The organism is Enterococcus sp. 4E1_DIV0656 (assembly GCF_002140695.1).
Lineage (GTDB): Bacteria > Bacillota > Bacilli > Lactobacillales > Enterococcaceae > Enterococcus_D > Enterococcus_D entomosocium.
In genome coordinates, this window is sequence record NZ_NGLF01000001.1 from 1,682,126 (window position 1) to 1,739,796 (window position 57,671).

The 57,671-nt window shown below is 44.0% G+C and carries 52 protein-coding genes, 2 tRNA genes and 1 other annotated feature (2 of these 55 running past the window's edge); of the genes, 40 read left to right on the forward strand and 14 right to left on the reverse strand.

The genetic code is table 11. From position 1 onward, the window contains the following. A protein-coding gene (locus tag A5882_RS07960) for an iron-sulfur cluster biosynthesis family protein (RefSeq protein WP_008376995.1) crosses the window boundary here: on the reverse strand, positions 1-42 show its 5' end (the start). It extends 315 nt beyond the left edge of the window; only the first 42 of its 357 coding nucleotides appear in the window; the start codon lies at positions 40-42; its stop codon lies beyond the left edge, outside the window. 391 nt (positions 43-433) lie between these two features. Here A5882_RS07960 and A5882_RS07965 point away from each other — a divergent pair, with 391 nt between their 5' ends. Both A5882_RS07965 and A5882_RS07970 read left to right on the forward strand, forming a co-directional pair. Continuing rightward, the gene (locus A5882_RS07965) at positions 434-868 is read left to right on the forward strand and encodes a universal stress protein (RefSeq protein ID WP_005237544.1); all 435 of its coding nucleotides are present in this window, start codon (positions 434-436) and stop codon (positions 866-868) included. 358 nt (positions 869-1,226) lie between these two features. Then, the gene (locus A5882_RS07970; protein ID WP_034878778.1) at positions 1,227-1,466 is read left to right on the forward strand and encodes a hypothetical protein; all 240 of its coding nucleotides are present in this window, start codon (positions 1,227-1,229) and stop codon (positions 1,464-1,466) included. 95 nt (positions 1,467-1,561) lie between these two features. Here the strand turns inward: A5882_RS07970 and A5882_RS07975 are convergent. Continuing rightward, a tRNA-Thr gene (locus tag A5882_RS07975) sits at positions 1,562-1,634 on the reverse strand. A 194-nt stretch (positions 1,635-1,828) separates the two neighbouring features. On the opposite strand from A5882_RS07975, the gene A5882_RS07980 reads away from it, so the two are divergent. Continuing rightward, a tRNA-Asn gene (locus tag A5882_RS07980) sits at positions 1,829-1,902 on the forward strand. A gap of 115 nt (positions 1,903-2,017) precedes the next feature. Here the strand turns inward: A5882_RS07980 and A5882_RS07985 are convergent. Both A5882_RS07985 and A5882_RS07990 read right to left on the reverse strand, forming a co-directional pair. Next, positions 2,018-3,406 (reverse strand): hypothetical protein, encoded by a 1,389-nt coding sequence (locus tag A5882_RS07985; protein ID WP_176462009.1) that lies wholly within the window; start codon positions 3,404-3,406, stop codon positions 2,018-2,020. Further along, on the reverse strand, positions 3,403-3,792 hold the full coding sequence (locus A5882_RS07990) for a GntR family transcriptional regulator (protein ID WP_086372640.1): 390 nt from the start codon (positions 3,790-3,792) through the stop codon (positions 3,403-3,405). Before A5882_RS07990 ends, A5882_RS07985 begins: the two co-directional genes overlap by 4 nt. A 164-nt stretch (positions 3,793-3,956) precedes the next feature. On the opposite strand from A5882_RS07990, the gene A5882_RS07995 reads away from it, so the two are divergent. The 6 genes from A5882_RS07995 (at position 3,957) to A5882_RS08020 (ending at position 10,714) form a co-directional block, all read left to right on the forward strand. After that, entirely contained in the window at positions 3,957-4,973 is a 1,017-nt protein-coding gene (locus A5882_RS07995; RefSeq protein ID WP_008377006.1) for an acyltransferase family protein, read from the forward strand. Positions 4,974-5,092: 119 nt separating this feature from the next. Beyond that, complete coding sequence (locus tag A5882_RS08000; RefSeq protein ID WP_086372641.1) at positions 5,093-6,421, forward strand: aminopeptidase C; 1,329 nt, start codon at positions 5,093-5,095, stop codon at positions 6,419-6,421. Between the two features lie 345 nt (positions 6,422-6,766). Continuing rightward, positions 6,767-8,155, forward strand: coding sequence for an L-cystine transporter (locus tag A5882_RS08005; RefSeq protein WP_086372642.1), 1,389 nt, complete (start codon positions 6,767-6,769; stop codon positions 8,153-8,155). Between the two features lie 158 nt (positions 8,156-8,313). After that, positions 8,314-9,093, forward strand: coding sequence for a tyrosine-protein phosphatase (locus A5882_RS08010; protein WP_086372643.1), 780 nt, complete (start codon positions 8,314-8,316; stop codon positions 9,091-9,093). Positions 9,094-9,109: 16 nt separating this feature from the next. After that, positions 9,110-9,940: a fructosamine kinase family protein gene (locus A5882_RS08015; protein WP_086372644.1), complete on the forward strand. Its 831-nt coding sequence runs from the start codon at positions 9,110-9,112 to the stop codon at positions 9,938-9,940. 15 nt (positions 9,941-9,955) lie between these two features. Next, positions 9,956-10,714 (forward strand): acyl-ACP thioesterase domain-containing protein, encoded by a 759-nt coding sequence (locus A5882_RS08020; protein WP_086372645.1) that lies wholly within the window; start codon positions 9,956-9,958, stop codon positions 10,712-10,714. Positions 10,715-10,764: 50 nt separating this feature from the next. Here the strand turns inward: A5882_RS08020 and A5882_RS08025 are convergent, their stop codons facing one another. Then, a complete protein-coding gene (locus A5882_RS08025) occupies positions 10,765-11,733 on the reverse strand; it encodes an asparaginase (protein ID WP_005237533.1) in 969 nt (322 codons plus the stop codon). A gap of 88 nt (positions 11,734-11,821) precedes the next feature. Here A5882_RS08025 and A5882_RS08030 point away from each other — a divergent pair, with 88 nt between their 5' ends. From A5882_RS08030 to A5882_RS08040, 3 genes are all read left to right on the forward strand, one after another. Further along, entirely contained in the window at positions 11,822-12,652 is an 831-nt protein-coding gene (locus A5882_RS08030; RefSeq protein WP_008377017.1) for a DUF72 domain-containing protein, read from the forward strand. Positions 12,653-12,660: 8 nt separating this feature from the next. Further along, on the forward strand, positions 12,661-13,521 hold the full coding sequence (locus A5882_RS08035; protein WP_016611697.1) for a Cof-type HAD-IIB family hydrolase: 861 nt from the start codon (positions 12,661-12,663) through the stop codon (positions 13,519-13,521). 103 nt (positions 13,522-13,624) lie between these two features. Further along, positions 13,625-14,155 (forward strand): HAD family hydrolase, encoded by a 531-nt coding sequence (locus A5882_RS08040; RefSeq protein ID WP_086299145.1) that lies wholly within the window; start codon positions 13,625-13,627, stop codon positions 14,153-14,155. 71 nt (positions 14,156-14,226) lie between these two features. On the opposite strand, the gene A5882_RS08045 is transcribed toward A5882_RS08040, so the two are convergent. After that, on the reverse strand, positions 14,227-15,576 hold the full coding sequence (locus A5882_RS08045) for an aspartate kinase (protein WP_086372646.1): 1,350 nt from the start codon (positions 15,574-15,576) through the stop codon (positions 14,227-14,229). A gap of 358 nt (positions 15,577-15,934) precedes the next feature. Here A5882_RS08045 and ezrA point away from each other — a divergent pair, with 358 nt between their 5' ends. The 10 genes from ezrA to A5882_RS08100 all read left to right on the forward strand — a co-directional run bounded on the left by ezrA (position 15,935) and on the right by A5882_RS08100 (position 28,285). Next, positions 15,935-17,656 carry a septation ring formation regulator EzrA gene (gene ezrA / locus A5882_RS08050; RefSeq protein WP_016611694.1) on the forward strand — a complete coding sequence of 574 codons (1,722 nt, stop codon included), beginning with the start codon at positions 15,935-15,937 and terminating at the stop codon, positions 17,654-17,656. 186 nt (positions 17,657-17,842) lie between these two features. After that, positions 17,843-18,985, forward strand: a complete 1,143-nt coding sequence (locus tag A5882_RS08055) for a cysteine desulfurase family protein (RefSeq protein ID WP_034872411.1) — start codon at positions 17,843-17,845, stop codon at positions 18,983-18,985. Between the two features lie 47 nt (positions 18,986-19,032). After that, complete coding sequence (thiI, locus tag A5882_RS08060) at positions 19,033-20,241, forward strand: tRNA uracil 4-sulfurtransferase ThiI (RefSeq protein WP_086316927.1); 1,209 nt, start codon at positions 19,033-19,035, stop codon at positions 20,239-20,241. A gap of 153 nt (positions 20,242-20,394) precedes the next feature. After that, positions 20,395-21,048 (forward strand): redox-sensing transcriptional repressor Rex, encoded by a 654-nt coding sequence (locus tag A5882_RS08065; protein ID WP_005237525.1) that lies wholly within the window; start codon positions 20,395-20,397, stop codon positions 21,046-21,048. Positions 21,049-21,113: 65 nt separating this feature from the next. Beyond that, positions 21,114-21,605 carry a thiol peroxidase gene (tpx, locus tag A5882_RS08070; RefSeq protein ID WP_008377033.1) on the forward strand — a complete coding sequence of 164 codons (492 nt, stop codon included), beginning with the start codon at positions 21,114-21,116 and terminating at the stop codon, positions 21,603-21,605. A gap of 57 nt (positions 21,606-21,662) precedes the next feature. After that, positions 21,663-21,897: a binding site (T-box leader), on the forward strand. A gap of 437 nt (positions 21,898-22,334) precedes the next feature. Next, positions 22,335-24,980, forward strand: a complete 2,646-nt coding sequence (locus tag A5882_RS08080) for a valine--tRNA ligase (protein WP_086372647.1) — start codon at positions 22,335-22,337, stop codon at positions 24,978-24,980. 148 nt (positions 24,981-25,128) lie between these two features. Further along, a complete protein-coding gene (locus tag A5882_RS08085; protein WP_086372648.1) occupies positions 25,129-26,442 on the forward strand; it encodes a folylpolyglutamate synthase/dihydrofolate synthase family protein in 1,314 nt (437 codons plus the stop codon). Further along, complete coding sequence (locus tag A5882_RS08090; protein ID WP_016611929.1) at positions 26,435-27,109, forward strand: HAD family phosphatase; 675 nt, start codon at positions 26,435-26,437, stop codon at positions 27,107-27,109. Before A5882_RS08085 ends, A5882_RS08090 begins: the two co-directional genes overlap by 8 nt. Positions 27,110-27,191: 82 nt before the next feature. Further along, positions 27,192-27,884 carry a DNA repair protein RadC gene (radC, locus tag A5882_RS08095; RefSeq protein ID WP_008377042.1) on the forward strand — a complete coding sequence of 231 codons (693 nt, stop codon included), beginning with the start codon at positions 27,192-27,194 and terminating at the stop codon, positions 27,882-27,884. 200 nt (positions 27,885-28,084) lie between these two features. Further along, positions 28,085-28,285, forward strand: coding sequence for a cold-shock protein (locus A5882_RS08100; protein WP_005225155.1), 201 nt, complete (start codon positions 28,085-28,087; stop codon positions 28,283-28,285). 143 nt (positions 28,286-28,428) lie between these two features. On the opposite strand, the gene A5882_RS08105 is transcribed toward A5882_RS08100, so the two are convergent. After that, on the reverse strand, positions 28,429-30,108 hold the full coding sequence (locus A5882_RS08105; RefSeq protein ID WP_005237517.1) for a ribonuclease J1: 1,680 nt from the start codon (positions 30,106-30,108) through the stop codon (positions 28,429-28,431). Between the two features lies 1 nt (position 30,109). Then, positions 30,110-30,322, reverse strand: coding sequence for a DNA-directed RNA polymerase subunit epsilon (locus A5882_RS08110; RefSeq protein ID WP_005225157.1), 213 nt, complete (start codon positions 30,320-30,322; stop codon positions 30,110-30,112). Positions 30,323-30,724: 402 nt separating this feature from the next. Between A5882_RS08110 and A5882_RS08115 the strand changes: the two genes are divergently transcribed. From A5882_RS08115 to A5882_RS08125, 3 genes are all read left to right on the forward strand, one after another. Next, positions 30,725-32,458: an ABC transporter ATP-binding protein gene (locus A5882_RS08115; RefSeq protein ID WP_086372649.1), complete on the forward strand. Its 1,734-nt coding sequence runs from the start codon at positions 30,725-30,727 to the stop codon at positions 32,456-32,458. Beyond that, complete coding sequence (locus A5882_RS08120; protein WP_005237514.1) at positions 32,455-34,212, forward strand: ABC transporter ATP-binding protein; 1,758 nt, start codon at positions 32,455-32,457, stop codon at positions 34,210-34,212. Before A5882_RS08115 ends, A5882_RS08120 begins: the two co-directional genes overlap by 4 nt. A gap of 62 nt (positions 34,213-34,274) precedes the next feature. Beyond that, positions 34,275-34,868 (forward strand): gamma carbonic anhydrase family protein, encoded by a 594-nt coding sequence (locus A5882_RS08125; RefSeq protein WP_254908469.1) that lies wholly within the window; start codon positions 34,275-34,277, stop codon positions 34,866-34,868. A gap of 60 nt (positions 34,869-34,928) precedes the next feature. Here the strand turns inward: A5882_RS08125 and clpP are convergent, their stop codons facing one another. Beyond that, positions 34,929-35,519 (reverse strand): ATP-dependent Clp endopeptidase proteolytic subunit ClpP, encoded by a 591-nt coding sequence (gene clpP, locus A5882_RS08130; RefSeq protein WP_005225161.1) that lies wholly within the window; start codon positions 35,517-35,519, stop codon positions 34,929-34,931. Positions 35,520-35,695: 176 nt separating this feature from the next. Here clpP and A5882_RS08135 point away from each other — a divergent pair, with 176 nt between their 5' ends. From A5882_RS08135 to glnA, 6 genes are all read left to right on the forward strand, one after another. Continuing rightward, positions 35,696-36,214, forward strand: a complete 519-nt coding sequence (locus A5882_RS08135; protein ID WP_008377057.1) for a hypothetical protein — start codon at positions 35,696-35,698, stop codon at positions 36,212-36,214. Positions 36,215-36,435: 221 nt separating this feature from the next. Next, the gene (locus A5882_RS08145; RefSeq protein ID WP_086299151.1) at positions 36,436-37,185 is read left to right on the forward strand and encodes a glycerophosphodiester phosphodiesterase; all 750 of its coding nucleotides are present in this window, start codon (positions 36,436-36,438) and stop codon (positions 37,183-37,185) included. After that, the gene (miaA, locus tag A5882_RS08150; protein WP_016611941.1) at positions 37,182-38,099 is read left to right on the forward strand and encodes a tRNA (adenosine(37)-N6)-dimethylallyltransferase MiaA; all 918 of its coding nucleotides are present in this window, start codon (positions 37,182-37,184) and stop codon (positions 38,097-38,099) included. Before A5882_RS08145 ends, miaA begins: the two co-directional genes overlap by 4 nt. After that, the gene (hflX, locus tag A5882_RS08155; RefSeq protein WP_005225165.1) at positions 38,096-39,340 is read left to right on the forward strand and encodes a GTPase HflX; all 1,245 of its coding nucleotides are present in this window, start codon (positions 38,096-38,098) and stop codon (positions 39,338-39,340) included. The genes miaA and hflX overlap by 4 nt, the downstream gene beginning before the upstream one ends. Before the next feature lie 288 nt (positions 39,341-39,628). Next, positions 39,629-40,009 (forward strand): MerR family transcriptional regulator, encoded by a 381-nt coding sequence (locus tag A5882_RS08160; RefSeq protein ID WP_005225166.1) that lies wholly within the window; start codon positions 39,629-39,631, stop codon positions 40,007-40,009. Positions 40,010-40,068: 59 nt separating this feature from the next. Further along, a complete protein-coding gene (gene glnA / locus A5882_RS08165) occupies positions 40,069-41,409 on the forward strand; it encodes a type I glutamate--ammonia ligase (RefSeq protein ID WP_005225167.1) in 1,341 nt (446 codons plus the stop codon). A 320-nt stretch (positions 41,410-41,729) separates the two neighbouring features. Here glnA and A5882_RS08170 read toward each other — a convergent pair whose 3' ends face one another. Next, complete coding sequence (locus tag A5882_RS08170; RefSeq protein WP_005237494.1) at positions 41,730-42,119, reverse strand: DUF1093 domain-containing protein; 390 nt, start codon at positions 42,117-42,119, stop codon at positions 41,730-41,732. Between the two features lie 234 nt (positions 42,120-42,353). Here A5882_RS08170 and A5882_RS08180 point away from each other — a divergent pair, with 234 nt between their 5' ends. From A5882_RS08180 to A5882_RS08195, 3 genes are all read left to right on the forward strand, one after another. Next, positions 42,354-42,956: a LysM domain-containing protein gene (locus A5882_RS08180; RefSeq protein WP_016620555.1), complete on the forward strand. Its 603-nt coding sequence runs from the start codon at positions 42,354-42,356 to the stop codon at positions 42,954-42,956. Positions 42,957-43,113: 157 nt separating this feature from the next. Continuing rightward, positions 43,114-43,815, forward strand: a complete 702-nt coding sequence (nagB, locus tag A5882_RS08185; RefSeq protein ID WP_005225171.1) for a glucosamine-6-phosphate deaminase — start codon at positions 43,114-43,116, stop codon at positions 43,813-43,815. Between the two features lie 230 nt (positions 43,816-44,045). After that, positions 44,046-44,756, forward strand: a complete 711-nt coding sequence (locus A5882_RS08195) for an MgtC/SapB family protein (protein ID WP_008377072.1) — start codon at positions 44,046-44,048, stop codon at positions 44,754-44,756. 78 nt (positions 44,757-44,834) lie between these two features. Here the strand turns inward: A5882_RS08195 and A5882_RS08200 are convergent, their stop codons facing one another. The 3 genes from A5882_RS08200 to A5882_RS08210 all read right to left on the reverse strand — a co-directional run bounded on the left by A5882_RS08200 (position 44,835) and on the right by A5882_RS08210 (position 48,368). Further along, on the reverse strand, positions 44,835-45,950 hold the full coding sequence (locus tag A5882_RS08200) for a glycoside hydrolase family 5 protein (protein ID WP_254908470.1): 1,116 nt from the start codon (positions 45,948-45,950) through the stop codon (positions 44,835-44,837). 58 nt (positions 45,951-46,008) lie between these two features. Next, positions 46,009-47,217: an MFS transporter gene (locus A5882_RS08205; protein WP_086299152.1), complete on the reverse strand. Its 1,209-nt coding sequence runs from the start codon at positions 47,215-47,217 to the stop codon at positions 46,009-46,011. 251 nt (positions 47,218-47,468) lie between these two features. Continuing rightward, positions 47,469-48,368: an AraC family transcriptional regulator gene (locus A5882_RS08210; protein WP_016611954.1), complete on the reverse strand. Its 900-nt coding sequence runs from the start codon at positions 48,366-48,368 to the stop codon at positions 47,469-47,471. Between the two features lie 199 nt (positions 48,369-48,567). Between A5882_RS08210 and A5882_RS08215 the strand changes: the two genes are divergently transcribed. Next, the gene (locus A5882_RS08215) at positions 48,568-50,238 is read left to right on the forward strand and encodes a family 43 glycosylhydrolase (RefSeq protein WP_176462010.1); all 1,671 of its coding nucleotides are present in this window, start codon (positions 48,568-48,570) and stop codon (positions 50,236-50,238) included. Between the two features lie 132 nt (positions 50,239-50,370). Here A5882_RS08215 and A5882_RS08220 read toward each other — a convergent pair whose 3' ends face one another. Further along, on the reverse strand, positions 50,371-51,186 hold the full coding sequence (locus A5882_RS08220; RefSeq protein ID WP_034872857.1) for a DUF92 domain-containing protein: 816 nt from the start codon (positions 51,184-51,186) through the stop codon (positions 50,371-50,373). Between the two features lie 136 nt (positions 51,187-51,322). Here A5882_RS08220 and A5882_RS08225 point away from each other — a divergent pair, with 136 nt between their 5' ends. The 5 genes from A5882_RS08225 to A5882_RS08245 form a co-directional block, all read left to right on the forward strand. After that, complete coding sequence (locus tag A5882_RS08225) at positions 51,323-52,630, forward strand: FAD/NAD(P)-binding oxidoreductase (protein ID WP_016611957.1); 1,308 nt, start codon at positions 51,323-51,325, stop codon at positions 52,628-52,630. After that, positions 52,620-54,062, forward strand: coding sequence for a helix-turn-helix domain-containing protein (locus A5882_RS08230; RefSeq protein WP_016611958.1), 1,443 nt, complete (start codon positions 52,620-52,622; stop codon positions 54,060-54,062). Before A5882_RS08225 ends, A5882_RS08230 begins: the two co-directional genes overlap by 11 nt. Positions 54,063-54,193: 131 nt before the next feature. Then, complete coding sequence (glpK, locus tag A5882_RS08235; protein WP_008377082.1) at positions 54,194-55,714, forward strand: glycerol kinase GlpK; 1,521 nt, start codon at positions 54,194-54,196, stop codon at positions 55,712-55,714. A gap of 3 nt (positions 55,715-55,717) precedes the next feature. Then, positions 55,718-57,547 carry a type 1 glycerol-3-phosphate oxidase gene (gene glpO, locus A5882_RS08240; RefSeq protein WP_016611959.1) on the forward strand — a complete coding sequence of 610 codons (1,830 nt, stop codon included), beginning with the start codon at positions 55,718-55,720 and terminating at the stop codon, positions 57,545-57,547. Then, on the forward strand, positions 57,540-57,671 hold the beginning of the coding sequence (locus A5882_RS08245) for an MIP/aquaporin family protein (protein WP_005237471.1). It continues 585 nt past the right edge of the window; only the first 132 of its 717 coding nucleotides appear in the window; it begins with the start codon at positions 57,540-57,542; its stop codon lies beyond the right edge, outside the window. Before glpO ends, A5882_RS08245 begins: the two co-directional genes overlap by 8 nt.

The following is a 57,671-nucleotide window of genomic DNA, read 5'->3' on the forward strand; positions in this document are numbered from 1 at the left end:
TGGAAAGCGAGCAGCGGCATTAGGGGTAATATGTAAGTCCATTTTGCATGATCTCCTTTTTGAAACGAGTGAGCAGCAAGCTGTTCGTTTCGATAATTGTTGATAAACCAAGTGTATCACTCCTCTTAGGGATGTGACAGCAACTTGCTTTTCAACAAACCAAGCTTAAAGTTTTAGCAAGAAAAAGGCGATAATACCGATTATCAGCAAGAAAAGCCCTAAGTACAAGAGCACAGTGACTGCAGCATGGAAAAAAGAGCGCATTTCTTTCACCTCGAATCATTGTTCTTCTTATTTTACTGCATAATTGCGGAACCAAGTAAGGACCTTCACAAATCTTAAAGGAAGTTTTAGGTCTCTTAAGAGTAGACCTCGTCCTTTTTTGTAACGCTTCCATTTTTTGTGGTAAAATAAAGAAAAGGAGGCGATTTGGATGTTACGTAATTCTCAAAATGTACTTGTTGCCTTAGATGGGTCGGATCAGTCAGAAAAAGCGTTCCAAGAAGCACTCGCGATTTGTCGTAGGAACAAAGCCAAATTGTATGTCCTCTCTGTTATCAACAATGCTGAGTTATCCACAAGTGCCTATGCTTTTGCAAAAATTTTTGACCAAGAAAAATTGCGTGTGGAAACGGACATGTTGAAAAAAATCTATGATGCCAATCAGCATGGGGTAGAAGATGTTGAGGTGATCGTTGAAGTCGGTGATCCAAAGCGTTTTATCATTCATGCAGCGACTGAATTGTATCCAATTGATTTGATCGTTATCGGTGCAACTGGCAAAGGTACATTGACTCGAGCTGTCGTGGGCTCAACCACCGATTATGTCGTTAATCATTCGAAATGTACGGTGCTGGTCGTGAAGTAAGAAGTTGAATCAAACGGAAAAAATATGTTATTTTTTAAGTCAGCATAAGGCATATCCTTTCAAAAAAATTCAGTTTAGTTGAAAAACCCGCTCTCTTGGCTTTAGGAGAGCAGGTTTTTTGTTGTAAAAAAGAAGTGCCTAAAATGGAGCTGTGAGTAACGATTGAAAACGTCTTTTCGTCGTTTTATCAAAAAAATATTTATGTAAATTGAACTAGGTTGACCGTTAGAAAAAATAGTTTGTTACACTTTTAATAAGCAAAGGATGTAGGAAAAGTATTGGAGAGAGGGGCTGATAATTTACTGAGTTTCCATGATTCAGCTGGTTGCAAGTGTCTATCATTGGAAAGGAGAATGAAATGAAGCGTGTTGCAGAAAACTATTTGGTTGTTTTTTCGATTCTTTTGCTGAGTATATGGTTAGGCTTGATCCAAGTGAAGGAATATTCGCAAGAAGCAGTCCTGTCGATCATTTACTTTATTAATCTTTATACGCTCTTGTTCAAATTTAAAGATGCAGCGAGAATGGTGAAAGCAGTTGTATCTTTCGTACTATTGGGTTTTACGATCTTATTTCTTTTGTATATCGCAAGTAATTAGAGGCAATACGAATTGTTAACTTTAGAAATTATCGCTATATATTGGGAATGAGATGTACAAAAAAAGACAACGTTCGACAAACGTTGTCCTACCAAAGCCACTTGACGGGCTTGAACCGTCGACCTCATCCTTACCATGGATGCGCTCTACCAACTGAGCTAAAGCGGCGTGTTATTTAACACAAGATATAGAATACCGTAAAGGCGCTACTTTGTCAATGAGATTTTCGGATATTTCTTGAGAAAAACGCTTTGCGGGAAGGGAAGTTTCTAAAAGGGGATTTTCTTGAAAAAAAGGATCAAAAAATTGATTTTTGCTCTTGCTAAATTATCTGACTATTTGGTATAGTACAGATAGATTCTTCCGGCATAGCTCAGTTGGTAGTAGCGCATGACTGTTAATCATGATGTCGTAGGTTCGAGTCCTACTGCCGGAGTATCAAAAACGACCTTCGTTTCGGAAGGTCGTTTTTTTGTTGGAAAGAGTCCGTTCTTTTGTTGGTTGTCGATAGCCTGGGGATAATGGGTTCCCCAGTTTTTTCTCCAGAACACTCACTCCGCTGAGGAAATCTTCTGTAATAGTTCCTCGTATAAATCCGTCGTTTCGGCGGCTTTTTTATTTGTGTAAAAAACAGTTGGGCCATCGTTAGTAGTGACTTTTAAAATGGGCGTCACCTTCGTGTCGACAAACATTCTGGCAGGTTCGCCGGCAACGGTAAACTGACCGATTTGGTAACTGGCGGTTCCTACACCCATGGTACGAACACGAGGAGACGGCAATGTTTCGATCAATTCCACTGTCTCTATATCTGCCAAAGAGACCGTAGTTTTCCCGGTCATTGGTGCATTGAAGGTGACTTCTTGTCCTTGCACTTCACCAGTGATCGCATCAGCAGTAAAATCTAAGCGATACATCGGAATGATGGTCCCGATCATTAACACAAGTAAGAAGACCGCGGTGATGCCTGCGACGATTTGTCCGCTGCGTTTGCCTAAATTGATGCCGATATTCATCCCAACACGGTCAGGAACGAACAGACGCGCATCATTAGGATTGATGTAAAAACCATATCGCCAGTAAGCATCTTCGCCATAATAGCGCGGTTGTGCTGCTGGCTCTAAGAGCTGATCTTGTTTTTTACGCAGATCAAGCAATAAGAAGAAGGTAAAGACGATCAAGAAAACCACCAAAACAACAAAGAGCACTAAGAGGATAGTACTTAATGCTCCGGTAGCGGACATGGACGCCAGCGGGACAGTCAACAAGAGCAGCGTAATGGTGCAAGTCACGGCGATCATTAAGGACCAATAACGCTTTGTTAAATCATTGATGTGTTGATCGATAGTTGAATTGCCGCTGATCCCGCGAACGGGTAAGCGGCTGATGATCACCCAGAGATAGAGGAACAGCGCAAAAATTGCTAAGGAGACACCGCCCATCAAGTATCCTGTAGAAAGATCAGGCAACTGCCATGCTTGGTACAAACTGATCATCAACAAAATCCCCGCAGGAACGAGGCTATACCACGGCAGCATCCGCTTATTTTTGGTTTGAACGAGTTTCGTATCGATCCGAATCGGATCGATGGGTAGTTCCCATCCATTGGTAAGGATCAATTGCCGCATTTTTCCGATGTAATGTACTTGCACCAAGTAAGCTGTCCCCAGCAAAGCGGCCATATAAAGCCAGAACAGGGTAAGGATGATGGAGTCAGATAAATTGAACAAAAAAAGGAGACTTGCTACACTAAATGTACCAACGATTTGTAAGATACGCTTGCGAAATTCTGTGATCAAGCTGTGGACGTTAGGATCATCCAGATGCTCAGGGGCAAGGGTATTTTCGAGTAAAACATTTTTGTGGGGTTTACTGATCAAGCGTAAACCAAATGCGGTCGTCCCACAGAGGACGAGGGCAATAATGAAAAAAAGATAAGTCATTTGCATTCATTCCTTTCAGGAAATTGGTCCAGCAGTTGTTGAACATCCATTAAAAGCGCTTGCTTGCTTTTGCCGTGTAAGAGAGCGGTTGCTAGCTGCAGCTGCAAGTTTTGGCGATACTCCGCTTCTTGTCCAGAAGTAAACGGTGGTGGCGCAGCAACGGCGGTTCCTTTACGGCGATCCGTTACCAACAAGCCTTCTTCTTTGAGGGAATTGTAGGCTTTTGAGATCGTCATGGTATTGATGCCGATCTCTTCGGCTAATTGACGGACGGATGGTAGCAATTCGCCAGCGGCCAAATCGCCTTTTGCGATACCGACAATGATCTGTTCCCGCAACTGCTGGTAGATGGGTTGGTTGCTTTGGGTTTGAATATCAAATATCATCGAAAACAGCTCCTTTGTATTATATATATTAATACAAACTATACAAAATAGCAACTGGTAATCAAATGAACAAGAATCGTTAGAAAAAAGTAAATAGCTTGTTACAGTTCTGTTTCATGGATCAGGTATCCTTTGACAGATACAACTTAGAGGAGGAACTTTTTATGAGCCAATCGCAAAGAACGGCTTACTTTGATAATGCAAAATTTTTACTGATGATCTTGGTCGTCTTCAGTCACTTGCTGCAGCCTTTTATCGGCGATCAGAAGTTTTATCATGACCTATATTATTTTATCTTCACTTTCCACATGCCAGCTTTTGTTTTTCTGGCTGGGTACTTTGCCAAACCGTTGACGAAGGGACACAAGCTTCGTGAGTTGATGAAAAAGTTCTTGCTGCCTTATGTCTTCTTTCAGGTGTTTTACACCGTCTATTACTGGTTGATCGGTCTACGGGAGTCGCTAAAAATCCAACTGTTGAATCCGCAATGGGCACTTTGGTTTTTGCTTAGCATGTTCTTTTGGCAGCTCTCGCTGTTGATCTTTCAAAAAATGTCCAAAAAGCAGGCGATCCTGCTGAGTATTGGCTTGAGCATCTTTGCTGGCTACGTGCCGTTTTTAAATCAAGTGTTGACCTTGCAGCGGACCTTTGTCTTTTTGCCGTTTTTCATTATCGGGTTTTATTTTCCCAAAAATGAGATGCGCTTTTTATTGAAACCAAAGATTCGAACCATCAGTTTGCTTTTCCTACCGATCATCTACACCTTTATCGCGTTTTTTCATGGGATGAACAAGTACATGGTTTTTGGTTCCAAGCCTTATGACGATTACTTGAGCTATCCGTTGTTCGGCGGTCCCTTGCGTGCGGTCTTTTTCGTGATCGGGCTGATGGGGATCATCGGTTTTCTGAGCCTCGTGCCCAGAGAGCACCTATTTTTTACGAAGTGGGGCAAAAACACACTGCTGGTCTATCTTTTACAGGGGATCTTCATCAAGGGCTTGCGGGCATTAGCCATCACCGACTTGAATCTGTCGGTATTAGGCTTTGTGACGTTGGTGTTAGCCAGTGTTTTACTGACGATCTTGCTAGCTAGCCGCCCGATCCGCTTCCTGTATGCACGATTTGAACGAGGACTATCCTTTGTTTTACTTGGCTTTTTGCTTTTGATGCTAACCCTTTAAATCCTTGATACGAGCAACCGCTCTTAGAAAGATGATCCTTTCATTTTTCTAGGAGCGGTTGTTATTTGAGAGGCAGAGGCGTAAAATGGAAGGAACGGAAAGTGAAAGGATGAAGAAATATGTCAGAAATTTCAAAAAAGACCACCGCTGCCTTTGCGCAAGCGTATCAAGACAATAATAAACAAACGGCACTACAACGGAGTGTTGTGAAAAATGGGATCACCGCTTCTGCGGAAAACGTGTCAGCAAAAGTCAACAATGTGCCAGTTTTTTCAGTTGATGTGACAACCGGGAAAGTCTCAAACCAAAAACAATCAGGCCGCTGCTGGATGTTTGCCGCATTGAATACATTCCGTCATAAGATGTTGAATGATTTCAATTTAAAAGAATTTGAATTGTCGCAAAACCATACCTTCTTTTGGGACAAATACGAAAAAGCCAACTATTTCTACGAAAATATTTTAGCAACTGCCAACGAGCCTTTAACAAGTCGCAAAGTTGCTTTCTTATTGCAAACACCACAACAAGATGGTGGGCAATGGGACATGATCGTTTCGATTTTCCAAAAATATGGTGTCGTACCAAAAACGGTCATGCCAGAAAGCAGCAACTCTTCCAATTCTCGTGACCTAAACAATTACTTGAACAAAAAACTGCGTAAAGATGCGGTTGCTTTGCGTCAGCTAGTGGCTGAAGGCAAAACAGCTGAAGACATCCAAACAGCCAAAGAAGCGATGTTGGAAGATATTTATCGTTTCTTAGCGACTTCTTTAGGCACACCGCCAGAAACCTTTGATTTTGAATACCGTGATGAAGACAAAAACTATCACATTGATCGCAACTTAACACCGCAAAGCTTTTATGAAAAATATGTCGGGGTGGACCTTGACGATTATGTCAGCATCATCAACGCACCAACTGCCGATAAACCTTACAATCAATCGTATACCGTAGAAATGCTAGGCAACGTGGTTGGCGGCAAAGAAGTCAAATACTTGAACGTCGATATGCCGACCTTCAAAAAATTAGCGATCGCTCAAATGGAACAAGGGGAGTCCGTGTGGTTCGGTTGTGATGTCGGTCAATCTTCTACCAGAGATACTGGGATCATGGCATTAGATGCCTATGATATCAACGACTTATTTGATATCGACTTTACGATGACCAAAGCAGAACGCTTAGATTTTGGCGAAAGCTTAATGACCCATGCGATGGTCTTGACTGGCGTTGACTTGATCGACGGCGAATCAACCAAATGGAAAGTCGAAAACAGCTGGGGTGAAAAAGTCGGAACGAATGGCTTCTTCGTCATGAGCGATGCATGGATGGATGAATACACCTATCAAATCGTGGTTCGCAAAGAATTCCTGACAGCAGAACAATTGGCTGCCTTTGAAGCAGAACCAACGGTCTTAGCACCTTGGGATCCAATGGGGGCTTTGGCGTAAGTCAGCAATTTCTAATGATTGCCTGAATATTTACTGAAAATTTTCAAAAAGACGAAATAAAAAAATAACGAACCAGTTGCCGCAATCCAACCGTTAGGAAAGCAGAAATCCTAGCAGCATGGGAGTGTGGCAACGGTTCTTTTTTTATTTACTGACAAAAAAGCGGTACCATCCCAGAAAAGTGAGAACTTATTTATTGTAAGATGAAGCAAACTTCTTTAAAATGGAATAGTCACTAATGATGCCACACGTCTCATTAGAGTGAACTGTTGAAGAATGGTCACTGGGAACCTTTACTTCCTCTGACAGACTTTGTCATGTTTATTGAACAAAAGGAGGATTCAAATGACAAATCTGTTAACTATTATTGTTGTTCTACTTTTTGCTGCCCTTATTTATGGGTTCTACTTATTGCAAAAGCGTCACGTGAAGTTTTCAACGCGGGTCTTTGCGGCGTTGTTCGTCGGGATCGTTTTTGGTGGTGTGCTACAGCTGATTTTTGGGACAGGCTCTGACGTTATCACGCAAGCTCTTGACTGGATCACGATGGTCGGTAGCGGCTATGTGGCCCTCTTGCAAATGCTGATCATGCCCTTGATCTTCGTTTCGATCGTTGGTGCTTTCACCAAGATGAAAGAAAGCGAAAAAATCAAGAAGATCAGTTTTACGGTTCTTGCGACTTTGCTAGGGACAACGGCGATCGCTGCCTTGATCGGGATCGTGATGGTCATGGTCTTTGGTCTTGACGGTGCCAGCTTTACCGAAGGAGCAACGGAAACAGCGCGGATCGCAGAATTAGCGGAACGTTCGACACAAGTCCAAGATCTATCGATCCCACAACAAATCGTTTCTTTCATCCCAAGTAATGTCTTCGCCGACTTTGCTGGTACTCGTTCGACAAGTACGATCGGGGTCGTGATTTTCTCAGCCTTTGTTGGGATCGCCTTTCTTGGTGTCAAACGCAAATCACCGAAAGAAGCGGAAACTTTTGCGAATTTGATGGACAGCTTATATAAAATCGTGATGCGTATCGTCACGTTAGTTTTGCGCCTGACACCTTATGGCGTTTTGGCATTGATGACTAATGTATTAGCTTCAAGTGATTTTGAAGCCATCTTGAACTTAGGCAAATTTATCATCGCCTCTTATGCGGCTTTGATTTTGGTCTTACTTGTTCATTCATTATTGCTGATCGCTGTTCGGGTCAATCCAGTAACGTATTTCAAAAAGGCCTTTCCAGTCTTGAGCTTTGCCTTTACTTCTCGTTCAAGTGCGGGTGCCTTGCCATTGAACATCGAAACCCAAACCAAAGCGTTAGGTGTTGATGAAGCCACGGCTAACTTTGCAGGCAGCTTTGGGTTATCGATTGGTCAAAACGGCTGTGCGGGTGTTTATCCAGCGATGTTGGCAACGATCGTTGCTCCAACGGTTGGGATCAATGTCTTTGATTGGCAGTTTATCCTGCTGCTAGTTGCAGTAGTTACGATCAGCTCATTCGGCGTTGCTGGTGTCGGCGGTGGCGCAACCTTTGCTTCATTGATCGTCTTAGGCTCAATGAACTTGCCGATCGCCATCGTAGGCTTAGTTATTTCTGTTGAACCATTGATCGATATGGCACGGACACTCGTTAATGTCAGCGACAGTATGGTTGCGGGAATGGTGACCAGCAGTCGTATCAACGAACTGGATCGTTCGATCTTAGATGATTCTGCCGCCGTGATTGAAGCCGAATAGAAACATTTTGTAACAAGCGAAAGCAAAGAAAGACTGCGTGTGGTCTTTCTTTTTTTTGTCCGTTAAAGCTCAGCTCATAGAAAAATCTAGGTTTCAGTGCCCTTAATAGCGAAGTTTCTGCTATACTTTTAACTAGAACATCGCGGGAGGGATAAGCAATGACACAATTGATTCAACTAGAACGAGCAGCAAACGTCAGAGAACTTGGCGGCTATCAAACGACAAACGGCACGACGATCAAACGAAAAAAATTGATCCGCAGTGCGGCGATCAATGAATTAACTGCTTCAGATCAAGCAGTACTGGCAAACTATGGGGTCAATCAGGTCATTGATTTTCGCTCCATCGCTGAAGCCAATGCACAGCCTGATCGACCGATCGCCACAGCAAAGCAGCTTTTTTTACCTATTTTTAAAGAAGACGAAACGATGGTTTCCTTGTCGCCAGAAAGCTTGAAGCAACGCTTGGAAGATGGGGAAGATGCCGAAGAGCAGATGAAAAAAGTCTACCGTCACTTTGTTGAAAGCGACTATGCTCGCCAACAATATCGGCAGTTCTTTGATCATGTGATCGCCAATGCGGAAGGCGAAGGTGCAACCTTGTTCCACTGTACCGCTGGCAAAGATCGCACAGGCTTTGGCGCCTTTTTATTGCTGCATGTGTTGGCGGTGGCACCAACGACGATCAAAGAAGATTATTTAGCGACCAATCGCTATTTAGCGCCAATGCTAAAAGAAAAATTTGCCCCAATGACCCAGCATTTGCCGCAAGAGCTGTTAACGGCGATCACGGTTTTGATGAGTGCCAAAGAGAGTTTTCTTGATGAAAGCTTGGCTGCGATCGAACAGCACTTCGGTTCGGTTGATCAGTATCTCCTGCAGGGACTAGGGGTGACGAAAGAAGAGCAAGCGTATTTGAATGCCCAACTGACTGAGTAAAGAAAGGGAGATCCGTATGGAGGAAGCATTGTTCGCAGCAATCGGAATGACCGGCTCGCTGACGCCCATCAGTGGTGGGGATGTCAATCAAACGTATCGTTTCACTACAGCAGAAAATCGCTATTTTTTAAAGACCCATCCTCATGTTTCAGCGGTGTTCTTTCAAGCAGAGATCAACGGCTTAGCTGAATTAGCCCCTTTCGTGCGAGTGCCAAAAATCGAACGTCTTGGTCAGACCGAAGAGGGGGCATTTTTATTGATGGAATGGATCGATGGTGGGGAAGGACAGCAGCGACGCTTAGGCCAAAGCTTGGCTCGGCTTCATCAGCAGACGCAGGAGTCTTTTGGGTTTTACGAAGACAATTACATCGGCTTTTTGCCGCAAGTCAATCCGAAAACCACCGATTGGCTTGATTTTTATACAGTCTGCCGTTTGGATGTGCAAGTCGAATTAGCGAAGCTGGGTAATCGCTGGCATGCCAAACGGGAAGCCGCTTATCTGCGTTTGAAAGAATTTTTGCATGAGAATTGGCGTGATCGCAGCGTCACACCTGCTTTATTACACGGTGATTTTTGGCGGGGGAATGTGCTGTTCGATCAGCAAGGAGAACCAGTGTTTCTTGATCCAGCAGTCGCTTATGGGGATCGAGAAATGGATATTGCGATGTCCCAGCTCTTCGGTGGTTTTCGTCAGGAATTTTTGGAAGGCTATCAAGAAGTCTATCCATTAGATGAGGATTGGCAAGAGCGACTGCCAGTGTATCAATTGTATTATTTATTGGTCCATTTGAATCAATTTGGCGAAAGCTATGGACCAAGTGTCGATGAAATATTGAGTCGTTTTTAGGAGGCAATTAGAACTATGGCAGCAAAGTATCAAACCACACATGAAGTGGCGTATTATGAATGTGATGTCAACCAAACGATGACGTTTCCAGCCATGCTAGGCATCGCCATCAAGACATCAGAGGAACAAAGTGCGGCGTTAAACCGCGGACCAGAAGTCATCGCTAGTTATGGCTTGACCTGGATCATCACCAGCTATCACATAACGGTGACTCGTTTGCCGCGCGTAGGGGAGCAGATTCAAGTGGCGACCCAGGCGAGAGAATACAATAAATTTTTCTGCTACCGTTACTTCTGGTTATTGGCAGAAGACGGAACGGAACTGGTCAAAATCGAGGCGGTTTTTGCGTTGATGGATCCGAAGACGCGCAAAGTCAGCAGTGTACCAGATGAGATCGTGGCGCCTTTTGGCAGTGAAAAAATCAAGCGAATCAAACGCTATCCGAAGATCTCCCCTATCACGCAAGGACAATTTTTGCCTTATCGGGTGCGTTTCTACGATATTGATAGCAATCAGCATGTCAACAATGCCATGTATTTCAATTGGCTGATGGACGTCTTAGGCTATGAGTTTTTAACAAAACATGAAGTGACACAAGTGACGATCCGTTTTGATCGGGAAGTGGCTTATGGCCATTTGATCGAAAGCCATTTTCAAATCAATGAGAAGACAGTCGATGAAGCCGGCGAGGCTGTGCCGCTGCAAACGATCCACGAGATCAAGATCGGTGAGGATACTTACTGCGAAGCCATCTTTACTTGGCGAGAAAAATAAAACAACCCTTTTGCCTCCATTAGCGGAATGGCAAAAGGGTTTTTGTTTGGTTAATTCTCCATGAAATCAGGCAGTTCATCCATGGTCAACCCACGGTTTTTCGCTATCAGCAATTTGATGCGGGCTTTTTGGCTATTGATGCTATTGCAGAAAATCACACCAAGAGCTTGCAATTCGATCCCGCCGCCTAAGTAGTCATAGACCGGCTCGGCAACTCCGTTGAAGCAGCGAGAAACTAAGACGACTGGAATGTTTCTAGCGATCAGTTTTTTCAAAGGCTCTATGGTCTGCGGCGGCAGATTGCCAGCGCCTAAAGCTTCGATCACTAGTCCATCGATCAGCGAGTCGGCTAAAGCATCGAACAATTCCCCAGTCATTCCCGCATAGGCTTTGACGATCGGAAACAAACCATCGACACGATCAACATCCAAATGGCGGTTATTTAACAGCTCTTGCATAAACAAGATTCGGTGCTTTGTGACTAAGCCGATCGGACCTAATGTCGGGGTGCGGAACGTCGCAATATTGGTGGTGTGGGTTTTCGTAACATAACGTGCGGAATGGATCTCATCGTTCATGACGACTAAGACACCTTTTCCTATGGCATCGGGGGACTTGGCGACCCGAATCGCACTTTCAAAGTTATAAAGCCCGTCACTGCCGATTTCATTACTTGAGCGCATGGCACCAGTCACCACGATCGGTAACTGACCGCCGATCGTGGTATCTAAAAAGAAGGCCGTTTCTTCCAGCGTATCGGTTCCGTGAGTGATCACGACCCCATCGACACCGCTTAAATGCGCCAGCTGGATACGTTCTTTCAGCTGCAGCATTTCTTTTGGCGTCATATGAGGACTGGGAATATTAAAAATGTCTTCGACGATCAATTCAACATCGTCATCAATGTGGATCGGTGCATCCATCAGCGGATTGCTGACATCGGGGCTGACGCCGCCTGTCAGGGTATCTTCTTTCATGGCGATGGTGCCGCCAGTGTGCAACACGAGAATTCGTTTCATTTTTTCATCACCTGCAATGATTTATTTACTCTTAACTCAAAACTATTGTATACTATTAAAATAAGAAAACAAGGAGCGATGGGAAAAAATGATTCGAATTGGTTGTACCACATTTAGTGAACATGGCAGTCTCGTGCAAAGAAAAAACTCGAAATTATTTGAGTATGCCCGTTATTTTCCGTTAGTTGAGCTGGATACCACCTATCATTTTTTGCCAAAAGAAAAAGACGTGCGCAATTGGTTGACCCAGATTCCCGAAAATTTCCGCTTTGTGTTGAAAGTCCATCAAAGTGTGACCACCCAAGGGGATTTGCCAGATCAGTTGACCATGACCGAAGCGCTGCAGCTTTATAAAGAAGCGATCGCGCCAATGGTAGAAGCGGGCAAACTGTTTTGCCTATTGGCGCAATTTCCCAACAGCTTTAAATGTACGAAAGAAAATGTCGCCTATTTAGATCAAGTGCGAGAATGGTTTGCGGGTTACCCAGTGGCGATTGAGCTGAGAGACAGCAGCTGGTATCAGCCGAAACTGTATCCGGGAATGATCGATTATATGAAGCGAAAACAGTTTTCCTTAGTAGTCGTTGATCAGCCGAAAAAGCTATCGACCACGATTCCCCTTGATCCAACCGTGACCAATCCTGCGTTTGTCCTGTGCCGTTTTCATGGACGCAATGACAGCGGCTGGACAGCGACGGGGCCAGATGCCAAAAATCTGCGGACCTTGTATCGCTATGACCAAGCCGAACTAACGGAGTTAAAACAAGCGATTCAAGCCATCGAAGCCAATGCCAAAGAAGTCGCAGTGGTCTTCAATAATAATGCCGGTCGTGACGCCGCTGACAATGCTCGCGCATTGATCGATGCGCTGCAGATCGATTACGAAGCATTAAATCCTAATCAGTTGAAATTATTTTGAGGAGTCATATGATAAAAGCAATCTTTTTTGATATTGATGGCACACTGATTGCCAGTAACGGCAAGGCGCTTGCCAGTACCCGTGAAGCCATCAAACAAGCCCAAGCCAATGGCGTCCTCTGCGGCATTGCCACCGGACGTGGTCCGGTTGATTTAGAGAAGGTGATCGATTACTTGTCGTTAGACATGTTTATCACCTATAACGGCCAATATGTTTACACGAAGGAAACCTTGATTTATGCCAAACCTTTTCCAAAACAAACGCTGGAAGCGATCGTAGAATACGCCGATGAAAATTATCGTCAAGTCATGTTTGGCGGAGAAACGCAAGTGGCTGGCAGCTTGACGATCCGTTTAAGCCAATCACCCGTCATGCAGCGCTATTTGCGCTATGTACCGAAAAAATTTCCCGTCGGCTTTTTAAAGAAAGTCTTGCAGCGCTTCAGTCCCAATCGCAACGCCAAACGTTATGAATCATTGGACATTTTACGAGAGCCAATCTATCAGTGCATTATGCTGAGCCCTGAATCAGAGCGCGAAAAATTACGCTCCAAGCTGCCGCAATGTGATTTTAAGCGATCCAATGCCTATTCTGTTGATATCGTGCCGAAAAACGGTTCGAAAATCAAAGGGATCAAAGAATTTTTGGCCTATGAAGGGATCGCGATGGAAGAAGCGATGGCCTTTGGGGATCATTTTAATGATGTGGAAATGTTAGAAGGTGTGGGGATCGGGGTTGCGATGGGCAATGCCCAGCCCATCACCAAAGCCAGTGCTGACTTTGTGACGGACACCAACGATCATGACGGCATCAAGAAAGCCTTGATCCATTTTGGGATCATTGCCGAGGATGCCCAAGCAAGGGATTGAATTAAAAAAATAAACAAGGTGTAGCCAATCCATGAAGCAACGTAGGAGACAGCGCAGAACCATGAAACAGAACCATTAGAAAAAGCAGAAAGAAGCGAGAGAAATGAGTCCATTTGAAATGACGGAAGAGTTTCATAAAACCTTTGATCCAACACGACCGCCATATCCACAAGCTTTTTCAGCGGAAAAAGCCCAGTTTCGTGCTGGTTTTAAAATTGAAGAATTAGTTGAGTTCCTTTATGCTGCCAGCAACAATGACGAAGAGACCTTCCAATCAGGCCTGGAGCATTTGCATCAAGCAATTGATCAAGCCCAAGCCAAGCTGGCTGCCAAACAACAGCCTGTCAGTGATTCCCTAGTAGAACAAGTCGATGCGCTCTGTGATCTGCTGTATTTTACCTATGGCTCTTTTTCACTGGTAGGGGTCGATCCAGCGCCGATCCTGGCTATCGTTCATGACGCCAACATGGGGAAACTTTTTCCAGATGGGCAGCCCCATTATGATCCTGAGACCCACAAAGTCATGAAGCCTAACGATTGGGAAGAACGGTTTGCTCCTGAACCGCGAATCAAGGCAGAAATCAAACGCCAATTGGCACAAAAACAAGCGCAAGCCCAAGAATCGTCAGAATAATAAAGAAACGTGCCAGTTGCCCGTTCCGATTGCTTATCAGCAAAAGGAGTGGTGCAACTGGCACGTTTGGTTTAATCAAAGAAAGTGTAGTAAAGGGTTCTGACAGCGGCTTTTTCTTGTTCTTTGTGGATGCCGAACATGATGCTGACCTCAGAGGACCCCTGGTTGATCATCTCTAAGTTGATATTTTTTCGCGCAAGGGCAGCGGTACTGTCGGCAGTGATCCCGACTCTTTGACGCATCCCTTCACCAACGACGACGACCATGGATAGATCGTGGGTCATTCGCAGTTCATCGGGATCGATCTCGTAGGCGATCTTGCGCAGCAGTTCTTCTTCCAATACTGGATTCAACTGGTTGGAGCGCATAATGATCGAGATATCATCGATTCCTGAAGGCATGTGTTCATAATTTAAATCAAATTCTCGGAAAATCTCTAAGACCCGTAACGTGAACCCAACTTCGCGGTTCATCAAGTATTTGCGGATATAGATCATACAAAAGCCTTCGTCACTGGCAACGCCGATCACCGGCTGATCCAAATTGTCTCTTTGGTTGGTGATCAAGGTACCTGGATGACTTGGATTATTGGTGTTTTTGATCACCACGGGAATTTTCGCATGGTATGAAGGCATCAACGCCTCATCGTGCAAAACAGTAAAGCCGGCATAAGACAGCTCCCGCATTTCTCGGTAAGTTACTTCTTTGATGGACTCTGGATGATGAACGTAGCCTGGATGAGCAGAAAAAATCCCATCGACATCGGTAAAGTTTTCGTACAATTCTACTTGCAGACCAGCCGCCACGATGGCACCAGAAATATCTGATCCCCCTCGAGAGAAGGTACAGATTTCGCCGGCTTCTGTGTAACCAAAGAAGCCAGGAATCACTAAGATTTCAGGACTATCGCGCCATTGTGCGATCTTGGCATACGACTTGTTCAAGATACGGGCGTTTTGGGGTTCATCCGTCACTAGCAACCCAAGTTCTTGCGGATTCATGTAGCGAGCAGCTAACCCACGGCTTTGTAAAATCCCAGCGATCAATTTGGCATTGTTGTCTTCGCCGCTTGCCAAGACCGTATCATAAAGATGCGGATTGTCTTGAGTAGGCAGTGTTTGAAAAGCCGCCAATGATTGCCAGATGCGGTCTAAATGGACTTGTTCGATACCAAAGGGGGCGGCGATCGCTGTATAGCGGGCATAGATTTCTTCTATTAAATCAGTGATTTCTTCTTGGGCACACAGACCGGTACAGACTGCTAGTAACAGATCGGTGACTTTCTGATCGTCGCTGGAACGCTTACCAGGCGCTGAAACAACAACAAACCGTCTTTTAGGATCACTTTCAATTATCGCAACAACTTTTTCGACTTGTTCGGCTGAGGCAAGGGAACTGCCTCCGAATTTCGCTACTTTCATTTGACATTACTCCTGTTCAAGCTTTTTACTAGAGTACAGTTTCAATAGGGAGAAATCAAGCGGTTTCTTGAAAAAAATCGGAAAAATCAGAAAAAAAGTCACTTGTTGATGTAAATTTCACGATTTGTTTTCATTATCGATGGAAAAGCCGTGAATGATTTTATTCGATGCGAAAAAAGTCGATCTTTTTTGCCTCAATCTAATGCTTGATTTTTTTCTTTATGCTATAATCTAGCGTAGATGCTTTTTTATAAAGGGACTGTCTGTCCTTTTTATACTCAATGAACTTATCAATCAATCTGCTGATCAGCAGATTTTAGACGAAACATGTATATTTGAAAATTGGAGGAACCACAAAATGGGAACTAATATCATCTTTGGAATTGTCATTGCCATCATCATCATCGCAGCGGTCTTGTATGCAATTGGCTTTTTCATGCGGAAGAAAAACCAAGAAAAGCTAAATGACTTGGAAAAACGCAAAGAAAATCTGTTTGACTTACCGGTGATCGAAGAAGTCGATGAAGTAAAAAGAATGCACTTGGTTGGTCAAAGTCAAAACACCTTCCGTGAGTGGAACCAACAATGGACAGATATCTCCACAAAATCTTTTGCTGAACTTGAGAGTCAAATCTTTGAAGTGGAAGAACTAAACGAACGCATCCGCTTTTTCAAAGCAAAAGGGGCGATCGTTCAAGCGGAAGCGACCATGGATGAGATGGAACGCCAAGTAGAAGAGATTCGCGCCGGCTTGAAAGAATTACGAGAAAGTGAAGAACGAAATTCACTGGAAGTCCAAAAAGCGTTGGACGTTTACGAAGACTTGAAGAAGAAGCTACGGGATCAAGGCGAAGAATTCGGTCCTGCTTACAATGAGCTGCAAAAACAAATCAAAAACATTGAAATTGAGTTCACCCAATTTGTTACCTTAAATACTTCAGGCGATCCTGTGGAAGCACGGGAAGTGTTAGACCAAGCAGAAAAACACACCTATGAAGTAGAAGACTTAATGAAACGGATCCCAGCGGCCTACGAAGAATTAAACCGTACCTTCCCAGATCAGTTGAAAGAAATCCAAGATGGCTACAAAAAATTATTAGAACAAAAATATGTGTTCCCAGAAGCAAACTTCCAAGAAGAAATCAACCGTGTGAAAAAACGAGTTGAAAACTCCATGAACGATCTAGCGAAAACAGAAGTCGCTTCCGTTGAAGTGGCAAGTCGTGATACTGCAAGTGATATCGATGCCTTGTATACGGTGATGGAACGTGAGATCAATGCCAAGAAATATGTCATGAAAAATCGCCAAATCATTGAAGACTATATTGACCACGCAACGAAGAACAACCGTCAGTTGTTGATCGAGTTGGATCATACGGCACAAAGCTATACATTGAATCATAATGAATTAGGTCGCGTCCGTGGTTTCCAAACGGAAGTCGACGAATTGGCTCGTCGCAATAACGAGTACCTACCACAATTAGAAAAGCACGAAATTCCTTATTCAGAAGTGCAAAGCTTCTACAAAGATGCCTACAAGATTTTGGATGATGTGGAAAGCCAGCAAGTCGAAATCGATGATTCCCTTGCGGAATTACGTCGTGGCGAAAAAGTTGCACAAGAAAAAGTGGAAAGCTTCGAATTCCGTCTACGCAACTTGAAGCGGTTTGTTGAGAAGCAACGCTTACCTGGTTTGCCAGGTGAGTACTTAGAATTCTTCTTCGTGGCAACAGATCGGGTGGAAGAACTAGGCAAAGAATTGAACAAGATTCGCATCAACATGCAAGAAATCAATAAATTGGTTTCTGTCTGTGAAGAAGATCTTGATCTTTTAGATGAACAAACGAAAGACTTGGTGGATGCTGCGGCATTGACTGAGCAAATGATGCAATATGCCAACCGTTATCGTCATTCTCATCCAGATATCAAGGCAGCGATCGACAAATCACTTTACTTGTTCAGTAAAGAATATCGCTATCAAGATGCGCTAGATGAAATCGGCACAGCGTTGGAACGAGTAGAACCAGGTGCCTTCAAAAGGATCGAAAACTTCTACTTCAATAACCGCGACTTAGTATAATACGAAAGCCAGCAGTGAAAAACTGACTGGCTTTTTTCATGGAAAGAATGGCTCGCTGCATGATTAACGCTTACGAAGGAAGGGAAAGTTTCCTTTAAATAAAGCCAAAGCCAGCGAGTCACCTTGAAACTCAGCCCAAGAGCAGTTATAATGGGAAAGAATTTTTTTAGAGAAAGGGTCCTATCATTGATCTATTTTGACAACAGTGCAACAACCGCTATTTATCCACAAGCTTTAAATACATATGTCCAAGTCAGTCAGCGAATCATCGGCAATCCCTCAAGCTTGCATGATTTAGGAAATCAAGCCAATCGCCTGCTACAGCAATCACGTCAGCAGATCGCCGATCTGTTAAACGTTTCTTCCAAAGAGATCGCATTTACCAGTGGGGGGACCGAAGGAGACAACTGGGTCATCAAAGGGACTGCTTTAGCGAAAAAAGCCTATGGGAATCACCTGATTATTTCCAGTATTGAACACCCTGCCGTCAGTGAAACAGCGGCTCAATTAGCCGAATTAGGATTTGAGGTCAGTGTGGTCCCTGTTGATGCTCAAGGCTTTGTCAACGTGTCAGAATTAGCAAACATGATTCGCAAAGAAACGATTTTGGTTTCGGTGATGGCGGTCAATAATGAGGTAGGATCGATTCAACCGATCCATGAGATCGCAACCGTGTTGGCGGACTACCCAACGATCCATTTCCATGTAGATGCCGTCCAAGCCATCACAAAGGTCCCGCAAGAGCAATGGTTCAATGAGCGAGTCGATTTTGCCGTGTTCTCTGCACATAAATTTCACGGACCTCGTGGCGCCGGATTTATCTATTGGAAACAAGGTCGTAAGTTGGCGCCATTGATGACTGGCGGTGGGCAAGAGCAAAACCAGCGCAGCGGTACCGAAAATGTACCAGCAATCGTTGCCATGGCAAAAGCCCTGCGTTTAGCGACGGAACACAAGGCTGAAAAGCCGAACCATGTTCAATTATTAAAAGGCTATTTGCAAGAAGCACTGGCTGGCTATGAGAAAGTCACGCTTTTTTCTGGCACTGAAGGGTTTGCGCCACATATACTTTGTTTCTCATTAAAAGGGATCAGAGGAGAAGTCTTAGTCCATGCCTTTGAAGAAAAGCAGATCTATCTTTCGACGACGAGCGCTTGTTCCTCTCGTAAAAAGATGGCCAGCAGTACGCTTCATGCGATGCACGTTCCGGAACAGTTAGCGACATCCGCTGTTCGTATCAGTTTAGATGAGAGCAATACAATGGCAGAAGTCGAGCAGTTTCTAATCGTCTTCCACCAGTTGTACCAAAAATTTTCGAAAATCAATTAAGCACGACATAGCACTATAAAATCAATCCAAATCAAAGGAGTTTTCTCGTGAATTATTCAGAAATCATGGTTCGTTACGGCGAACTGTCAACAAAGGGCAAAAATCGTCGTAGTTTTATTATGCAATTAGCTTCAAACGTCAAACGTACCTTAGCCGATTATCCCCATGTCAAAGTTCATGCCGAGCGAGATCGCATGCACTTGCTATTGAACGGTGAAAACAGCCAAGAGATCATTCCTAAGCTGCAAAAAGTCTTTGGGATTCAAAACTTTTCCCCTAGTATTCGGGTTGAAAAAGACATTGAGTTATTAAAGAAAGCCGTTCAAGACGTTATGGCAGAGATCTACACCGGTGTTGAGACCTTCAAAATCACAGCTAAGCGCAGCGATCACTCGTTTGTGCAAGATAGCAACCAGTTGAATTTGACCTTAGGTAATGCGGTGATCGACCGTTTTCCTGATATCAAAGTCCAAATGAAAAAACCAGACATCAATCTGCGGGTGGAAATACGGATCGATGGCGCCTATCTGTCCTATGAAACGATCCAAGGAGCAGCCGGCTTACCCGTTGGCACCAGCGGTAAGGGAATGTTGATGCTTTCTGGTGGTATCGATTCGCCCGTTGCAGGCTACTTTGCCATGAAACGCGGTGTTGAGATCGAAGCAGTCCATTTTGCAAGTCCTCCTTATACGAGTGAACAAGCATTACAAAAAGCCAAAGATTTAACGAAGAAGCTTGCTCCTTATGTGGGAAGCATCCAATTTATCGAAGTTCCGTTTACGGAAATCCAAGAAGAAATCAAAAACCGTGTGCCGCAAGGCTATTGGATGACCATCACCCGTCGGATGATGCTGCGTTTGACAGATGCGATTCGTGAGGCTCGTCACGGTTTAATCATCTTAAACGGCGAATCATTAGGACAAGTCGCTTCACAAACTTTGCATAGCATGGTCGCCATCAATGAAGTAACCAATACGCCAATCGTGCGCCCAGTGGCAACGATGGACAAATTGGAGATCATTGAAGTTGCCGAAGCCATTGATACCTTTGAGTTATCGGTTCAGCCCTTTGAGGATTGCTGCACAATCTTTGCACCTCCTCAACCAAAGACGCGCCCAAGACTGGATAAGGTACACCAATATGAAGAGCGTCTCGATATCGAAGGGATGATGGAACGGGCGATGGCTGGGTTGAAACTGGAAGCAATCACGGCAAATCAAGAAAAATCAGCAACTGAATTCGCTGAATTCTTATAATAAACTCTCTTTTTTAAACTAAGACCACAACTGTTATGGAACATTTGTGGTCGTTTTTCATCGTGTGAGAGAGTTTGTGAATATTTTCTTGCTATTGAAAATGGAACATGCTACACTCAATATGTGAATCATTTAACAAGGAGGGTGGACAGGATGGAAGCATTAAGAGATAAAAAACTTCCGAAAGCAACGGCAAAACGTTTGCCAGCTTATTTACGACACTTAAAATTACTGGATGCCTCAGGTATTCAGCGAATCAAATCAAAAGAGTTTGCAGAAATCACGCAAGTTCCTTCAGCCACGATCCGCCGGGATTTTTCTCATCTAGGAGAATTGGGTAGAAGTGGGTATGGCTATGATGTTCCTTATTTGATTGAGGTTTTGAGCTATATTTTAGAAACCAATGAGGAGAAAAAAATCGCCTTGATTGGTTATGGAAATTTAGGAAAAGCGTTAGCTAACAACAATTTTCGCAGAAATGAAAATCTTTCCGTCATCGCGGTTTTTGACAATGATCCAGAAATGATTGGCCAGACCATTAGTGGACGTTATGTCTATGGAATGGACCAATTGGCGGAAGTCGTAGCAGAAAAAGGGATCACCGTAGCGATTTCGACTGTTCCTAGCCGCTATTCACAAATGGCGATCGATGCGATCGTGGATGCTGGGATCACAGCAATCCTGAATTTTGCCCCTGATCCCGTCATCGTGCCAAAAGATGTCAATATCCAATACATTGATTTGACGACAGAATTGCAAACATTGATCTTTTTTGATACGACCTACTCGCAAAAATCGAAAGTCTGAGCAAATCCTTTTCGTTTTTTGACAATCTTTCTTATACTGGGAGAAAATGCTATAGGAGAGATGTTATGCAAGTTACACGCAAAGAAACGGTTTATGAGATGCCCGGCAACCAACCAAAAGTAGGGGATAAAGCAGCTGATTTTCGCTTGAAAAGTTTAGAGGACAAGGAATATACACTGACTGATTTTTTAGGAAAACCAACGATCATCAGCGTTGTTCCCGATATCGTGACACGCGTTTGTGCGTTGCAGACCAAGCGTTTCAACCAAGAGGCAAGTCAATTGGATGATATAAATTTTGTAACGATCTCTAACAATACAAAAGAAGAACAAGCACAATGGTGCGGCCAAGAAGGCGTCGACATGATCATGCTTCATGATCCGGCGAATACCTTCGGTGAGGCCTATCAAATCATGATCCCAGACTTCGGTCATTTTGCCCGAGCAATTTTCGTTTTGGACCGTGAAGGCGTGATTCAACACGTTGAGATCGTGCCTGAGATCTCCCACGAACCGGATTATCAAGCAGCCATTGATGCGGCGAAAGCAAACCTCTGATTGACTTTCAAAAAAGTTCATTGTAGAATGTAGCAAGATGAAACAAGAATCTATGATAGCAAGACAATGTTCAAGAGGAGTATCAGTGACCCTGGCGGTCAGAGAGAAGTCGGTCGGTGCAAGACTTCCCCAGACACTGAAAAGGTAGCTTGAAGGTCTTTGATCCGAACCACGGTTTGTTTCTTGCAGATAAAGCCGCACAGTAAGATCAAGCGCGTCGTGAACGTTACCTCACGTCAAAGTGGCAGAGCAATCTGCAATTTAGGTGGTACCGCGTATCAGCGCCCTAATGCCTCGGCATTAGGGCGCTTTTTGCTGTGAATCACTGCGAGTGGCCCACAAAGAGGGACAGAGCAGATGATGAACAGTACTAGGCGACCATAGGGAGCGTAGTAACCATACTAGGAATCACTATGACTGGCGCACAAAGTGGGACAGAGCAGATGATGAACAGTACGCGAAGTCACCAAAATTGGTTCACGAAGCGAGTTAGATCGGTTGCCAAAGGCCCTAAGACACAATAGAGGATCACGGAAGTGAGCCATGACCTCTGTAAGAAACGTACTTTTTACGAACAACAAACGAGGCGTCAACAAACAACGGATAATCATCTCTACCACTGCACTCATCCTGAACGATTCGAACATTTTCGCGCTTTACCCAGCAACAGGCACCAAAAAACCACACCAACCATTACGTTTAAGAAACGTAACTTTAGGAGGACCAACTATGACAGAAACTGAGAATCTATCCACCAAGTACAATCCCCAAGAAGTAGAAGCCGGGCGTTACCAAGATTGGTTAGAGCATGACCGTTTTAAACCAAGCGGCAACAAAGAAGCAAAACCTTATTCTATCGTGATTCCACCACCAAACGTAACAGGAAAATTGCACTTAGGTCATGCCTGGGATACCACGTTACAAGACATCATCATTCGTCAAAAACGGATGCAAGGGTATGACACCTTATGGCTGCCAGGAATGGACCATGCCGGGATCGCTACCCAAGCCAAAGTAGAAGAAAAGCTGCGGGAACAAGGAATTTCTCGCTATGACCTTGGTCGGGAAAAATTTGTTGAACAAGTATGGGATTGGAAAGAAGAATATGCCGGTCACATTCGGGAACAATGGGCGAAACTAGGGTTATCCCTAGACTATAGCCGTGAACGGTTCACATTAGATGATGGATTATCCGAAGCGGTTCGTAAAGTTTTCGTGACGCTATATGAAAAAGGCTTGATCTATCGTGGCGAGTACATCATCAACTGGGATCCACAAGCCCGCACGGCATTATCTGATATTGAAGTGATCCACAAAGACATCGAAGGTGCTTTTTACCACATGTCTTACGAATTAGCAGATGGCAGCGGTGTGGTGGAGATCGCAACGACTCGCCCAGAAACGATGTTGGGGGATACAGCAGTCGCGGTTCATCCAGAAGATGAACGCTATCAAGCATTGATTGGTAAGAAAGTGATCTTGCCTTTGGTCAATAAAGAGATCCCAATCATCGCTGATGAGTACGTGGACCAAGAATTTGGAACAGGGGTCGTAAAAATCACTCCTGCCCATGACCCGAATGACTTCGAGGTCGGTAACCGCCATGACCTACCACGGGTCAATGTCATGAATGATGACGGAACAATGAATGACTTAGCAGGTACCTATGCAGGCATGGATCGATTTGCTGCTCGCAAGCAAATCGTGAAAGATTTAGAGGCGTTAGGTCGTCTAATCAAAATCGAAAAAATGGTCCATAGCGTAGGTCACTCAGAACGGACAGGCGTAGTAGTCGAACCTCGTTTATCGACACAATGGTTCGTAAAAATGGAACCATTAGCAAAACAAGCCATCGACAACCAAGAAACCGACGATGCGGTGGACTTTTATCCGCCACGTTTCAACCAAACATTCTTACGTTGGATGGAAAATGTCCATGACTGGGTTATCTCTCGTCAGTTGTGGTGGGGCCATCAAATCCCAGCTTGGTACCACAAAGAAACGGGGGAAATGTATGTAGGACTTGAAGCGCCAGCAGATGCCGAAAATTGGCAGCAAGATCCAGACGTATTGGATACATGGTTTAGTTCTGCTTTATGGCCGTTTTCAACGATGGGGTGGCCAGATGAAAACAATGAAGATTTCCAACGCTACTTCCCAACGAATACATTAGTAACTGGTTACGACATCATTTTCTTCTGGGTAAGCCGTATGATTTTCCAAAGTTTGGAATTTACTGGCAAACGACCATTTGAAAATGTCTTGATCCACGGATTGATCCGTGATGAACAAGGTCGCAAAATGAGTAAGTCTCTTGGAAACGGGATCGATCCGATGGAAGTCATTGAACAATACGGTGCTGATGCATTGCGTTGGTTCTTATCAAATGGCTCTGCACCGGGACAAGACGTGCGTTTCAGCTATGAGAAAATGGATGCTGCTTGGAACTTCATCAATAAAATTTGGAATGCTTCCCGTTTTGTCTTAATGAATATCAGCGAAATGACTGCAGAAGACATTGATTTTTCTGGTGAAAAATCAGTGGCGGATCGTTGGATCTTGACGCGCTTGAATGAAACGATTGAAAAAGTCACTGACCTTTTTGAACGCTTCGAATTTGGTGAAGCAGGTCGTCAATTATACAACTTTATCTGGGATGATTTCTGTGACTGGTACATTGAAATGTCGAAAGAAACGTTATACGGTGACAATGAAGCAGCGAAACAAGTTAACAAGAGCATCTTAGTCCATGTTCTTGATCAAATTTTACGCTTGTTGCACCCAATCATGCCATTTGTTACAGAAGAAATCTGGAGCAAGCTGCCGCATACAGGGGAATCATTAGTCGTTGCTGAGTATCCACAAGTGGCTCCAGAATGGACGGATGAAAAAGCGGCGCAAGGGATGGAAGTGTTGAAAGAATTGATTCGTTCGGTTCGAAACATCCGAGCAGAAGTAAATACACCACTTTCGAAACCAATCACTTTGCTGATCCAAGCAAATGAGCCTGAGATCGAAGAATTCTTGATTGCTAACAAAAACTATATCGAACGCTTCTGTAATCCAGAAGAACTAGAAATCTCTAACAGCTTGCAAGCCCCTGAATTGGCGATGTCTGCCATCCTATCAGGTGCGACGATCTACTTGCCACTAGCTGGGTTGATCAACATTGAAGAAGAAATCGCGCGTTTGGAGAAAGAACTAGCGAAGTTCACCCAAGAAGTTCAACGGGTACAAGGCAAACTGGCGAATGAACGCTTCGTTGCCAATGCACCAGAGGAAGTCGTGGCACAAGAACGCAGCAAAGAAGCCGATTATCTTGAAAAACAAAAAGCCGTTCAAGAACGGATCGAACAATTACGCACAATCCAATAGGATGAGCACATCATACGCAAACAAGCATCTTTCGGAGATGCTTGTTTTTGCTTATTCAATAGAAACAGGGCGAACAATTTTCTCGTTTAAAGGAAAGAAATTGGGAAAGCCGTTCATTTTTTGTTAAAATAGGAGCGAGGTGAGCGAGATGACAAGCGAAGAAGCAACAGCGTGGATCCATTCGCGTTTGACATTTGGGCAAAGACCTGGATTGATGCGTGTCGAAGCATTATTAAAACGGATGGGTAATCCTGAAAAAAAGGTGACCATGATCCATATCGCCGGTACGAATGGCAAAGGATCGACCGTCAGTTATTTGCGTAGTCTTTTAGAAGAAGCTGGGCAGCAAGTGGGGACCTTTACTTCCCCACACATTGAAGCGTTCAATGAACGAATTGAAATCAACGGACAATTTATATCAGATGAGGACTTGGTCGCTTGGGTGGAAAAAATCCAGCCGCTGGTTGCTGAAATTGATCGCGATGAAACGTTGACGGGCATTACCCAGTTCGAGATCATTACCGCTATGGCATTAGGCTATTTTGAAGAAAAAAAGGTCGATGTTGCGATTATTGAAGTTGGCTTAGGGGGACTCTTAGATAGTACCAACGTTATTTCTCCTATTTTGACCGCGATCACGACGATCGGCATGGATCACATGGATGTCTTAGGGGATACCATTGAAGCGATCGCTGCCCATAAGGCAGGGATCATCAAGCCGCAAACACCCCTTGTTACTGGCAATATCGTTGAAAGTGCGCTTTCGGTGATCGATTTGAAAGCTACAGAAGCACAGGCACCCGCTTATCATGCAGGGCAAGAGTACCGTGTGACCTATCGTCGTCCCGATGAAGAATGGGGCGAATTATTTGATTTTGAAAATGAGCATGGCAAAATCAAAGGCTTGAAAACACCGATGTTAGGCCGCCATCAACCAGAAAATGCCGGTGTTGCGATCCAATTATACAGCCTGTATTGCGACCTGCGGCAACTGCCCTTTTCAGCCAAAGAGATTCGCAAGGGCTTGCGAAAAGCCTATTGGCCCGCCCGGATGGAACGAATCAGTAGTGAGCCACTAGTGATTATCGATGGTGCCCATAACGTACACGCCATGGCTCGTTTAGTAGATACGATGAAAGAAGAGTTCAGCGACTATCGCATCCATGTACTGTTTTCAGCGCTTGAAACCAAAAACGTCAATGAGATGCTTCAGCAATTGCTATCGATTCCCCAAGCCGAGATTTATTTAACGACCTTCGATTTTCCTAAAGCACTGCATTTGGCAGACGGCTATCAGGAACTTGATGAAAAACGAATCTCAACCGTTTCTTTATGGCAGTTTGGCTTGGCAGAATTATTAGAAAAAATGACCAATGAAGATTTGCTGCTGGTGACAGGATCCTTGTATTTTGTTTCAGAAGTTCGTGAATTGTTGTTGGCAATAGGAGGAAGAAATGGCTAAGTTACGTGGTGTGATTTTCGATATGGACGGCTTGATTTTTGACACGGAGCTGCTTTATTACCAAGCGACTCAAATCGTGGCTGATCAAATGGGTATTCCCTATACAAAAGAGTTATACCTAGCCTATGTAGGTGTTTCGGATGAAGAAGTCTGGGCAGCTTATCATGAGAGATTCGATGAAGCCTTTGGTCATCAGATGATTGAAGAATTTATTCAAGCGGCTTTTCAGCAAACGTTGGAAATGTTCCAACGGGGCGAGGCTGAATTGAAGCCGGGGATCCACGAGTTATTGCATTATCTTGATGAGAAAAAGATTCCCCGAGTGTTGGCGTCTAGTAACCAGCGCAAAGTGATCGACACCTTGCTGGAAGCAGCAGACTTAACGGCGGAATTTCCTAAGATCGTCTGCTTTGATGATGTCACACGGGCAAAACCAGATCCTGAGATTTTTGAAAAAGCTCATGCATTACTGGCGGTACCAAAAGAAGAATTGGTGATCCTTGAGGATTCGGCTAACGGTATTCATGCTGCTCATGGGGCAGGGATCTCAGTCATTATGATTCCCGATTTGATCGCGCCGACGACCATCATTGAAGAAAAAGTCTTGAAAGTCTTGCCTTCACTAGAGGATGTCCCAGATTTTCTAGAAACGGCTTTTTCGATTTAACTGTGATTTTTTGCGCATCTTATTCATGAAATACTCTCTCCTTTGCGTATCTTTTATTAGACCGACGCAAAGGAGTTTTTTTATGATCAATGAAACAGAGATTCCCCAAAGCTCGTTTCCACGAGAGCGCTTAGTGCAATATGGGGTTGATGCCCTTTCGAACCAAGAACTGTTGGCAATTTTGTTGCGGACTGGCTCACGGCCCCTAAATGTCTTGGAATTAGCGGCTAGTGTCTTGAATCGTTTTGAAGAATTGTATGAATTAAAAGAAGCGACAATCGATGAATTACAAGAAATTCGCGGCGTCGGACAAATCAAAGCCATCGAGATCAAAGCGATGATTGAATTAGGTGTGCGGATCCAGCGGTCTGTTCAACCAAAGTACGGCAAGATCAACTCCAGTATGGCGATCGCTCATCAGCTGATCCAAGAATTAAAAGACTTTCGTCAGGAGCACTTGCTAGGGATTTATTTGAATACCAAAAATGAGATCATTCAAAAAAAGACGATCTTCATCGGATCGTTGAATCAGTCGATCGCTCACCCACGGGAGATTTTTCATTGGGCGGTACGCTACAGTGCCGCACGAGTGATCGTCGTTCACAACCATCCCAGCGGTAGTCCCCAAGCCTCAGAGGCAGATCTGCTGTTTACACGCCGCTTGATCAAGTGCGGAGACTTGATGGGGATCGAACTACTGGATCATTTAATTATTGGCGACAATGCCTATGTTAGTTTGCGAGAAGAAGGCCTCTGGCATCAAGAAATTTGCTGACACAACGGCTAATTTGCGAACATTATTAAAAATAAAGGTGAATTGTCTAATCGTCTGTCTTGCAAAAAAATACGGGCAAGTGTAAAATATTATTGTAATTTTGTTTGCTGAATAGATGTTGAAACGCACGTTAGGCCTCTATCGCACAAAGGCAATGTTACACATAATTAAGTGCTTATGCACGAGGAGGTTTTTTTATAATGGAACAAGGTACAGTAAAATGGTTCAATGCTGAAAAAGGGTTTGGTTTTATCTCTCGCGAAGACGGTACAGACGTATTTGTACACTTTTCAGCGATCCAAGGTGAAGGATTCAAAACTTTAGAAGAAGGTCAAGCAGTAACTTTCGACGTGGAAGATTCTGATCGTGGACCTCAAGCAGTTAACGTAAACAAAGCGTAAGCTTTCAAACAAACTGCCAGTAAGAGCACTTTGAAATCAAAAACCCAAAAGACCATCGATTCGATGGTCTTTTTTTTGCTTTTTGCAACGGAAAGGAAAAAGGGGAGTTCCCAGTAACCTGAGAACTCCCCTTGCATGTGAAACTATAAATTATCCGGTGTCATGATCATTGAAAGGATCATTGGATGACGCTCGGTTTTTTCAAATAGGAATGGCTGTAAAGCCGATGACATCGCTTCTCTTAATTTGTGTTCTGTTGGGTCTGGTTGGTTCAAGACTTCCCGCAATGCACGGAAGAGAATTTGTTGGGCTTCGTTGATCATCTCGCCGGATTCCCGCATGTAAACAAACCCACGAGAAAGAATATCTGGTCCAGCAAGAACTTCTTTCTTCGCCACATCGACTGTCGCTACCGCTAAGACGAGGCCTTCTTCTGAAAGAATACGACGATCTCGTAAGACGACATTTCCGATATCACCGATACCGCTGCCGTCGACATAAACATCATTGGCATTGAAATGACCAGCCAAGCGAGCGGTATCCGCTGTTAAGGCCAACATGTCACCATTTTCCATAATGAAACAATTTTCTTTTGGTACACCGACATCTTGTGCCAACTGGGTGTGGATGTTCAGCATCCGAAATTCCCCGTGGACAGGCATAAAGAATTTTGGTTTCATTAGACGCAACATCAGTTTTTGTTCTTCTTGGCCACCGTGACCAGAAGTATGGATGTTGTTCAATTTGCCATGGATCACGTTTGCGCCAGCTTCCAACAGCAAGTTGATCAGCTGATTGACACTCGTGGTATTTCCTGGAATCGGTGAGCTTGAGAAAATCACGGTATCATCTGGGTGAATTTGGATTTGACGGTGAGTCCCGTTGGCAATCCGACTCAAAGCAGCCATCGGCTCTCCTTGAGAACCCGTACAAAGGATCATCGTTTCATTTGCAGGCAAACGATTGATCTCATGAGATTCCACAAATGTACCATCTGGCACCTTGATATAGCCAAGGCGCTGTCCATTGACGATCGCATTTTCCATACTGCGTCCAAAAACGGCGATTTTACGTCCAGTCGCAACCGCCGCATCTGCAGCTTGTTGGAGCCGGAAAATATTGGAAGCAAAGCTGGCAAAAATGATCCGACCATCGATTTTTTCAAAAATCTTTTGAATCGAGCTGCCGATCGTTTTTTCTGATTTGGTAAAGGTTGGAATTTCTGCATTGGTACTATCGGAAAGGAGGCAAAGGACGCCTTCTTCACCAATTTTTGCCATTTTGTGCAAGTTTGCTGGTTCGCCCACAGGCGTAAAGTCAAACTTGAAATCGCCAGTTGCGACGATATTGCCAGAAGGCGTTTTGACAACGACACCTAAAGCATCAGGGATACTGTGGGTCGTTCGGAAGAAGCTGATGGACGTTTTACGGAAACGAATCACCGTATCTTCATTGATTTCGTGTAATTCCGCGTCCCGCAATAAGCCATGCTCATCTAATTTGTTGGTGATCAAAGCAAGTGCCAATGGTCCCGCATAGATTGGGATATTGGCTTCCCGCAACAAGTAAGGGATTCCGCCAATATGGTCTTCGTGACCATGAGTAACGATCAAGCCTTTGACTTTCGGTAAATTTTGAACGATGTAGCTATAATCGGAAATGACATAGTCGATCCCAAGCAGTTCATCTTCGGGGAATTTGATTCCCGCGTCAATTAAGATGATCTCATCTTGGAATTGAACCCCATAACAGTTTTTTCCGATTTCGCCAAGTCCACCGACGCCGAATACGCCGGTCTCATTATTTTTCAGCGAAACTTTCATCTTAAAACTCCGCTAATTTGAAATCAGCGTTTTCTTTTTCGTAAGCTAAATGTTTTTCATCTAGTTCTTGAACGAACTCGATGTTGTATGGGGTATTTTGTTCCACTAGACGGCGTGCGATCACTGCATCGTCTGCTTCAATGTACAAAGAGTGGGTTTGTTCTCTCTTTGGGTTGCGGTCTTTTGTTTCTTGGTAATAAATTTTGTAAATCATATCTTTTCTCCTTTATCTGCTTTTCGCAGTAGTCTATTTGGTTGATGAATTCGCTGCATCAAAAAATCGAGGTCCGAATAAAGTGACCTGAAAAGAAGGCTTCGAGAGCCGCTGCATGCTTTTTTCAGACAATCGTTGTGAGAAAAAAGAGAAAGCCTCGTCTTTGCTTTCCAAATGTCGTCATAAAAAATTCACCGGGTTTGTAAGTCGTTCCACTACAAGTATCCCTAGTTTATCACAGAAAAACGAATAAGTATAGAAACACGTCATTTTTGAAAAGGCTTACTGAAAGAAAATGAAACGACTATTTCCGAAGTTTACTTTTTTTCGTTGAAAGTGCATTACAATAAGAATATTCCTATGCTATAGTAGAAGTAATGAAGTAAAAAAGGAGGGGATTTTTTGAAATTAATGTGGCACTACACGATGAGAAACAAAAAACTGCTGGTTTTTAATTTCATCTGTGTTTTTGGTTTTATTTTGATTGAATTAGGTTTGCCGACGTTATTGGCAAGAATGATCGACAAAGGGATCGCCGCTGGTGATCGCGACTACATATGGAAAATGGGTGCGGCGATGATCGCGATCACCATTGTGGGGATCACGATGAACATTTTGTTAGGCTATTTCACGTCACGTATCACCACTAACATTGTGGCAGATATTCGTGACGATCTTTTTGAAAAAGTCCAAGGCTATTCACATACTGAATATGAAAAAATCGGGGTTTCATCATTGATCACCCGTGTGACCAATGATGCGTATCAAATCATGCTGTTTATGCAAAGCATCTTACGGACGGGTTTGATGACACCCATGATGTTTGTGGTCAGCTTGTACATGGTCATGCGGACAAGTACACAACTAGGGTTATATGTCTTGGGGGCATTGCCGATATTGCTAATGGCAGTCATCGCCATTGCCAAAATCTCGGAACCATTATCCACCAAGCAACAAGCCAATCTAGATAAAATCAATGGCATTTTGCGGGAAAATCTCTCTGGTTTACGAGTGATCCGTGCCTTCGTCAATGAAAAATTTGAAGAAAAACGCTTTGGCAAAGTCAACCAAGCCTATGCGTCTAGTTCTCGCAGCTTGTTTCGCTTGATGGCAACGGCACAACCGGGCTTTTTCTTCTTATTCAATATCGTGATGATCTTGATTATTTGGACGGGAAGTATTCAAATCGATCAAGGGCAACTGCAAGTCGGTGACTTGATTGCGTTTATCGAATACATCTTCCATGCGCTGTTTTCTTTCATGCTGTTTGCGACCGTCTTTACGATGTATCCACGAGCGGCGGTTTCTGCTCGCCGAATCCAAGAAGCGTTAGATGCGACTTCTGAAATCAAAGAGCCAGAACAGCCAGTGACAGAAACTAAGACAAAAGGTTTCTTGGAATTTAAAAATGTTACCTTTGCTTATCCGGGACATGCCCAAAGTCCAGTGATCCGTAATGTTAGCTTTACCGCTTCACCAGGGGAAACCGTGGCATTTATCGGTAGTACCGGGAGCGGGAAATCAACCTTGATCCAATTGATCCCACGTTTTTACGACGTCAGTGAAGGCCAAGTTTTGGTGGATGGCGTTGACGTTCGGGATTACAGTTTAACGACGTTGCGTAATAAGATCGGTTTTATCCCTCAAAAAGCGTTGCTATTTACAGGGACGATCGCAGAAAATCTGCGCTATGGGAAAGAAGATGCCACGCAAGCAGAGCTGGAACGAGCAGCCGAGATTGCGCAAGCGGCCGATTTCATTTCTCGCACACCAGATGGCTTTGATGCTCATTTGGCAGAAGGCGGAAGCAACTTCTCTGGCGGACAAAAACAACGTCTAGCGATTGCCCGTGCGGTGATTCGCCAACCAGAGATCTATATTTTTGATGATAGTTTTTCTGCATTGGATTACCAAACGGATGCAAAATTGCGGGCACGCTTGAAAAAAGAAACCACGGAATCGACCGTTTTGATCGTTGCTCAACGAGTAGGAACGATCATGAATGCCGATAAGATCGTCGTCTTGAATGAAGGCGATGTGGTTGGGATCGGTACCCACAAAGAACTGCTGCAAACTTGTCCAGTATACTACGACATTGCGGCGTCACAATTATCAGAGGAGGAGTTGGCACAATGAAAGCAATCTCTTCTTTAAAACGGTTAGGTGCTTACATCAAACCATACAAAGTACAATTTATCCTAGTCTTGCTGTTTACAGTTGCAACCGTCGGCTTCAATGCGGCAATGCCGTATGTTTCTGGATTGCCGACGACAGAGATCAGCCGCAACATCGCTGCAGGCGAAGGCGTTAATTTTGATTACGTGATCCTTTGCTTGATCTGGATCGCAGTCGTTGGTGTCGGTTACTGTTTCTCACAATTGATGTCAGGGCTGCTGATCACCAACGTTGTCCAATCTGCGATGCGAGATTTGCGGCAAGACATTGAAGAAAAAATCAATCGTCTGCCCGTTTCTTACTTCGACCGCAACCAGCAAGGGAATATCCTGTCAAGGGTGACCAATGACGTGGATGCCGTCAGCGGTGCGATGCAGCAAGCCTTGATCGGGATCGTCAATGCCTTCTTAGGAATCATTATGGCGGTTTCTATGATGTTTTATATCAATACTTACATGGCATTGGTTTCATTGATCATGATCCCAGCCTCCTTATTGATTTCTCGCACAATCGTCAAAAAGTCGCAAAAGGACTTCCAAGGCATGCAAAATGCGTTAGGAGATCTGAACGGCTACGTACAAGAAAACATGACTGGATTCAGTGTGTTGAAAGTGTATGGACGGGAAAAGCAAACACTTGAAGGGTTTAAAAACGTTAACCACCAGTTGCGCTATTACGGCTTTCGTTCTGCCTTTGTGTCAGGATTGATGATGCCACTGGTGCAAATGACCGCTTACTTTACCTATATCGCAATGGCAGTCATGGGTAGTTTTTACGTGATCAGCGGCGTGATCGTTGTTGGTCAGCTGCAAGCGTTCATTCAATACATTTGGCAAGTCAGTCAGCCAATGGGGAACATTACCCAGTTGTCTTCCGTCTTACAAAGTGCCTCAGCAGCAGCAAAACGGGTCTTTGAAATCTTAGATGAGGAAGAAGAGCCAGTCAATCGAACCGATATCCAATTACCGGAACAAATCAGAGGCGACGTGACCTTTGAACATGTCGGCTTTGCCTATGATCCGAAAAAACCATTGATTAAAGACTTGAACTTTGAAGTCAAAGCTGGACAAACTGTGGCGATCGTTGGACCAACAGGTGCTGGGAAAACGACCTTGATCAATTTGTTGATGCGTTTTTATGATGTCAATGAAGGGGCTATCAAGATCGACGGCATCGACACGAAAAAGATGGAACGTCACGATGTCCGCTCACTGTTTGGGATGGTTTTACAAGATGCGTGGCTGTATGAAGGCACGATCGGCGATAACATTCGCTTTGGGAAATTAGATGCCACCGATTATGAAGTCGTTGATGCAGCGAAAACCGCCAATGTCGATCACTTCATTCGTACGATGCCAGATGGCTACGAGATGATCATCAATTCTGAAGGTGATAATGTCTCCTTGGGACAAAAACAATTGTTGACCATCGCCCGGGCAGTCATCTCTGATCCGAAGATTTTGATTCTCGATGAAGCCACCAGTTCGGTAGATACCCGCTTAGAAGCGCTGATTCAAAAAGCAATGGATAAAGTGATGGAAGGTCGTACCAGCTTTGTGATCGCCCATCGTTTGTCAACGATTCGTGAAGCGGATCTGATCTTAGTGATGGATCAAGGGTCGATCATTGAAAAAGGCAATCACGAGACCTTGTTGGCAGCTGGCGGCTTTTATAGCCAACTGTATCAAAGTCAATTTTCAGAAGAAGCCGAGTAAGCCGAAAAGAGCGTCCAGTCTGACTGGCGCTCTTTTTGCATTGTAGCAAGGGTGGTGCTATAGTGAAAAAAGAAAGCGCAGATCCCTTTATGGATTGGAAGGAGAAGTTGATGGACAAAGAACAATCAGGGAATGAAACCCACAAAACAGTTTCGCCCGCCTCGCCGCAAGCGACACCTTGTTTTGTGGCAAAAAATGCGACGATCGTAGGAAACGTGACTCTAGGAAAAGATAGTACGGTCTGGTTTCAAGCAGTGATTCGAGGCGATGCCAATCGAATCGAAATCGGCGCGCGTACCAATATTCAAGATGGAACGATCATCCACGTTGATCACGATGCCCCAACGATCGTTGAAGACGATGTGACTGTTGGGCATCAGTGTATGCTCCATGGCTGTACCATCAAAAAAGGGGCGCTGGTCGGCATGAGCTCGATCGTTTTGAATCATGCCGTGATCGGCGAAAATAGTTTGTTAGGTGCCGGTTCGTTAGTGACGGAAGGAACCGTCATTCCTCCTAATGTGTTGGCGTTTGGTCGTCCGGCACGAGTGATCCGCCCGTTGACAGAAGTAGAGATCGCCAAAAATCAGGCAAACATCACGCATTACGTGGAAAATGGGCATGCTTACCAACAAGGCCAATATGGCGAAGTCTGACGATGAACCAAAAGACGCAAAAAGGTGTACGAATTGCTTCGTACACCTTTTTATGCAAGCTTATTTCAATTTGTTTGATTCCATGATCTCGTCGATCAAGCCGTAGTCTTTGGCTTCTTGTGCGGTCATGAAGTTGTCGCGATCGGTATCGCGTTCAATCACTTCGATTGGTTGACCAGTACGTTCTGACAAGATTTTGTTCAGACGTTCGCGGGTTGCCAAAATGTGGCGGGCAGCAATTTCAATCTCAGTTGCTTGACCTTGTGCGCCACCTAATGGTTGGTGAATCATGATTTCGGCATTTGGTAACGCAAAGCGTTTGCCTTTTTCACCAGCGGTCAATAAGAATGAACCCATAGAAGCAGCCATCCCCATAACAATGGTTTGGACATCGGCTTTGATAAAGTTCATGGTATCAAAGATCGCTAGACCAGCAGTAACGCTTCCGCCAGGCGAGTTGATGTACAAGTAGATGTCTTTTTCAGAATCTTGCGCGTCTAAGAATAAAAGCTGAGCAATGATCGAGTTTGCTAAGTCATCGGTTACTTGACCACTCAACATAATGATCCGGTCTTTTAATAGACGAGAATAGATGTCATACGCTCTTTCACCGCGAGATGATTGTTCAATGACAGTAGGAATTAAATTCATAGTGATAGTCCTCCTAAAAAATCGTTATAGATATAGTTTAGCATAAAGTTTTCGCAATATCTAAGAGATAGTATACCGATTAGGTCAAGAAAGGTCAAATAAAAAGTTCGTTATCTTTTTTGCGAAACTTTCAAATATGATACAATATTAAAAAAGGAATGAGGAAGGATCGAAGAATGGCAGTAGCAATAGCAGGTTTGATTGGCGTCTTAGTGGGCGCATTGTTAGTAACCATCATTTTTAATTTGCGCATACGGTATGAGGAACAAAAAGAAAAACAACGCCGTTTGTTGGAGCATAAAGTCAAAGAAATCGAAACGCTGGTTTTATTGAATCAAAAAATCAGTGAGATTCTACAAAAACGGGTCATGCTGATGGATGAGTATGTCAGCTTTGATGCCTTTGACGACTGTTATATCACCATCGATGATTTTGCCTATCTACAATCTTTTGCGGCGCAAAACAGTTTTTATCTACCGAATTTTTTCTTGGAAGAATTTTTCAAAAAAATCGGGACACGTCGGGTGATTTTGTCGCCAGAGGAAACCGTTAAGATCGGTGGGTATACGTATAAAGGCGGTCGGATCATTATGGAAAATTTCCTTGATCAATTGGTTGAAATGGTCAATGAGCGTAAAAACCAAATGAAAAACATGACGAGCGAACCGTTGACCTATTTTTCAAAAACGATTTGATTCTTCTGGTCAGTCGGTCGCCTTGGTTAAGGTAACCAAACCATAGTATCGACGATTGCACTTTTTCAACTGATCACACACACTCTTACTGCGATCATAGTAAGAGTGTTTTTCTTTGACCGAAACAAAGCGCTGTCCCCTTAAAAGGATCAAAACAAACAGAGGCTTTTTGGTTCTAGCAGATTCCATGGTAAAATAAAGAGTGAGAATGGAGTGAAAGAATGATGGTACAAATCGTTGCCCACCGCGGGAGTAGCGGCAACCGACCTGAAAACACGCTACCGGCATTCGCGGAAGCGGTGCGGGTCAAAGCTGATATCATTGAGTTAGATGTACATCTATCAAAAGATGGCGGCTTGATCGTCATGCATGATGAAACGGTTGATCGAACGACCAACGGCAAAGGTCGGATCTGTGACCTGACGGTTGCTGAACTAAAAGAACTCAATGCCGGCAGCTGGTTTTCTGAGGAATTCCAAGCCGCCAAAGTCCCCACGCTAAAAGAAGTGTTGGATTTACTTGCAGCGAAGAATTATCGTGGCATTTTGACGATCGAATTAAAAACCGATCATTATGAGTATGAAGAAATCGAAGCCAAAGTATCCGATTTATTGAATAGCCAAGAATGGCCTTTTACTCATTGGTATTGTTCCTTTAATATCGAGACTTTGGATCGGATGCATGCGATCGAACCGGATGCGATCCTTGATTTTATTATGGGACGCGGGGAAGACAAACCACCGTTGGCGCTCAGCCGACCGTATATCGAAGGAATTCATCCGGCCTATCGCTGGGTCCAAGAGACAGCAACGGTCTTGACTGATTTTCCGATTGCGATCCGTCCGTGGACTGTCAATGAAGAAGCGGCGATTCGCACCTGCTTGGCTTTGGGGTTGACCGGGATCATCACCGATTTTCCAGAAAACGCTCGGGCAATTGTGCAGCAGGTCCGCGAGGAAACAAAAGGATGAAAAAAGTCTTAGTGATCGTGGGACCGACCGCAGTCGGTAAAACCGCCTTGAGTATCCAATTAGCTCAAAAATACCATGGGGAGATCATCAGCGGGGATTCCATGCAAATTTATCGACAATTAGATATCGGTACCGCCAAAGTGACGAAGGAAGAAATGGCAGGGATTCCTCATCATTTGATCGATATTCGTGCAATGACGGAAACGTATTCTGCGGCTGATTTCCAGCAAATGGGGCGTGAGGCCATTGAGACGATCCAGCAGCAAGGAAAACTGCCGATCATTGTGGGGGGGACAGGGCTATACATCCAAGCGCTTTTGTATGACTTTCGTTTAGGGGCAGAAGAAGGCGACTCAACGATTCGTCAGCGCTATGAACAAGAAGCAGCAGCCATCGGCAAAGAAGCTCTATGGCAAAAGCTGCAGGCGGTCGATCCCTTGGCAGCAGCGAAGATCCACTACAACAATGAGCGGAAAGTGATTCGTGCGTTGGAGGTTTTTGAAATGACTGGCGAAAGTATTGCTGCACCAAAAGAAACACCGCAAGTTTTGTACGATTTCTTCATGATCGGTTTAACCACTGAGCGAGAATTGTTATACCAGCGAATCAATCAGCGAGTGGACTTAATGATGGATCAAGGTTTGATCGAAGAAGCAAAAGCTGTTTTGCAGTATCCAGAAACGCAAGCCGCCAAAGGGATCGGCTACAAGGAATTTTTGCCCTATTTTCACGGGCAGGCCACATTGGATGAAACAATTGAGCAAATCAAGCAAAACTCACGCCGCTATGCCAAGCGGCAGCTGACGTGGTTCAATAACCGAGCACAGCCCCGATGGATTGATTTAGTGAGACAACCTGAAGAACAACGTACCCTTGAAACAGAAATCAACCAATGGTTGGAGGAGAAAAGATGAGCCAAGAACGTGTGATTCTTGTCGGAGTAGAAACGGAGAAAAACTATCTTCATTTTGATTCGTCAATGAAAGAATTGAAAAGCTTAACAAAAACCGCCAATGGTGAAGTTGTTTTTTCACTGGTGCAAAAACGGCAGCAAGTCGATCGACAAACCGTGATTGGCAAGGGGAAAGTTGCGGAATTGCAGCAGTTGGCAGAAGCACATGAAGCAGATCTAGTGATCTTCAATCATGAACTGACACCAAGGCAAAGCCAGTTGATCGGTGATGCGCTAGAAGTGCCAGTGATTGATCGCGTCCAGCTGATCCTCGATATTTTTGCGATGCGTGCCCGTTCCAAAGAAGGAAAGCTGCAAGTAGAATTGGCGCAGCTGGATTATTTGCTTCCACGTTTGATAGGGCAAGGAAAGAACATGTCTCGGCTGGGGGGCGGAATCGGAACGAGAGGGCCAGGGGAAACCAAGCTGGAGACCGATCGTCGACACATCCGCAACCGCATCACCATCATCAAACGGGAATTGAAGGAAGTGGCCGCCCATCGAGACCGGACACGCCAAAAGCGCAAAGACAGCCAAGTCTTTCAAATGGGCTTGATTGGTTATACCAATGCCGGAAAATCAACTATTTTAAATATTTTGACCAGTGCGGATACGTATGAACAAGACCAGCTGTTCGCAACACTCGATCCGTTGACGAAACGCTGGCGGATGCCGGAAGGATTTGAAGTCACCATTACCGATACGGTTGGCTTTATCCAAGAATTGCCGACCCAATTGATCGATGCGTTTCATTCCACACTGGAAGAAAGTCAAAACATGGACTTCTTGCTGCATGTCGTCGATGCCAGTTCCGAAGAACGGGTTCAGCAAGAGGAGACCGTCTTGAAGTTAATGGAAGAACTTTCTTTGACCCAATTACCGATGTTGACGGTTTATAATAAGGCGGATCGCATCGACGCCGATCAGTTTGTCCCAACGCTCTTTCCCAACGTCTTGATTTCGGCAAAGAGTACCAAAGGCAAAGAACGCTTGACTCAGGCGATCAAAATGGAGTTGATGCAGATCATGCAGCCTTATCATCTGGTTCTGCAAGCCGATGAAGGCAATGCGCTGAATCGTTTAAAACGGGAGTCACTAGTTTTGAGCAATGCCTTCGATGAAGCAACACAGACCTATCATATCAAAGGATTTGCGCTTGAGGATACCTATCCACTACGCAGAATGGCGCAAGAACAGGAATAAGCAGAAACGGTGCAACCGATGCACCGTTTTTTTGTCGTGACAAAATTATGAAGTATAAGTGGTTTGGCTTGCTTTGAACGCAAAAACCGAACATTTTTGGCTAAAGCACCATTTATTCCATAAAAACAACTGCTTGAACATACGATCAAATCAAGGACCTAATGAAAAAATCAAAAAAATTTGCATTCATGTCACTTTTTCTAACATGAGGGGTTGACACGCAAAAAAAGAATTGGTATAGTTTCCATAAAGTTACGCAGCATCATTGAAACGGAGGGGAGCCAAGTTATGCGGGAAAAAGAATTGCGGCGCTCAATGTCAGTCTTTCCTATCGGAACAGTCATGAAATTGACCGATCTCACCGCCCGTCAAATTCGTTATTACGAAGAACAAGAATTGATCCACCCGGAACGCAGCGATGGCAATCGACGCATGTATTCGCTGAATGATATTGATACCTTGCTAGAGATCAAAGACTATCTTTCCGATGGACTGAACATGGCTGGGATCAAACGAGTTTATGAAATGAAAGTTGCCAAAGAAAAAGAAGCGAAGAACAAACCGCCGCTGACCGATGAAGATGTTCGTCGAATTTTTTATGATGAACTCTTGGCTCAAGGTGGATTGAATCAACAACAGCCATACCAGCAAAAAGGTCCACGAATGTAGAACACTTGTAGATCATTGCTGTGATATAAAAAAAGAATTGGGAAAAAGGAAGGGATACTATGCCAAAATTTGAAAGAACTGCCGAAGACATCAAACAAATCGTAAAGGATGAGAACGTGCGCTTTTTACGCTTGATGTTTACTGATATTTTAGGAACAAACAAGAACGTTGAAGTACCTGTAAGTCAATTAGATAAAGTACTGGAAAACAAAATGATGTTTGACGGTTCTTCTATTGAAGGATTTGTCCGTATTGAAGAAAGTGACATGTATCTGTATCCTGATTTGTCGACATGGATGATCTTCCCTTGGGAAAGTGAACATGGCAAAGTGGCTCGTTTGATCTGTGATATCTACAATCCAGATGGCACCCCATTTGCAGGCGACCCTCGCGGCAACTTAAAACGGGCATTAGCGGACATGCAATCCCTTGGCTTTACTTCTTTCAATCTTGGACCAGAACCAGAATTTTTCCTATTCAAATTAGATGAAGCAGGCGAAATCACAACGGAATTAAACGACAAAGGCGGCTACTTCGATTTTGCCCCAACCGATCTAGGGGAAAACTGCCGTCGCGATATCGTATTAGAATTAGAAAGCCTTGGCTTTGAAGTTGAAGCGTCTCACCATGAGGTAGCACCAGGGCAACACGAGATCGATTTTAAATATGCGGATGCAGTGGAAGCATGTGACAACATCCAAACCTTCAAACTTGTCGTGAAAACTATTGCTCGTAAACACGGCTTGCATGCAACCTTCATGCCAAAACCATTATTCGGCATCAACGGTTCAGGCATGCACTGCAACATGTCCTTGTTCAAAGGCGATGAAAATGTCTTCTTTGATGAAGAAGGGCCAATGCAATTAAGCCAAACAGCGTATCACTTCTTAGGCGGTTTGATCGAACACGCCCGTGCTTACACAGCTGTCTGCAACCCAACCGTCAACTCCTACAAACGCTTAGTGCCAGGTTACGAAGCGCCTGTATACGTGGCATGGTCAGGACGCAACCGTTCACCATTGATTCGGGTACCAGAATCAAGAGGCTTGTCAACGCGTTTGGAATTGCGTTCGGTTGACCCATCAGCCAACCCATACTTAGCAATGGCTGTTTTACTGCAAGCAGGACTTGATGGCGTTAGACGTGAGTTGACACCACCACCAGCAGTCGACCGCAACATCTACATCATGAACGAAACAGAACGTGCAGAAGCACAAATCGAAGATCTGCCATCAACGATCCACAATGCCATCAAAGCATTGCGCAAAGATCAAGTGATGATCGATGCTTTAGGCAAACACATCTATGCCAACTTTGTCGAAGCAAAACGATTAGAATGGGCAGCCTTCCGCCAAACAGTCTCCGAGTGGGAAAGAGAACAATACTTGGAACTATACTAAAATCGCAAGAAAACCGCTAGAGATAAACAATCTAGCGGTTTTTTTATGATGAACTCAGCTTTTATCCTAATAATTCTCGGTTTATTTATTTCCGATAGTCAATAACTGGTTGATCAAAATTTGAACAGAAAAACATTGCGAAGCTAGAGCGGTTCTGTCTATAAGGCGCGTAAATTTTGCCTGATCATTGGGAAAAAATAAAAAAATACCAGTCGGGCGAGGACTGGTAAGAGGAAGAAAAATAGGTTTGGTATAAAGCTAGCATAGCCGGTCAAAGTAAAATGAACCTTAAAAAGTAGAAAGTTTCTTGTAAGAAGTCCTTATTCGTCAAAGGTTTCCAGCTCAGACAGTATTTTTGCTGGAACTTCTGATTGAGGGACTTCATTGGGACCCGAGATGACACGGGTTTTACTGATCTCTGCTTTGACTAAGGTATTTGGCGCGAATGGCTTCACATTTTCACCAGAAAGATCATAGGTCATGAGTTCTTTCTCGCCGTTTTTCTTAACAAACTCAAACGTGTACTTATACGTAAAGGAGCCATCGATTTTTTCACCGGAATCGCTGTACGTTTGGGTCTTTTCTGGGACTTTGTTGGGCGTGATGGCATAGGCCGTTATCCCTTGATAAGTTGTTGTATAGTAAGTGTAGCCAAAATAGCCACCTACTGCTAAAATCAAAACGCCAAGCGTCAAAAGTAGTTTTTTCATGTGCATCGATCCTTTCAATTACTGGGTTTACTATAGCATGATGGAGCCAAAATCATTCATCGAAATGGATAACAATATTGTAAGTTTACTGTTTATTATCAAAAAGCTTGTAATTTTCTGTTTAACAATTGTGATAATGAAAAACATTTCTGAAACCTTCCTGCAACATTGTAATGTTATTCTCTTACTTGTGCCCGATAGCGGGACAAATAATCAAAAGAGAGGTTTTTTCATTTGAAAAAATTTGCATTTACAGTTGTTGCAGGATTTGGTTTATTCGTTGGAGGAACAGTTGTTTCAGCAGCAGAACAAACCCATGTTGTCGAACCAGGAGACACCCTATCTGGGATCGCTGCTACTTATCAAACAACGATCGAAGACCTTTTAGCTTTGAATGATTCGATCGAAAATCCAAATATGATTTTTGATGGCGAAACATTGTTGGTTTCTAACGATGGCCAATCAGTAGAAAACAAAGAAACAAGTACGAAAGAAAGCACAGAAAAAAGTGAATCTACAGCGACTGCTAACGTGAGTCAAACCCGTTCAAGCATTCCTGGTGCTGGTTCTGGAGTCTTGAATCCAGTGGATGGGATCAACTACTTCAATGGTGTGAGAGAATCGTACTACTCACAAAAAGTTTTGCCAGGAGGCGGATTGAACATCCCTGGACGCCATGTAGCCTCTGACGGAACGATCCGTGATGCCGATGGGTACATCGTTGTTGCCAGCGACAATCAACCGAAAGGATCGACTGGTCAATCATCTTTAGGTGCCTATAAAGTCTATGACACAGGTGTCGGTCATAGCGGTATTGATGTTTATACGAATTGGTAAGCAAGTAGAATACGAGTAGAGACGAGCGCATTTTAGAGCTCGTCTTTTTTTGATTGGTGATAAAGAAAAAATCGTCATCTGGTCTAGACTAATTATTGTAATCAAACACAACCTGTGGTATTATTGGACTATACCAAATAGAAACGGAGCGCTGATCATGGAAATTATTCGCGTTAAAGATGCTGCTCAAGGCGGAAAGAAAGCTTTTGAATTGATACAAGAAGGTATGGCAAATGGCGCCAAAGTGCTAGGTTTAGCAACAGGAAGCACGCCAGAGACCCTTTATGCAGAAATGACTGCCAGTGAAGTTGATTTTTCAGAAATGACTTCAGTCAACTTAGATGAATACGTAGGACTAGGCGGCGAAGACGAACAAAGCTATCGCTACTTCATGAATGCTCATTTATTCAATAAAAAACCATTCAAAGAAACCTTCGTACCAAACGGCAAAGCGGAAGACTTAGAAGCAGAATGCCAACGCTACGATAGCGTGATTGCGGATCACCCAGTTGATATCCAAATCTTGGGTATCGGTCAAAACGGACATATCGGCTTCAACGAACCTGGTGCATCCTTTGAAGGAACGACCTCAGTCGTTGACTTGACTGAATCAACCATCAATGCCAACAAACGCTACTTTGATAAAGTCGAAGACGTCCCAACGACGGCGATTTCCATGGGGATCGGTTCAATTATGCAAAGCAAAAAAATCATTTTGATGGCATTTGGCGAAGTCAAAGCGGATGCAATCCAAAAAATGATCGAAGGACCCGTAACCAACGAATTACCAGCTTCTGTTTTACAAAAGCATGATGACGTGATCGTGATCATCGATGAGGCTGCTGCCAGCAACCTGTAAAACAAAATCAGCCCTTTTCAGAAATAAGTCAGAAGGAAAACGCGCCATCCTTGCAGCTTCCCCCTGCGCTTGTGCAGTAATGCCAGCGCAGCTGCGAGCGATGGTTCGGATCTATCTTGCTTATTTCTGAGGAGGCTTTTTTTATTTGGCCGCTCTAGCGATGTTTTTTCCTTTTTTCCATCAGAGATGCTATAGTTAAAAGAGAGAATACGAAGAAAAGAGGGATGCAAATGGTTGATATGCATTTATCCATTCCTGAAGTAGCACTGAGGTTGCTGTTGGCGATGGTCATGGGTGGCGCGATTGGGTACGAGCGGCAGTACAAAAGCCGACCAGCTGGTCTTAGAACCCATATCTTGGTTTGCATGGGGGCTTGTGTCATTGCTTTGATCCAAGTGGAGATCGCCACAGGTGCCATGCGAGATGCGCTGGATCATCCAGATTTAGCAGGCGTGATTCGTTCGGACGAAGCACGATTGATTGCACAAGTCGTCAGCGGGGTCGGTTTTCTAGGCGCCGGAACGATCATTGTGACGAAGCGCTCCGTGACGGGGTTGACGACGGCTGCTTCCTTATGGGCGATCGCCGGTTTAGGAATTGCCATCGGGATGGGCTTTTACACCATCGCATTAAGCAGTTTTATCGGGATCTTCTTTGCATTGACGATCGTTAAGCGGATCGTCCGCGTACCAACAGCAAAGAAATTGGAGATCCAGTACATTCATCGCACCGAGACCAAAGAGTTTTTGACGGAGTACTTCCAAGAGAAAAATATCGTGATCGAAGATGTCAATTTTGATGTCAAATTCATGGAAGACTATCGCATTTATACCAACATTTATACGATTGATCTCCCGCGAGGACTAGGCTTTTCTGAAGTGATCGAAGAATTGTCTGTCTACAAAAATGTCACGAAGATCCGCTTGGTGGATATTGCTTAAAAGCAACAAAAAAGCGAGATTGAAACGTAACGCAAACAGTATCGTTTGCTTCGTTTCAATCTCGTTTTTTGTTGTGTTTTAGAAACGTGGATCGATCCAGTTTTTTGCCATAGCTCGACTAGCATCCCAGGAATCCCAGCCATACCAAGCAGGCTCATTGATCGTATCGATGGATAACTTATAGGTCCAGTACATGTGTCCGGCTCCTTGGTTCCAAGCTGTGATTGAAGCACGCCACAAAGTTTGATAAACTTCTTCTAATTCACTTTTTGTCAAACTACGGTTGCTACTGAATTCCTCTTGTGTGGGATTGATACCGCCTTTGGTATCTGTACCAACAGCATAGGAGTTGAACAAGGACCATTCTCCAACAAAAACCTCGACATATTGTGCAACCGTGGCGATCTCTTGGGCTAAGCCATCAATGAAAGACACGTATGCTTCCAAGGATTGCTCTGTGCCGGCCATTTCTGCCATCATAACGTATTGGTGCGTATCTAGCATGACATTGTGAAAATCGTTTTGGGTGAAAAACTCTTTCCAAGCATGCAATTGGAAGCCATCATGAAAGACGATCACTTTGTCATCGCTTAAATAGTTACGCATTCTTCGATAGGCATCTTGATAAAAAGTTCTCAAAAAGTCTAAAGAGATCGGTGCACTACCTTTTGCTAACGCAAGATCACGAGGTGGGAAACGATCCATGGGATTCATGCTGTGCCATACTTCACCATCTGTGATCGGTTCGTTTAATACTTCAATGCCCCACAATGCTTCGTGATCCGCATATCTTTGCGCCAAACGTTCCAAGACCGTTAATTCGAACGCCACTTCTTCGGGCATTTGTGCCCATCTGACCACACCCGAGAGACCACCATTGTCAAAACCATTTTGGCTGAAGGGTGCAGTATGCAGATCGATCAAGACTTTTAGGTCATAAGCCTTTGCCCAAGCGAAGGCTTTATCCAAATAGTCGATACAGCCAATAAAGGGGGTACGATCACCAAAAATAAAATAAGGGACAGGTATTCGAACGGTATTGAAGCCAGCTGCTGAAATGCGCAAGAAGTCAGCTTCAGTGATGAACGTTTCACGATGAATCAACAGCCGTGCTTGGTATTCAGCTTCAGGTAGATCATAGGCTAAATAATACTCGTCATCGGCAGGTGTTCCTTGAAAGAGACTAGGTGCCATCTATTTTTCTAATACAAGCCAACCGCCTAGGTTGACGCCTCTAAGTTTTTGTTCCATCTTATAGTTCCTCCTTACTAATAGGTGTGGTTGTTTTATTGAAAGCGAGAAATAGAAAAATCAGAGCAATGATTGCCATGATTCCGGCAACGATTCTGACTTGCATGACCGCCGTTGTCATGCCAAACAGTTGACTGATAAAGTTTATGACATAGGGGGAGGAAAAAGCACCAAGATTACAAGCGACCATTGCCAAAGAAACAACTAAGTTATTGGCTTCTGGATCTACATCGCTAAGAATGACACTGTATACATAAGGTACTACAAGATTGGCAAGATAAACCACTAATAGACCAATGAAAAAGACGGTCATCGTAGGTGCTAAAGTTATCGTGAAAAAACCAACCATTGCGAAACTGATGACGACAACTGGTGTAAAGCGCTTTAATAATTTGGTGATTTGACCAAAAGCTAATGCGACCAAGCTGCTAAAAATACCGGCGATCGCTAGTGCGGTGGAAAGAAATCCTTGATTCGTCAGCGCCAATTCTTGAATCAGTAGTGCGGAAGAAGTAATGACGACCATCAAACTAATGAAGAATAAAAAGAGAGTCAAAATACCTAAAGTTACGCTTAATGGCAGCTTTCTTCTTTTTGTATCGATGGTTGATGACTGCGTTGTTTCAACTGGATTTTCATTGACGTTACGATAACCGAAAAGAAAAAGAAACAGAATCGGTAAGATGACCAAGTACACTAAGAATGAAGCTTGCCACGAGATCGTTAACAGTAAGCCCGCAGCAAACGTTGCTAGGCTATTTCCTAAAGTCATCACGGCTGATTGAATACCTAATAAGTTTTTTTGCTCGGCACCTGTAAAGTTGTCGCCGATCAAGGAGACGGTCATTGAGTTAAAGAGCCCCAGACCTGCGCCAAACAAAATACGGGCAAATAAAATCAAGCCAAAGTTCATTGTAAATGCCGGTAAGATACCACCGACTAAAGCGATCATCAAGCCTAAACAGACCGTTCGCTTTTTGCCAAGTGCTTTGATAAACCATGAACTTAGCAGAATGAAAATCAAGATTGCCATTGATGGCAGTGTCAAAATAGATTGGACTTGTGCGGTGGTTCGGTCAGAAAAATCGTTCATAATAAAAGGTACGGCTGCTGCTACTGCACCAGCAGCTTGTACGACCAATGAAAGACTCAAAATTCCGATTTTTAACGGCAACCGACTTTTGATTGACATTGAATTTTCTGAAAGCATACATATTCCCCTTAATGTAGTGCAAAGCAAGTGTGCTGAGAATATCTCCCATCTTGCTATTTTGCAACTAACTATTTTTATTCCTGCAAACGATTTCTTGGTATTAATCATAAAGAATGCTGACAGGACTTGAAATATCAAAAAAAAGGGGAAATTTACCATTTTTCATTTATTATGTGAAAAAAGCTTTTTTCGAATCCTCAGAGGAAGAAGTAGAAGTCGCTTTTCTCGAATCATTATTTGTCGATTACTTATTTTGCTGCTTCTAACTGGAGCTTACGGTATTTATTCGGCGACATGTTTGCCCATTTTTTGAATTGTCTCGTAAAGTGGGCGGCATTTTGATAGCCAATGATCTCTGCGATTTCGGCGATGGCCAATTTGGGTTGATGGAGATAGAATTTTGCTTGGTTGAAGCGTAATTGATCTAAGTACTGTTTTGGACTACTAGCATAAACTTTTTTGAAAACCGTCAGCATCGTACTATTACTAATGTTCAATGAATTGGCCGTATAACTCATGGAAAGCAAGGCTTTGTTTTCTTCCGTAGGGCTTTGTGTGTACGTACGAAAATTTTGTTGGATCGATTCTGCGATCGCTTTTGCTAAAACAAGGGAAGTGTTATCTGTATGCGCTAACTGATTTTTTTCATCTTCGACATAGTCTAGTAAGGCACGCATCAGTTCTAACAGTAAGATCTCAATGGCGATTTTTTCTTTCATTCCAAAGTATCCGCTTGCCAAAAACGCAATGTATTGCTGAAGGATCTCAACGATCGCTTGGTAAGCGGGATTTGTCTTTTTTAGTAGTAAAGGACAATACATCAACAACTGTTGCTGAATCTCAGGATCATCAAGATCGAAATGCATACAAAAATACTCTAAACCTTCTGCTACGAGACAAGTATTTTCATGAGCGGTACCAGGCGGTATCAGGATCACATCATTTGCCACAAAATCAAACTGCCTGCCTTCAAATATTGTGCGCTGCTCTCCATCAATGATCATCATGATCTCAAAAGCAAAGTGGGTCTCTTGCGGTGCACACCATCCTTCGGAAACGCGTTGCTTGTGTCCACCAAAGGTTTTTAAATTGATGTCGATATCGGGTAATTTGACCAGCTGTTCTAGCCATTTAGGTGTTGGGTTCATTCGGTACGACCTCCTTAAAAATGAAAAATGGTAAGTATTGGCTTTTTTTTGATATTCATTCTACCCTAAAAGTTTCGTAAGATAAATGTAGCAATCGAATAAAACGGTTTCAATTTATCGCATTCGCCTGCAAACGATGATAAAAAAACTGTTGTTTGGTTGCAAAACGAATAAAAAGTTAAGAATAGGAAGGAAGCTTATGACAATCATCAAAAATCCAGTTATTCCTGGAATGGCGCCTGATCCCTCTATCATTTGTGTGGATGAGCGTTATTATATCGCAACTTCAACCTTCCATTGGACACCTGCGATTCAACTTTTCGAATCAAAGGATCTTGCGAATTGGCAACTTGTTGGTTATGCCTTGAACAATGAAGAAGTGAATTTACGTGGAACCAATACACCAGCTGGTATCTGGGCACCACATTTATCTTATGATCCACAAACAAAACGATTTTGGCTGGCGTATTCACATATGGTCAACATGGCAGGACGTGAATTTAATGCTGATTCCTATGCCATTTGGGCGACTGACATCCGAGGACCATGGTCAGAACCGATTTATTTTACCTCAATTGGCTTTGATCCAGCGCTATTTCATGACGAGGATGGGCGGCATTATTTAACGATTTTGGAATGGGAAACAAGAGAAGGCTATCAAGCGCCGGGACATATTGTTCTTGCGGAGATCGACTTGCCTTCAGGTAAATTACTGTCCCCTTGGCATCGCGTAACACAAGGGTTCACCACCAGAGGGTGTGCGGAAGCACCCCAAATATACAAGCATGAAGGGGCATACTTTTTATTGCTGGCATCTGGAGGCACGGGCTATGCTCATGGTGTGGAAGTCGGTCGCGCAGAGACTATTTTTGGTCCTTATGAAGCGCATCCTTCTGGCGAACCAATCCTTACTTCTTCTCCAAGGCATCTGTTTTCTTTGGGCGACCCTGATGCTGGGCATTTTGAAATGGTCAATCCTCATTCAGTGATGCAAAAAGCAGGACATGGTTCGCTCGTCCATACCCATACTGATGAATGGTTCATGGCTCATTTAATGGCAAGACCCTTAGAGGGGGAGCTGTTGAATCCTCTTGGAAGAGAAGCTTCTATTCAAAGGATGCACTGGACCGAAGACAATTGGTTGGAAATGGAAGATGGAAGCAATTTGGCAAAAATGACTTTTAAAGGATTAGCTGGTGTTCCAATTGACAATGAACCAAACACTGATTTATTTGATTCATTTCAAGAGGCGCAGTATCTGTTAGAATTTATGACACCGTATCGCCAACAGCATCAGTCATGGGTCAGTACGCAAAAGCGGCAGGGGTACTTACGGATCTATGGGGGCAATTCCTTGTTTTCACAGATGAATCCTGCCATCATGGCAACACGAGCAACCTCTTTCACCTATGAGGTGGAGACCTTGTTGGAGTTTCAACCGAACCATTATTCACAAACAGCAGGACTTGGGCTTTATTATGATTCAAACAATTGGTTATATGCTCATGTTACCTATTCAGAAGAAAAGCGATATCCTTATTTGACTCTCTTACAGGCAAAATTAGGACAAAGGATCGAATATGTAAATACTCGCGTCGTCGTTCCCGAAGGAAATATTCACCTGAAAATTAGATACGAGCATGGGATCGCAAACGTCTACTATCGATTAGAGGAACAAGAGACTTGGCAAGTTTTGCTCCAAGATCTGTCAGTGGCGTACTTATCTGATGAAGGAGTCAATGGAATGCCAGGAGAAATAGGCGGCTTCACAGGATTATTTAATTTCATTGGTGCCGTGGATGCACACCAACATCAATCCTATGCTGATTTTGCTTATTATAAAGTGACGAATCATTCGTCTGCATCTTAATCAGGCTCCTTATGGAGTGAGCACCCGTATCATACTTTCACTAAACAAATAAAAACCTTCAAGAGAAACACAAACGTGTAGCTCTCGAAGGTTTTTTGTATGAAGGAATTGTCATCGCAGTGGATTGCCTGATTACTTGAAAAAAGAGCCAGTTAGCAAGACTGATACAAAAACGATCACTATTGAAGTCAGCAAATTGACCCCTTCATTCGTTACAAAGGAAAGACCGCTGACTTGCTTGGTCGCAACGTCGTGGTGGACTTTTTTTTCGGTGTATTGGTGACAGACAGGGCATTGATAGCGCACCTGAATCGCTGCGCCCAGTAAGCTGTCCAAAAGACTACCGCAAAAGCCTAAAGCAGTCAAAGTCAACCAGAGATCAAGGGAGAACGGCTTGCCGTTCAACCATAAGGCTGCTGCGAATAAACCAGTGATGGCGAGACTCCCTGCTAGGGAAGCGGCAGTTCCCAACCAACTGACACCGCCGGAAAGTCCCGGTGGTAATTTTTTTCCCGTTAGTAAGTGACGCGGTGGACTTGGACTCAGCACGCCGATTTCTGAGCCCCAAGTGTCAGCCGTACAGCTAGCGATTCCCGCCACAAATCCCCAAAGGAATAGCGGTTCTTTCGTCCAAAAGGCAAGCAGTAGAGCAAAGATGCTTGGTGCGATGTTCGCAAAGACTTGTTTTGCATCACGGCGAGCACCTTTGGCAAGCACAGCTAACTCTGGCTGACGGCGCATTTTCTTTAAAAGACCAATGATGCCAGAGCTGGCAAAGAAAAATCCAATCAAAAAGATGCTGTACCACGGACCAAAGCCAATGACCAGTGTGCCGCAAAGAATCGCAGCCAGTGCGCCAGAAATAGTCAGCCACTGAAAGACGAATGCTGCCGCTGCAACGAATATGCTGGCAAACAATCCTAGCATGAATTGATAAAAGAAAACCATTTGAACACTCCTTTGCGTATAGTGTAGCATAGGTCTCATTTATTTTACCGCAGTTAACAAAAAAATAGTAAGGAAGATAGCTTTTTACTCGTCAAATGAGAGCGTTTCATTTAAGCTAAAGGAGAGAGGTGATCCAATGAAAATCATAATTATAGGTGGGTCTTTTGGTGGTGTCAGCTGCGCCCGTGAAGCACGCCGATTATACCCTGACGCAGAGATTTTATTGATAGAAAAAAAAGCCCATCTTGGGTTTGTTCCAAGCGGTTTGTTATTGCTGATCGAAGGCAGGATCGCTTCACTGGATGAAGCATTCTTTTGTACGAAGGAGCAGCTGGAGGCAGAAACAATCGACGTAGCCTTAGAAGAAACCTTTCTAGAAGTCTTTCCTTCTGATCATCGGATTCGGACGGATCAGCGAGAACTAAGCTATGATCGACTCGTCTTGGCGGCAGGTTCTAGTCAAGATTCCACTGTTTTGCCGCAACCAGAAGAAGCACTGCTGACCTACAAAGAATATGAAGCAGCGAAGCATTTCTTACAGAAATTGCCCCAAGCAGAGTCGATTACCATCGTCGGTGCTGGTCAAGCCGGGATGGAAGCGGCGAATACCTTAACGATGATCGGCAAAAAAGTCAGTGTGATCGAATCAATGTCGTATCCTTTATTCAAATACTTTGATCGCGATTTTTTGCAGCCCTTTTTAACGGAGATCGAAAAAATCCCCAACTTGCAGCTGCATTGGTCGGAGCCAACTTTGGCAGTCGTTAAAACGGAAACAGGCTTTCGGATCGAAACCGCCGATCAAGGTTATGAAAGCGATCTGGTATTGACGACAGTTAACGTTCATCCTCGCTTGCCAGAGGCATTTACGGTCTTTGAATTACACAGTGATCAAACTATCTGGACAGATGCCTACTTGGAAACTTCTGCCACGGATATTTTTGCGGTCGGCGACTTGATCCAAATTCCAAATGCTATTACGAAAGACACGGTCTACATGCCCTTAGTCAATAATGCTGTTCGCTCAGGGATTGCGGCAGCTCGCAATCTAGCAAACAAAACGACCCCGTTTCGTGGTGGATTGCGGACAGTCGGTACACAATTGTTTGAGTGGTATTTAGCCAGTACCGGCTTGACCGAGTCGGATCAGTTTTTCTATGAATCACCGATCGTTTGTCACACTTTTACGGCTACCGTTTCCCTTTTTGATTCGACGCAGGTTCATGGAAAAGTGATGATCGAACAAGCCAGCGGTCGAATCGTTGGTGCACAGCTTTTATCAAAAGCCAATATTTTGGAAAAAATCAATTTACTAGCGTTTGCGATCGAGCAGCAGGCAACGATGGAGGAGCTGACCCAAAAAGACTTTTTCTTCCATCCACGATTCACTCATGTGTTGGATCAAACCTTCATATGGTCGGGAAGTGATACCGATGAGACTTGATCAGTTATTAGAAAAAAAAGAAGCAAAACAATTGCAGCTGCTCAAAAAACTTTTACTAGTTGGCGGTCAAATGGAGCTACATGAATTAGCGCTCTATCTTGGCATCAGTAAGCCTTCTCTGGAAAAGTATGTGGATGAGCTGCAAGATGAGTTGACGCACTATCATGAGCAGTGTCGATTGTATTACCGAAATGGTTCACTGGTTTTTGAAATGAGTCCCACCTTTTCTCTTAACCAAATTGAATGGGCATTTTATCGTTCGGCCTTGAAATTTCAAATTCTCGAGCATCTTTTACAACATCAAGAAGTGACAACTGTCCAGCTGGCACAAAAATTAACAGTCAGCGAGTCATCCTTGTTTCGCAAAATCAAAGAGCTAAATGGTTTGCTAGCAGAATTTGAGTTAGAGATCTGGCAAGGAAAGCTGATTGGAGAAGAAACCCAAATTCGTTATTTCTATTTTGAACTCTTTTGGTATGTTCATTCTTTTGACAGTCAGCCATTGCCGATCGATGAGAAATATGTCGGTCTGATCACTCGCGGCCTGAACATGCGCTTTACGAAAGAAGCCCAGCAGCGCTTGTCCCTATGGCTGAGGATTATGAAGGCGCGACTTAAAATTGCTACTCAATCCTTTCAAGTTTTACGGGAGAAAATGGCACCTTACATGAAAGACCCTTTGTTTCAACAATTACGTGAGTTGGTATTTCGTGGCTTTGGCCATTACGCATTAGAAGTCAGAGAAGAGGAGGCGATGCTGCATTTTGTCTTTTTGTTGTCGTTCTCGGTGTTATCCGAACACGATCTGCAGGTGTATATGCTGCAGCGTTCTCGGTTTACGCCAACTGCCTTGACGGATACATTGATTTTGGAACATATTTTGCATCTTTACCGCCCATCGTTTGTTCCTCGTGAAATGGAAGCCACTTGCTATGGTCACCTGCTGCAGATCCACAGCCGCGTCTATTTTTTCAAAGGGGATGTGGAGGTTTTTGATCGAGAAAATATTTGGCAGTTAGAAGCGCAGTTATCCAGCCGCAACATTCAGCAAATCAGTCATGAACTATTAGGTAAGGCCTTAACAGAGTTAAATATCAAGCCGTCCGAGAAAAATAGTCTACTGATGATGACGATGGTCAAATACTTGAGTGTCATCACGATCATCGACTATCAAATCAATCGAGAATTTCGTGTTGGGATCGCCTTGAAAATGGATGAGCTATTTAAAGAAGCTCTCTATTATATGTGGCTGCTGTATCTCAAAAATTTGAATGGCGTAGTTGTCGAACGCTATCGTCCAGAACAAGAATATGATTTGATCTTGGCGAATTATGCCATCGAGACCAAAACACCGACTTATCGAATCAGTGAATTAGGGACTGCTTATGATCGTGAGACAATCAAAAAAATGATCCGTGAACGCTTTAAATAGTGGATTTCGTCAATTTCTTAGAGATTTGAAAAAAAATTGACGAACCATATAGCAAAAGTTCAGCTAAAATAAAAGCAAGTCAGAAAGCGCTAACAAAAAAAGCGCGTATAAAACCAAAGGGAGCGAATCAAATGGCAGAAAAAAATTATGTAATGGCGATCGACCAAGGAACCACTAGTTCAAGAGCAATTATTTTTGATCGTAACGGGAAAAAAATCGGCAGTTCACAAAAAGAGTTTCCGCAATACTTTCCAAAATCAGGTTGGGTAGAACATAACGCCAACGAAATTTGGAACTCTGTCCAATCAGTCATCGCAGGGGCATTTATTGAATCAGGTATCCGACCAGAAGCAATCGCCGGCATCGGGATCACCAACCAGCGTGAAACGACAGTGGTTTGGGATAAAACGACAGGGCAGCCAATCGCGAATGCGATTGTTTGGCAATCCCGTCAATCTTCACCGATCGCTGACCAATTAAAAGCAGATGGCCATACAGAGATGATCCATGAAAAAACTGGTTTAGTCATTGATGCGTATTTCTCAGCGACCAAGGTGCGTTGGCTTTTAGACAATATCGAAGGGGCACAAGAAAAGGCGGATAATGGTGAGTTACTCTTCGGAACGATCGATTCATGGCTTGTGTGGAAACTGACAGATGGACAAGTCCATGTCACCGACTACTCCAATGCTAGTCGGACGATGCTTTACAACATTCATAAATTAGAGTGGGATCAAGAAATTTTGGATCTTTTGAACATTCCAAGCTCGATGCTACCAGAAGTCAAAAGCAACTCAGAAGTCTATGGTCACACCCGCAGCTACCATTTTTACGGCAGTGAAGTACCAATCGCTGGAATGGCTGGAGACCAACAAGCCGCCCTCTTTGGACAAATGGCCTTTGAAAAAGGTATGATCAAAAATACTTACGGCACTGGGGCATTTATTGTCATGAATACGGGTGAAGAACCACAATTGTCTGACAATGACCTACTGACGACTATCGGGTATGGCATCAACGGCAAAGTCTATTATGCCTTAGAAGGAAGTATCTTCGTTGCTGGATCAGCGATCCAATGGCTGCGGGATGGTCTACGCATGATCGAGACTTCGCCACAATCAGAAGAACTAGCTGCCAAAGCAAAAGGAGATAATGAAGTCTATGTGGTGCCTGCCTTTACTGGATTAGGTGCGCCTTACTGGGATTCAGATGCAAGAGGAGCAGTCTTCGGCTTGACTCGTGGGACGACGAAGGAAGATTTTGTTCGGGCAACACTGCAAGCTGTTGCGTACCAATCAAAAGACGTCATCGATACGATGAAAAAAGATTCCGGTATCGATATCCCATTGCTGAAAGTCGATGGAGGGGCAGCCAAAAACGATTTATTGATGCAGTTCCAAGCGGACATTTTAGACATTGACGTACAACGAGCAGCGAATCTGGAAACAACCGCATTAGGTGCAGCCTATTTGGCAGGACTAGCGGTTGGCTTCTGGAAAGACTTAGATGAATTGAAATCAATGGCAGAAGAAGGGCAAATGTTTACGCCAGAAATGCCAGCAGAAGAAAGAGACAATTTGTACGAAGGTTGGAAACAAGCGGTGGCGGCTACTCAGACCTTCAAATTCAAAGCGAAGAAAGAAGGCGAGTAAGCCATGACCTTTTCTCAGAAAGATCGGAAGGAAACCATTCAAGAAACGGCAAATACCACCTATGATGTGTTGATCATTGGTGGTGGGATTACCGGCGCAGGGGTTGCCGTTCAAACAGCAGCGGCTGGGATGAAGACGGTTCTTTTGGAAATGCAAGACTTTGCCGAAGGGACGTCTTCGCGGTCCACGAAACTCGTTCATGGCGGTATTCGCTATTTGAAAACCTTTGACGTGGAAGTGGTCGCTGACACCGTGCGGGAACGGGCGATCGTCCAACAAATTGCTCCGCATATCCCGAAACCAGATCCGATGCTTTTACCGATTTACGATGAACCGGGGGCAACCTTCTCCTTGTTTTCTGTCAAAGTGGCGATGGATCTTTATGATCGCTTAGCAAATGTGACAGGCAGTAAATACGAAAATTATCTGCTGACGAAAGAAGAGGTCTTAGCACGCGAACCACAGCTGCAGGCGGAAAACTTAGTTGGTGGCGGAGTCTATCTTGATTTTCGCAACAACGATGCCCGCTTGGTGATCGAAAACATTAAACGAGCACAAGCCGATGGGGCAGCAATGATCAGTAAAGCCAAAGTCGTCGGCATCTTACATGATGAGCAAGGCATCATCAATGGGGTAGAAGTGGAGGATCAACTGACAAACGAGCGCTTTGAGGTTCACGCCAAAGTCGTGATCAACACGACCGGCCCTTGGTCAGATATCGTTCGTCAATTAGACAAGAATGATGAGCTGCCACCACAAATGCGTCCGACAAAAGGCGTCCATTTAGTGGTCGATCGGGAAAAACTAAAAGTACCGCAACCAACCTATTTTGATACTGGGAAAAATGATGGTCGGATGGTTTTCGTGGTACCAAGAGAAAACAAGACCTATTTTGGCACAACCGATACGGACTATACAGGCGATTTTGCCCATCCGACGGTCACACAAGAAGATGTCGATTATCTACTGACCATCGTGAATGAACGCTTTCCACATGCACAGATCACCCTTGATGATATCGAAGCGAGCTGGGCTGGTCTACGTCCATTGATTACGAATAATGGTGGTTCGGATTACAATGGTGGTGGTAAAGGCAAATTATCTGATGAAAGCTTTGAGCAGATCGTTGAAAGCGTCAAAGAATATCTTGCAGATGAGCGGCAGCGACCAGTTGTAGAAAAAGCTGTAAAACAAGCGCAAGAACGAGTAGAAGCCAGCAAAGTGGATCCATCGCAAGTTTCTCGCGGCAGCAGTTTGGAACGCTCAAAAGACGGACTATTGACGTTGGCAGGCGGAAAAATCACCGACTATCGTTTGATGGCGGAAGGAGCAGTCAAACGGATCAATGAATTGCTCCAAGAAAGCGGTGCTTCCTTCGAGTTGGTGGATTCAACTACGTACCCAGTTTCTGGTGGTGAGCTTGATGCAGCCAATGTAGAGGAAGAATTAGCGAAGCTGGCTGACCAAGCACAAACCGCTGGGTTCAATGAAGCAGCTGCGACGTATTTGGCTCATCTTTATGGGTCGAATCTTCCCCAAGTGTTGAACTACAAGACGAAGTTTGAGGGCTTAGATGAAAAAGAAAGCACTGCCTTGAACTATTCCTTACATGAAGAAATGGTTCTGACGCCTGTCGATTATCTATTGCGTCGGACCAACCATATCCTATTTATGCGAGATACCTTAGATGAAGTCAAAGCCGGTGTCGTCGCAGCTATGACCGACTTCTTTGGCTGGAGCGAAGAAGAAAAAGCAGCCTATGTAGCAGAAATGAACCAAGTGATCGCAGAATCAGATTTAACAGCCTTAAAAGGAGGAAAAAAAGATGAATGAAACAACACAGATCTTTAGTGAATTTCTAGGAACGGCTATTTTGGTTTTGTTAGGGGATGGCGTGTGTGCGGCTGTCAATCTGAAAAAGAGTAAAGCAGAAGCCTCTGGCTGGATCGTGATCGCG

Bases quoted from the DNA above. Each gene is read 5' to 3' on its own strand.
- A5882_RS07965 (WP_005237544.1), top strand. From the start codon at position 434: ATGTTACGTAATTCTCAAAATGTACTTGTTGCCTTAGATGGGTCGGAT.
- A5882_RS07970 (WP_034878778.1), top strand. From the start codon at position 1,227: ATGAAGCGTGTTGCAGAAAACTATTTGGTTGTTTTTTCGATTCTTTTG.
- A5882_RS07985 (WP_176462009.1), bottom strand. From the start codon at position 3,406: ATGACTTATCTTTTTTTCATTATTGCCCTCGTCCTCTGTGGGACGACC.
- A5882_RS07990 (WP_086372640.1), bottom strand. From the start codon at position 3,792: ATGATATTTGATATTCAAACCCAAAGCAACCAACCCATCTACCAGCAG.
- A5882_RS07995 (WP_008377006.1), top strand. From the start codon at position 3,957: ATGAGCCAATCGCAAAGAACGGCTTACTTTGATAATGCAAAATTTTTA.
- A5882_RS08000 (WP_086372641.1), top strand. From the start codon at position 5,093: ATGTCAGAAATTTCAAAAAAGACCACCGCTGCCTTTGCGCAAGCGTAT.
- A5882_RS08005 (WP_086372642.1), top strand. From the start codon at position 6,767: ATGACAAATCTGTTAACTATTATTGTTGTTCTACTTTTTGCTGCCCTT.
- A5882_RS08010 (WP_086372643.1), top strand. From the start codon at position 8,314: ATGACACAATTGATTCAACTAGAACGAGCAGCAAACGTCAGAGAACTT.
- A5882_RS08015 (WP_086372644.1), top strand. From the start codon at position 9,110: ATGGAGGAAGCATTGTTCGCAGCAATCGGAATGACCGGCTCGCTGACG.
- A5882_RS08020 (WP_086372645.1), top strand. From the start codon at position 9,956: ATGGCAGCAAAGTATCAAACCACACATGAAGTGGCGTATTATGAATGT.
- A5882_RS08025 (WP_005237533.1), bottom strand. From the start codon at position 11,733: ATGAAACGAATTCTCGTGTTGCACACTGGCGGCACCATCGCCATGAAA.
- A5882_RS08030 (WP_008377017.1), top strand. From the start codon at position 11,822: ATGATTCGAATTGGTTGTACCACATTTAGTGAACATGGCAGTCTCGTG.
- A5882_RS08035 (WP_016611697.1), top strand. From the start codon at position 12,661: ATGATAAAAGCAATCTTTTTTGATATTGATGGCACACTGATTGCCAGT.
- A5882_RS08040 (WP_086299145.1), top strand. From the start codon at position 13,625: ATGAGTCCATTTGAAATGACGGAAGAGTTTCATAAAACCTTTGATCCA.
- A5882_RS08045 (WP_086372646.1), bottom strand. From the start codon at position 15,576: ATGAAAGTAGCGAAATTCGGAGGCAGTTCCCTTGCCTCAGCCGAACAA.
- ezrA (WP_016611694.1), top strand. From the start codon at position 15,935: ATGGGAACTAATATCATCTTTGGAATTGTCATTGCCATCATCATCATC.
- A5882_RS08065 (WP_005237525.1), top strand. From the start codon at position 20,395: ATGGAAGCATTAAGAGATAAAAAACTTCCGAAAGCAACGGCAAAACGT.
- tpx (WP_008377033.1), top strand. From the start codon at position 21,114: ATGCAAGTTACACGCAAAGAAACGGTTTATGAGATGCCCGGCAACCAA.
- A5882_RS08080 (WP_086372647.1), top strand. From the start codon at position 22,335: ATGACAGAAACTGAGAATCTATCCACCAAGTACAATCCCCAAGAAGTA.
- A5882_RS08085 (WP_086372648.1), top strand. From the start codon at position 25,129: ATGACAAGCGAAGAAGCAACAGCGTGGATCCATTCGCGTTTGACATTT.
- A5882_RS08090 (WP_016611929.1), top strand. From the start codon at position 26,435: ATGGCTAAGTTACGTGGTGTGATTTTCGATATGGACGGCTTGATTTTT.
- radC (WP_008377042.1), top strand. From the start codon at position 27,192: ATGATCAATGAAACAGAGATTCCCCAAAGCTCGTTTCCACGAGAGCGC.
- A5882_RS08100 (WP_005225155.1), top strand. From the start codon at position 28,085: ATGGAACAAGGTACAGTAAAATGGTTCAATGCTGAAAAAGGGTTTGGT.
- A5882_RS08105 (WP_005237517.1), bottom strand. From the start codon at position 30,108: ATGAAAGTTTCGCTGAAAAATAATGAGACCGGCGTATTCGGCGTCGGT.
- A5882_RS08110 (WP_005225157.1), bottom strand. From the start codon at position 30,322: ATGATTTACAAAATTTATTACCAAGAAACAAAAGACCGCAACCCAAAG.
- A5882_RS08120 (WP_005237514.1), top strand. From the start codon at position 32,455: ATGAAAGCAATCTCTTCTTTAAAACGGTTAGGTGCTTACATCAAACCA.
- clpP (WP_005225161.1), bottom strand. From the start codon at position 35,519: ATGAATTTAATTCCTACTGTCATTGAACAATCATCTCGCGGTGAAAGA.
- A5882_RS08135 (WP_008377057.1), top strand. From the start codon at position 35,696: ATGGCAGTAGCAATAGCAGGTTTGATTGGCGTCTTAGTGGGCGCATTG.
- A5882_RS08145 (WP_086299151.1), top strand. From the start codon at position 36,436: ATGATGGTACAAATCGTTGCCCACCGCGGGAGTAGCGGCAACCGACCT.
- miaA (WP_016611941.1), top strand. From the start codon at position 37,182: ATGAAAAAAGTCTTAGTGATCGTGGGACCGACCGCAGTCGGTAAAACC.
- hflX (WP_005225165.1), top strand. From the start codon at position 38,096: ATGAGCCAAGAACGTGTGATTCTTGTCGGAGTAGAAACGGAGAAAAAC.
- A5882_RS08160 (WP_005225166.1), top strand. From the start codon at position 39,629: ATGCGGGAAAAAGAATTGCGGCGCTCAATGTCAGTCTTTCCTATCGGA.
- glnA (WP_005225167.1), top strand. From the start codon at position 40,069: ATGCCAAAATTTGAAAGAACTGCCGAAGACATCAAACAAATCGTAAAG.
- A5882_RS08170 (WP_005237494.1), bottom strand. From the start codon at position 42,119: ATGAAAAAACTACTTTTGACGCTTGGCGTTTTGATTTTAGCAGTAGGT.
- nagB (WP_005225171.1), top strand. From the start codon at position 43,114: ATGGAAATTATTCGCGTTAAAGATGCTGCTCAAGGCGGAAAGAAAGCT.
- A5882_RS08195 (WP_008377072.1), top strand. From the start codon at position 44,046: ATGGTTGATATGCATTTATCCATTCCTGAAGTAGCACTGAGGTTGCTG.
- A5882_RS08200 (WP_254908470.1), bottom strand. From the start codon at position 45,950: ATGGCACCTAGTCTCTTTCAAGGAACACCTGCCGATGACGAGTATTAT.
- A5882_RS08205 (WP_086299152.1), bottom strand. From the start codon at position 47,217: ATGCTTTCAGAAAATTCAATGTCAATCAAAAGTCGGTTGCCGTTAAAA.
- A5882_RS08210 (WP_016611954.1), bottom strand. From the start codon at position 48,368: ATGAACCCAACACCTAAATGGCTAGAACAGCTGGTCAAATTACCCGAT.
- A5882_RS08215 (WP_176462010.1), top strand. From the start codon at position 48,568: ATGACAATCATCAAAAATCCAGTTATTCCTGGAATGGCGCCTGATCCC.
- A5882_RS08220 (WP_034872857.1), bottom strand. From the start codon at position 51,186: ATGGTTTTCTTTTATCAATTCATGCTAGGATTGTTTGCCAGCATATTC.
- A5882_RS08225 (WP_016611957.1), top strand. From the start codon at position 51,323: ATGAAAATCATAATTATAGGTGGGTCTTTTGGTGGTGTCAGCTGCGCC.
- A5882_RS08230 (WP_016611958.1), top strand. From the start codon at position 52,620: ATGAGACTTGATCAGTTATTAGAAAAAAAAGAAGCAAAACAATTGCAG.
- glpK (WP_008377082.1), top strand. From the start codon at position 54,194: ATGGCAGAAAAAAATTATGTAATGGCGATCGACCAAGGAACCACTAGT.
- glpO (WP_016611959.1), top strand. From the start codon at position 55,718: ATGACCTTTTCTCAGAAAGATCGGAAGGAAACCATTCAAGAAACGGCA.